Origin of the sequence: Frigoribacterium sp. PhB118, from assembly GCF_003751725.1 — a bacterium.
Lineage (GTDB): Bacteria > Actinomycetota > Actinomycetes > Actinomycetales > Microbacteriaceae > Frigoribacterium.
This window is the reverse complement of sequence record NZ_RKID01000009.1, coordinates 1-46506: the sequence shown is the minus strand read 5'-3', so window position 1 is coordinate 46506 and position 46506 is coordinate 1. Positions and strand designations below refer to the sequence as shown.

The window sequence follows — 46506 nt, the reverse complement described above, 5'->3', positions numbered from 1 at the left end:
TGCCCCCAACCAGGAACGAGATGGACGCTTGGGTAGAACAGCAGATGACACTGCGGGTCTCCTTCGATCAACGCAGCAAGACGCACCACCCCGCGAGTCGGAGCAGCACCAGAAAGGGCAGCCCTGCACAGCGCGTCGTGTGATCGACGACAGCGATACCCCGGGCAAGAAATTAGAGCTAGTGGCGGAACCGAACTAGCCATTCTGGGTAGAACGTCCGTTCGACCATCCGTTCTAGGGTCTCAAATCACCCTGGACTATCCAGATTGCGACACCCCGGATCAAACACAGAGCAAACGCCCACCCCGCAATGCCCCCACATGACCGTCCGGTAAGCCACCGCCTATCGGGCGGACTTCTTGGACAACTGCTTCGTAGGACCTTCCCCTTACGAGAGGGCAATTCGCCCACACCGGCCGGGTGCTCTCATTGCACGCGCTAGAGGCAGGGGTGCGGAAGAAGCTCGCGTAGCCTCGACAAATGGACTTAGTTGCACTGATTGCGGCAGGTGTCGCTTTGGCGGCCGCCCTTGTGGCCACGTACGTGGCGATCGCCGCCCTGCGGGAGTTGAAAAAGATCCGTGCGCAGACGCGCCTAACCCGTGAGGAGCGGGAGGAACGCGGCGTTAGGCAGTCACTCAAGGACGAGGGCTTCACAGACGAGGAGATAGCTGACGCGCTCCGAGCTACAGGTATTAGCCGCGAATAGGTACCGACACACGGAGGGGGCCCGCAGCGATGCGGGCCCCCTCTTTAGAGAGTGCTAAGCGACAATGCGCATCGATGATGCTTCGCCGTCCATGATGCCCAGGTTGCCGGTGTCCCTAGCCGGCCCGAACTTGGACCCTCTGAAGACATCGTCGCGGTACAGCTCCAGCCTGCACGGAGACACCACTTGGAACGACCGGATTCGGTCATTCCAATTGGCCTGCGGGATGGGATTCAGCACCTTGTATTGACCGTAGGTGTAGCTCTGGGCGACTCTGCAGGGCGCCTCGCTCAGGCTCACCGTGTACGACTTGCTCGAGCCCGTGTAGTTCTGGCCATCGAAGATCTTGACTAGCAGGTACGTCTGCGCCGCGACGGCAGCAACGGCTGAAGAACCGTCGGTCTTCTTCATCGCTGCAGCACGTGCCGCCTGGGCCTTGGCCGATGGCTGCTTCATTGCTTTGCTCACTGGCTCCGACGGGCGCGGAGCCAGGTGAATGCCGTAGGTCGTGTAGACGGCGTCTGCCAACGCTTGGTCAGAAGAGGCGCACAATGAGCGGCCTGTATCCACTTCCTCCCAACAAGACTGCGGTGTACCAGCGCTGGCTGGCGCAGCGGCCCCCAGAACGCCCGCGAGCAGAGTCGCCGAAGCAGCGGTTGCAAGGAGGGTCAAAAACTTCTTTGTCATGTCAATCCTTTCAGCGGGGAAGGTCCCCCGCAGACACACTGACAGACAAGTGCGTATAGATTAAGGGCAATCATGAGCAATGCATGCTTTGTGAATGCGTTCTATGGCCTTTAGTCGCGGACCGGTTTGGAGAAACCGACCACCCGCCCGGTAGACCACCGCGTAACGGGCGCCCGCAGAGCGGCTTCCCTAAGAATGTCAGGCACCTCGCCCGCAGCGGCATGTGCTGACGCAGCCAGCTCAAGGGGTCTTCAGAGCTGCCACGAGTTGGCGGCCTGTCGTCGCCCTGCCGCAAACGCTGATGCCTGGTCCAATTTGTGCGCCCCTGCCACTCCGATAAGCCACCGCCTGGTGGTGTTCTGGATCACGTCTTGATGTCCTGTTTGAGGAATCCTCTTACAATGTGGTCCATGAGGAGATTTACGGCGGGGGTCGCCGTGGCGGCGGTTGCGCTGCTGCTGACCGGGTGTGCCGGGATTAGCAGCGAGATGGGCGGGCCACCGGCCCCGACCGGCACCGCGACGAACGGAACCGGGGTGCCGGACCGGCAAGCCGTCCTCGACGAGCTCGGTGCGCCCCCTACCTCGGGGCCGCCGGACCCAGCCCGCCTCGCCGAACTGCGGCAGAAGGCCACCGACCAGCGTTGGGACCAGGTGACAAAGCAATTCCCCGACGCGGTCCGACCCGAGGTCGCCCTGGTCCACGAGATCGAGGGCGGCGACCTCGACCCGCTCATCGCGTGCCTCCGCGAGGCCGGCCTGCCCGTGGTCGACGACGTCGGGAGAGGTAAGGACGGCTCGACCTCGCAGGGCTATTCGTTCGAGATGCCCGACGGCGGGCCGCAGCGCGAGCAGGCCGAACTCGCCAGCTACCGCTGCAACGTCATGTACCCGAGCCCCGTCGCTGAGACGCTCACGGTCGGGCAAGCGGCGTGGTTGTACGACTACCAGACCATGTTCCAGCTGCCGTGCTTCGAGGCGCTCGGCGCCCCGTCAACCGAGCCGAGCATGACTCGCGAGGAGTTCGCGTCGACCTGGCCCCACCAGGGCTGGTTCCCGAGCGCTGGATCAGCATCCAGTCAAGGGCTGACGGACGCCGAAGCGGAACGAGTCGACAAGACCTGCCCCGCGCCCGACTCGGAAACTTTCGGCTAAGGATGCCGTAGCAGCTAGAGGCAACGCATATTCGAGGCGGCACATCCGGCCACAGAAGATTCGGCCAGCAACTTGCTCCAACAAGTACTAGGAAAGCAGTTGCGCAAATGTCGATTCACGTAAAGCCCCTTCTCATTTGTTTGGTGAAAATCCTCATCGCAAGCCTCAGTGTTGGCCTGACTGCCATAGGCGTTCTAGGCGGCAATCGAGCACACCCAGGTATGTACATCGGGGCCGAGAAGCGAGATGACTACCGACCCTAATGAGGCGGAGCAGCTTGGCATTGCTGGTTTATCGACTGGTCCATTCGCCCTGAGATGGCTTAGAGGGAGCCCGTAGCCTGCGCTACGAGCTCCCTCTCGCTTCGGCGATCGTTCATCGGACGTTCTGCGGCTGCGACCACTCCCCCGGACCTCCGGGCGTATTGCTGTCTCAGATAGGCCGTCCGAAATAGGTTCCGGTGACGGCACCCTCTGTGAGGCTGAAGACCACCGGGACCCTCATCGGCTACGCCCGCGTCTCCATCGACACCCAGGACCTCACCGCGCAGCGGGACGCCGCCTGCGCGCTGGGAGTGCCGCCGGAACCGATCTACAGCGACCGCGGCCTGACAGGGACTAATAGGGAGCAGCCTGGGCTCCGAGAGGCTCTGGCGGCCTGCCGGCAGGGCGACACCCTGGGCGTGACGAAGCTCGTTCGCCTCGCGCGATCGCTGCGAGACGCAACCGACATCGCTGAAGAGCTGACGCGCCGGCAGGTGCGGCTGACCCTCGGAGGGTCGGTCTACGACCCGACCGACCCCGTCGGGCAATTGCTCTTTGTCGTCCTGGGGATGGTGGCCGAGTTCGAGTCCGACCTTATCCGAGCGCGCACGCGCGAGGGCATGGCCACGGCGAAGGTGCGGGGGAAGCTCAAGGACCGAAAGTCCAAGCTCTCTCCCGCGCAAGAGCGGCACATGGTGGCGATCCACCGCGCCGGTGACCACACGGTCGCCGAGCTGGTGGAACTGCTCGGCGTGGGGCGGGCGACGGTCTACCGGGCGCTCGAGCGGCACCCGGCCGCGGTCGATTCAGCCGTGACACTCCCCCGCGCCGACGCCTGATCTCACAGCCGTGTTCCATGAACGAGGGCCGGCGAGGCCGTACTGTGCTGGCCGTGACCTCGCTGGCTGAGAGTGCCTATATCTACCGTGATTTCCCGGTCGGATCGTCCAGCGGGGTCGGTGCATGGCTCTTGGCTCTCGCACCGGAAACCGGCGAGTCCACCACTGTCATCTTGCCGACCCGCGATCTCCACCACGACCCCGTCCCAGAAGCAGACGAGCGCCTGAGAGACGAGGCTTACCGGGCCGTCGAGTGGCGCTCGAGCGGCGCAGAGCGCTGGGTCACGGACCTTGAAGGACTGGGCGGCCAGTAGCGTGCATCCGTAATTACTGAACTACGGACGGTCTAGTCGTCGAGCTGCGCGCGGACGCGGCGGGCGATGGCCCCTTGCAGCTCGTCGTTTTCCAGCAGCTCTGCAACGAGGGCACGGGTAACGTGCACGTGCACGACACACACTCGGCCCTGAGCCTCTGCGAGGCCTGCGGCGTAGTCGACGAGGCCTCGGTAGACCTGGGGTGACAGGTCTGCGGTGATGCGTACGGGCTTGGCTCGAATGACGTTCGGCCGGGGTGCTGACGTCGCCTCGGCGGCGGGCGCTCCGGGCTGGCTCTGCTCGGGCGTCGTCGATGCGGCTCTCTCCGTTGCGCGGGCAGCTCGTGCTCGCAGCTCTTCCGCTTTGGTCATCGTCCTGCTCCCAGCGTCTCGATCTCGTCGGCGGCGTCGGCGTACTTGCCGAGTTCGGTGACCGGGCCGGACCCCCCGCGCGCGCGAGGGTCTCGGCGAGATCCTGGGGTCTCGGGACACGGGCCGCGCGGGCGCGAGCCGAGCGGGCGCGAGCCGAGCGGGCGCGAGCCGCGCGGTCAGCGGTCGAAGAGGTTGCCGAGGCCGGGGATCTGGAAGCCCTCGCCGAGGTTGCCGAGCTGGTCGCCCAGCCCACCCACCTGCTCGCCGAGTCCGCCGACCTGCTCGCCGAGTCCGCCGAGGTACTCCTCGCCGCCCGCGGTCAGGCCGTCCAGCCCCTCGAAGCCGAAGCCGTTGGTCAGCTGGTCGAAGTCGATGCCCGACGTCACGGCGTCGGACAGCAGGGGCAGGGCGACGCTGCTGACGGCGGCCGCCCCGGCCACGGCGACCGCGAGGCCCGCGACCCCCGCCACTCCGGCGCCGACCGCGGCACCTGCCGCGACCTTGCCCCCCGTGCTGCCGAGCACGCGCTTCATCAGGCCGGGGTGTGCGGTCTCGCCACGGGTCGCCGCCCGGGCGAGGTCGGCCGGGGCGCTCGACGCGGGACGCTCGCCCGCGGGCACCTCGGCGCTCAGGCGGGCGAGCACCTGCTGACGCTGCTCGGGGGTGAGGCGCTCGAAGGCGTCGCGGTGGACCTGCTCGAGCTGCTGCGGCGGGGCGGTCTGCAGCAGGTAGTCGTACTTGGCGAGGGCCGCGCGGTCCGCGGCGGACCCCTGGGGGGCGTGGCCCCCGGTGGCCGGGCGCCCGACACCCCGCTGCGGCGCCCCGTACCCGTCGCGCTGGGGCTGGCGGCCGCCCTGCTGCGGCTGCCCGCCCTGGCGGTCGTCGCCGGTCACCTTGTCGGAGACCTTGCGCACCACGTCACGCCAGTCGGTGGAACCGCCGGACGCGCCACCGCGGCCGGACGAAGAAGAAGAGGAGTTGCCGAGCGCACGCGCGGCGGCACCCAGGAGACGGTCGAAGTTGGCCATGCAAGCGATCATCCCGGGCCCGCATCCGAGAAGCCCCCGCAGGAGCCGAGCATCGCCCGGGAACGGCGCGTCCACCGCTGCGGGTTACGCCCGAGCCCTCCTCCGGGTTACATTCGCAGGGGACGTCCGCGCGGGCCCGACCGCGACGCGCGCTCCATCCTCAGGAGGTGTCGCATGGGCAAGGCAGCAGTCACGGGCTGGGTCGCCCTCGCGATGCTGGTCTCGGGCGCGGCGCTCGTCCTCGCCGCCACCTTCCGCCTGGCCACGGTCGGGCTCTTCGCCGGCGGTTTCCTGCCCATCGGCGACCTCGACTTCGTCACCATCGCGATCTGGCTGCTCGGTGCCGCCCTCGTCGTCGGCGGCGTGGCCCTCGCCCTCGTCGGGCTGACCGACCGGGTGCTCGGTGCCCTGCCGCGCGACGAGCCGGAGCACCCTCTCGAGCACGAGGCCGTCCGCGAGACGACGCCGGCCCCGGTCCGACCGACCACCCAGGAGGCGCGGGTCCTGTCCGCAGGACGGCCGACGGCCGCCCCCGTGGTCGCGTCCGCCCCCGTCCTCGCCGCCACGCCGACGCCGGCGATCGCCTCCGCCACGGGCACGCCCGTCGAGACCGCGTCCACCCGCTCCGCCGTACCCGAGCAGGCTCCCGCCGGGCCGACCCTCGCCGAACGCCTGCGTCCCGTGCTGTCGTCCGCCGCCACCCGGGTCGCGGCCGCCGTGCGCGCCACGGGTGACGCCCTGGCCCGGGCCGGTCGGGCCACGGCACGGGCCGTCCGTCGCGCCTCCCGGGCCGTGGTCGCATGGGTCCGACGCACCACCCCGGTCGTCGTCGCCTGGTTCCGCACGACCGGCACCACCGTCGCGACGCGCACCCGACCGGCCGCCCGCTCGACCTGGGACGGCGTGCGTCACGGCAGCCGGGCCACCGCGGCCGGTGCCGTCGTCGCCGCCCGGGCCACGGGGGCGACCGCACGACGCGCCTCCTCCGCCGCCGCAGCCAGGGCCCGTGAGAACGCGCGCAGCCTGGCGGACGCCCGCGCCGCCGCCCGACAGGCGGAGCACGACCGCGAACTGGCCCGCGAAGCGGCGCGCCTCGACTTCCTGACCTCGCGCCGCACCCCCGCCGCGCCAGCCACGTCGCCCACCGCCGCGGTGGTCACCGCGGGGGCCACCCCCGCCGAGGCCGCGGTCGGCGAGCGCGAGTCCGCGCCGCTGTCGCACACCGCCTGACGGTCGGCCCGGTCGCTCGACTCACCTAGGCTCGCCGCATGCGCACACGCCTCGGACTCGTCGGACTCGTCGGCATCGCGCTGGTCGTGACGGGCTGCACGGGCGTCGACGCCGGGGCCGGTGAACGACCCGAGCGCGCCTCCACGTCCGCGGTGGGGGCCTCGGGGGCCGCGACGGCCGACGGCGTCGTGCTGCCGCCCGAGGGCGCCCGCTTCGACTACCAACTGGGAGGCGCGTCGCCGATCCCCGACGGAGCCACGGTCGTCGCCCGCGACAGCACCGACGACCCCGCCGACGACGTCTACGGCATCTGCTACGTCAACGGGTTCCAGACCCAACCGGGCGCCGAGTGGCCGGACGAGCTGCTCGTGCGGACGTCCGACGGCGAACCGCTGGTCGACCCCGGCTGGCCGGACGAGCACCTGTTCGACCTGTCCTCGGAGGCGAACCGGCAGGCCGTGGCGGAGCGCCAGGCGTCGACGATCGACGGCTGCGCCGCCTCGGGCTACCAGGCGGTCGAGTTCGACAACCTCGACTCGTGGACGCGGTCGGACGACGCCTTCGGTGAGGACGACGCGGTCGCCTTCGCGACGCTGCTCGTCGCGCGGGCCCACGCGGCCGGGCTGGCGACGGCGCAGAAGAACACCGCCGACCTCGGTGCCCGGGGCCGCGACGAGGTCGGCTACGACTTCGCCGTCACCGAGGAGTGCGACCGCTACGACGAGTGCGACGCCTTCACGGACGTCTACGGCGGGCTCGTGTTCGACGTCGAGTACACCGACGACCTGCGCGGCTCGGTCGCCGACGTGTGCGCCCGCGTCACCGGACTCGACCCGGCCCCCTCGACCATCGTGCGCGACCACGACCTGGTGCCGGCCGACGACCCGGCCCACGCCTACACGGCCTGCTGACCGGCGCCGGGCGGGCCTAGGCCTCGCGGGTGATCTCGACCGTGACGAAGAGCTCGCTGTTCGACGACCCCGCGTAGACCCCGCGCAGCGGCGGCACGTCGCGGTAGTCGCGACCCTGCCCGACGACCACGTGCCGTTCGCCGATGTCGATCAGGTTGGTGGGGTCGTAGCCGTGCCAGGTGCCGCAGAAGAACTCCACCCAGGCGTGGGACTCGCCCGTGACGGTCTCGCGCAGCTCGGCCGAGGGCTTCGGGTGCAGGTAGCCGCTGACGTAGCGCGCCGGGATGCCCGCCGCCCGTAGCGCACCGACCGTGACGTGGGCGATGTCCTGGCAGACGCCGGCCCGGGCGGCCCACGACTCGGCGGCCGTGGTCTTCACGTTCGTGACGCCGGGCAGGTACCGGACCGCGCCTCCGACCGTCTGGCAGATGGCCATCGCCGCGGCGCACGGATCGGCGTGGGTCGCCCGAGCCTCGGTTCCGACGGCGGCCAGGTCGGCCGGAGGCGCGGTGAGGGGCGTCTGCTCGAGGTGTTCGACGAACGACGTGCTGGCCCCCGCGACCGCCGCCAGGTCGTCCCACGAGATCGTCTCGGACGGATGCGCCTGCGGCCGCACCTCGACGAGCGACGTCGCGGTCAGCGAGAGCTGCCGGTGCGGCAGCAGCACCTCGAACGACGACACCCGCGTGCCCCAGTAGTCGACGTACTCGTGCGATGCGGCGACCGGCTCGATGCGCAGGTGCGACGAGAGCACGAACTGGCCCTCGGTGTGCGCCGGAAGCATGCGTGCCTCGTTGTAGCTCGCGACGGCCTCGCCCTGGTACGAGAAGCCCGTGACGTGCCGGATGCGCAGGCGGCTCACGAGCGCTCCCCGACCCAGGTGGGCGCGGCGCTCGTCGGGAAGTACCGCTGCCTGATCGCCTCGGAGGCGGCGCTCGTCGCGGCCTGCACGGTGTCCATCTGCCCGGGCAGGTCGTCGAGGATGTCGCCGATCGGCCGGAACTCGAGCTCGCTGCGCATCTGCCCGAGGATGCGCACCCCGCTGTCGGAGGCCGCGACCCGGTGGGTCGTCGGCTCGACCTCGCGCAGACAGGCCTCGGCCCGGCTGATCGCGAAGAGCACGCTGCGCGGGAACAGCCGGTCGAGCAGGAGGAACTCGGCCGCGTTGCGGGCGCTCGGCACGCCCCGGTAGGTGCGCAGGTAGGCCTCGTACGCGCCGCACGACCGCAGGATCGTCGTCCACGACGGGCCCGACGCCTCGGTGAGCGTGCGGGTCGCGAGCAGGCGCGCGGTCATGTCGGCCCGCTCGATCGACCGGCCGAGGGTGAAGAACTGCCACACCTCGTCGCGGCTCGTCGCGCTCTCGATGATCCCGACGGCGAGCGCGCTCCGTTCGCGCACCCAGGCGAAGAACTCGTGCACCTTGTCGTCGGCGACCTTGCGCGGCATGCGGGCGCGCGTCGTGTTGAGGCACTCCCACAGCTCGGTGGAGACGATCTCGCGGGCCCGGCGGGCGTTCTCGCGGGCGGCGCCGAGCGAGTAGGCGATCGACGCCGGGTTGTGCCGGTCGACCGCGAGCATCGACAGGACGTCGCTGCGGGCGAGGTCGCCCTCGGGGGCGTCGCTGCCCATCACGGCGAGCAGGCTGCGGCAGGCGACGTCCTCCTCGATCCAGGGGTCCTCGAGCAGCAGCTGCAGGTGCACGTCGAGGATGCGGGCCGTGCCGTCCGACCGCTCGATGTAGCGGCCGATCCAGAACAGGCTCTCGGCGATGCGGCTCAGCATGATGGCCCTTCGGTCGGGGTCGTCCCGTGGTCGGGAACGCGGGACGCAGGAGGCGCGGGTCGGCTTCGTGACCCGACCCGCCCCTCCTTCGTCTGTTGCTGTTGCGCCTGCTGGTCGTTGCGGGGGTCGTCCTGGGGCGCGTGGTCGGGACTGTGGTCGGCCGCCGAGGCCGCGGCCGCGGCGACCTGCTCGGGGGTGATGATCGGGAGCGACTGCGTCGGGGTCGTCTGCTCGGCGATCAGGGCGCTGACGTCGTGACCGGCCCAGGCGTTGACGTCGCCGCCGACGATCCAGGTGTCCTTCGAGCCGCCGCCCTGGCTGCTGTTGACGACGAGCTGGCCCTCGGGCAGCGCGACCCGGGTCAGGCCGCCGGGCAGCACCCAGACGTCGTCGCCGTCGTGCACGGCGAAGGGCCGCAGGTCGGCGTGCCGGGGACGGAGTCCGTCGTCGACCAGGGTCGGGATCGTGCTGAGCTGCACCACGGGTTGCGCGATCCAGCCGCGGGGGTCGCGTCGCAGCTGGGTGCGCAGGTCGTCGAGCTCGCGGCGGCTGGCCGCCGGGCCGACGACGAGGCCCTTGCCGCCCGAGCCGTCCACGGGCTTCACGACGAGCTCGTCGAGCCGGTCGAGCACCTCGTCGAGGGCTCCGGGGTCCTCGAGCCGCCAGGTGTGCACGTTCGGCAGCAGGGCGTCCTCGCCCAGGTAGTAGCGGATCAGGTCGGGCAGGTAGGTGTAGACGAGCTTGTCGTCGGCGACGCCGTTGCCCACCGCGTTCGCGATCGTCACCGTGCCGAGACGGGCGGCCATCAGGAGGCCCGGCGAGCCGAGCACGGAGTCGGCCCGGAACTGCAGCGGGTCGAGGAACTCGTCGTCGACGCGGCGGTAGATCACGTCGACGCGTTCGGGCCCGCCGGTGGTCCGCATGAAGACCCGCCCGCCGGAGCAGTAGAGGTCGCGGCCCTCGACCAGCTCGACGCCCATCAGGCGGGCCAGCAGCGTGTGCTCGTAGTAGGCCGAGTTGAACACCCCGGGGGTCAGCACGACGACGGTCGGTTCGTCGACTCCCGAGGGGGCGCTCTTCTTGAGGGCGGCGAGCAGCCGGTTGGGATAGTCGCCCACCGGCCGCACGCGCATCGAGACGAACAGCTCGGGCAGCGTCTGCGCCATGACGCGACGGTTCGAGATGACGTAGCTGACGCCGCTCGGCACGCGCACGTTGTCCTCGAGCACGCGCCAGGCTCCGGCCTCGTCCCGGACCAGGTCGATGCCGCTGACCTGGATGCGCACGCCGTTGGCCGGGTCGATGCCGCTCGCCTGCCGGTGGAAGTGGCTCGAGCTCGTGATGAGGCTCGCGGGGATGACCCCGTCGGCGATGGCGGTCTGCGGGCCGTAGACGTCGGCGAGGAACGCCTCGAGGGCCTTGACCCGCTGCTTGATGCCGCGCTCGACGGTGGTCCACTCGGCGTGCTCGACGACCCGGGGCACGGCGTCGAGCGGGAACGGCCGCTCCTCGCCGGCGAAGTCGAAGGTGACGCCCTGCGCCAGGTACGAGTCGGCCAGCGCCGCGGTGCGGCCGCGCAGGTCGTCCTGCGTCATGCCCTCGAGGGTCGCGTGGATCTCGTGGTACGCCCGACGGGGCGTGCCGTCGCGCTCGAACATCTCGTCCCACGCGGCGGCCGGCGGGCGGGCGCCGGTCGCCCGGGCCGCGGCACCCGTGGTGGTCGCGTATCCCTCGAAGAGCTCACCCATGGCTCGACGCTAGCCAGGAGGTGTTGCCGGGGTGTTTCGGTCGTGCGGCGGGGGTGTGTCGGGGTGGAGCCCGGCGAGGGAGGGGACAAAAGCGAACACCGGGAACTTCCCACCAATCCGATTTGTAACAGAGAACTCCCAGGAGGAATAGCGTCACCCCCGAACGACAAGAACGTCCCACCGGGAGGACCACCACATGCGCTTCAAGTACCTCGTCATCGCCCTCATCGCGTTCCTCGCGTACACCTACGGCGCCAAGGCCGGGAAGGGCCGCTACAAGGAGATCAGCAACTTCTTCGGCTCGTTCTGGAACGACCCCAAGGTGAAGAAGGCGCGTGCCCAGGCCAAGAAGGACGTCACCAAGGCCCGCAAGGCCGCGGTGAAGAAGGCCCGCAAGGCCGCGCACTAGTCCTCTCGACCGCTGGGGCCCGAGAGGACGACCTTCTCACGGGCCTCTTCGCATGCGGTCGTCACCCAGACCCCGCTGACACGCACCCGACCCCGACCGTCTCAGCAGCACCCGCGCACTCCGCGCACCAACGAAAAGGACCACATCATGGGCTTCCTCGCCTTCATCCTCCTCGGCCTCATCGCCGGCGCCATCGCCAAGCTCATCCTCCCCGGCCGTCAGGGCGGCGGCTGGATCGCCACCCTGATCCTCGGTGTCATCGGCGCCCTCATCGGTGGCTGGATCGGCGGAGCCGTCTTCAACGTCGGCTACGACGGCTTCTTCAGCATCCAGAGCTGGATCATCGCGATCCTCGGTGCGCTCGTCGTCCTCGTCATCTGGGGCTTCATCACCGGCCGCAAGGGCAGCCGCGCGTAAGCAGCTCCCCCGCACCACGACAGAGCGGGCCGTCCCTCCGGGGGCGGCCCGCTCCGTCGTGCCCGGGACGGGTGCGGGTGCCGTGGCGGGTGCGAGACTCGGGGCATGTGGACGCAGAACCGGCCCGACCCCGACGCCGAGGTGCCGGAGGCGGTGGTCACGGCCGCGCGCGGCGACGCCATCACCGCGGTGTGGCGCAACGAGGCCGGCGGCACCACCTACCGCCTGGGCGACGGCCCGACCCGGCGCTTCGTGAAGTGGGCCCCGCACGGCAGCGGCCTCGACCTGCACGCCGAGGAGATGCGGCTGCGGTGGGTCGTCGACTTCACCCCCGCCCCCCGCGTGCTCGAGATCGGCGGTGACGACGAGGGCGAGTACCTCGTCACGGCGGGCGTGCCCGGGCGCAGCGCCGTCGACCTGCTCCGGGCCGCGGACCCGGCGACCGCCGTGCGCGAGGCGGGACGGGGGCTGAGGCGACTGCACGACGCGTTGCCGGTCGACGAGTGCCCGTTCAGCTGGTCGGTGGACGACCGGATCGCGACCAGCGAGAAGGCGCGCGCCGTGCCTCCTGACCTCGGCGACCCGCCGCCCGTCGACCTCCTCGTCGTCTGCCACGGCGACCCGTGCGTGCCCAACACGCTGATCGGCGACGACGGCCTCTGGTCGGGGCACGTCGACTTCGACGCCCTCGGCGTCGCCGACCGCTGGGCCGACCTCGCGGTCGCGACGATGAGCCTCGGTTGGAACCACGGCCCCGGCTTCGAGCAGACCTTCCTCGACGCGTACGGCGTCGCCGACGACCCCGTCCGCACGGCGTACTACCGGGCGCTCTGGGCCGCGACGTGAGCCGGATCGCGCCGTGTCGCGGGTCACGACGCCACGATGTGGGCACCGCGCCACGAGAAAACCTGGCGGCGTGACCACATCGTGGCGTCATGGAGCGCCCGGGTCGTCCAAGATGGTGCGGTGACCGACATCGAGACCACACGACGACACGACGGCAGCCGTGACGACATCAGCGGCGCCGTCGACGGCAGCCTCCGTCAGGACGTCAGCTACCTCGGCAGCCTGCTCGGCCGGGTGCTGCGCGAATCCGGCGGCGACGAACTCTTCCAGGCCGTCGAGGACGTCCGGGCCGCCGTCATCGCCGCCTACGAGGGAGCCGACGGCGCGAGCCTCGACGACGCCCAGCGCCTGGTCGACGCCCTCGACCAGGGGCTGGCCGAGCAGGTCGCCCGCGCCTTCACCTGCTACTTCCACCTCAGCAACCTCGCGGAAGAACACCACCGCGTCCGCGTGCTGCGCCGCCGCGGCAGCGAGGCGAGCGCCGCGGGCGACTCGGTCTCGGCCACGCTGCGCCAGCTCACCGAGGAGGTCGGGGCCGAGGAGGCCTCCAAGCGACTCGACGCGCTGCGCTTCCACCCCGTGCTCACCGCGCACCCGACCGAGGCCCGCCGCCGTGCGGTCGCGTCGAGCATCCGTCGGATCAGCGACCTGATGACCGACCGCGACCGGCTCGAGAACGACGTGGCCGTGGCCGAGGCCGAACGCCGCCTCCTCGAGGAGGTCGACACGCTCTGGCGCACCTCGCCGATCCGTACCACGCGGCCCACCCCGCTCGACGAGGTCCGCACGGCCATGAGCATCTTCGACCAGACGCTCTTCGAGATCGTGCCGCAGGTCTACCGCCTGCTCGACGACCGCCTGCTCGGGGACGCCGCCGGCCGCGAACCCGCCGTCGCCCCCGCCTTCATGCGCCTCGGCACCTGGATCGGCGGAGACCGCGACGGCAACCCGCACGTGACCGCCGAGGTCACCCGGGCCGCCGCCGACATCGCCGCCGAGCACGTGCTGCTAGGGCTGCACCGCGCGACCACCCGCATCGGCGGCACCCTGACCCTCGACGAGGCCGAGACCCCGGCCTCCGCCGAGCTGGTGTCCCTCGCGGAGGCGCAGCGCCGGATGGACGCGGACGTCGCGTCCCGCATCGGCGTGCGCTCGCCCCACGAGCTGCACCGCCGGGTGCTCATGTTCGTCGCGGCCCGCATCGACGCCACCCGTCGCGAAGGGGCCCCGCTCGCCTACGGCCACCCCGACGAGCTGCTCGCCGACCTGCGCGTCGTGCAGCAGTCGCTGCGCGCGGCCGGCGCCCACCGCAGCGCCAACGGCGACCTGCAGGGCCTCGTCTGGCAGGTCGAGACGTTCGGCTTCCACCTCGCCGAGCTCGAGGTGCGCCAGCACTCGCAGGTGCACCGCACGGCCCTCGCCGAGCTCCGGGCGGCCGACCCGGTGGCGGGCGGGGAGCAGTCCAGCGGCGGCGACGCCGGGTCCGACGCCGCGCCTCCTGCCCGCAGCGAGACGACCGACGAGGTCCTCGCGGTGTTCCGCACGATCGCCGACCTGCAGAAGCGCTACGGCGTGCGGGCCGCGTCGCGCTACATCGTGTCGTTCACGCAGTCGTCGGCCGACCTGGCCACCGTCTACGAGCTCGCCGAGCGCGCGATGGGCGACGAGCCCGCACCCGTGCTCGACGTGATCCCGCTGTTCGAAACGTTCGCCGACCTCGAGGCCAGCACGCGCATCCTCGACGAGGCCCTGCAGACCGAGGCGGTGCAGAAGCGCCTCGCGGCGACCGGTCGCCGCCTCGAGGTCATGCTGGGCTACTCGGACTCGTCGAAGGACGTCGGGCCCGTCTCGGCGACCTTCGCGCTCTACTCCGCCCAGGCCCGCATCGCCGACTGGGCCGCCGAGAACGACATCGAGCTGACGCTGTTCCACGGTCGCGGCGGCGCCCTCGGCCGCGGCGGCGGACCGGCGAACGAGGCCGTGCTGGCTCAGCCGCCGGCATCGGTCGACGGTCGCTTCAAGATCACCGAGCAGGGCGAGGTCATCTTCGCCCAGTACGGCAACAAGACCATCGCCGCCCGGCACGTCGAGCAGATGGCCGCGGCCACCCTGCTGGCCTCGAGCCCGTCGAACGAACAGGCCAACGCGACGGCCGCCACCCGGTTCGCCGAGGTCGCCTCGACGATGGACGTCGCCTCACGCGAGGCGTTCTTCGGCCTCGTCAAGGCCGACGGCTTCGCCTCGTGGTTCGCGGCCGTCACCCCGATGGAGGAGGTCGGACTGCTCGCGCTGGGTTCCCGTCCCGCCCGTCGGGGCCTCTCGGTCGAGTCCCTCGAGGACCTCCGGGCGATCCCCTGGGTCTTCGCCTGGACGCAGGCCCGCATCAACCTCGCCGGCTGGTACGGCCTGGGGTCGGCCCTCGAGGCCGTGGGCGACCTCGACCTGCTCCGTGAGGCCTACGCGACCTGGCCGCTCTTCTCGGCCATGATCAAGAACGTCGAGATGTCGCTCGCCAAGACCGACGAGCACATCGCCCGCGAGTACCTGGCGCTGGCCGACCGCGACGACCTCGCCGGACGCGTCCTCGACGAGATGGCCCGCACGCGCAAGTGGGTGCTCGCGGTCAGCGGCCACGGCGAGGTGCTCGACGGCCGCCCGGTGCTCAGCCGCGCGGTGCGGCTGCGGTCGCCCTACGTCGACGCGCTCTCCCTGCTGCAGCTGCGCGCCCTGCGGGCGATCCGCGTCGCGGGCGGAGGCGACCCGGCCGATGCCGACCACCGCCTCCTGCTGCTGAGCGTCAACGGGATCGCCGCCGGGCTGCAGAACACGGGCTGACGCCCAGGGGCAGGACGCAGGAGGCGCGGGCGGGGTCGTCGACCCGGCCCGCGCCTCCTGCGTCCTGCGCCTGCGCCGGTCAGGCGAGCAGCTGCTCGCTGAGCGCCCAGAGGCGGTCGGACTGCTCGGGGTCGAGGGCGTAGTCCTTGACGCCGCGACCGCGGGCGTCCTCGCGGAACGGCTCGGCCTCGGCGACGTCCTCGAAGTAGCGGGCCCCGACGCCCTCGGCGAGGGGGTGGACGGCCACGAAGACCGACGTCGCGGCCCCCTGCTGCGTCGACTTGAACGCCGGGTTGGGGGTGCCGTCCTCGTCGATCCAGCCGCGGTCGAGCATCTCCTGCTTGGGCAGGTGGCGCTGCAGCGGCGTCATGATGCCGCCCGGGTGCACGGCGTTGGCGAGCACGCCGTCGTCGGCCCAGCGCTGCGTGACGCCGACCGCGAAGAGCGAGTTCGCGGTCTTCGACTGGCCGTAGGCCGACCACGGGTCGTACTCGCGACGCTCGAACATCACGTCGTCGAACACGACGGGCGAGAAGTGGTGGCCGGTCGAGCTGAGCGACACGAGTCGCGACGGGGTGCCCGAGGCCTGGGCGCCCTCGACCAGGGCTCCTCGGAGCGCGTTCGCGAGGGCGAAGTGACCGAGGTGGTTGTTGCTGAACTGGAGTTCCCACCCCTCGGGGGTGCGGGTCTCGGGCGTGGCCATGATGCCGGCGTTGTCGATGAGCACGTCGAGCGGGCCCTGCCACGCGTCGGCGAAGGCCTGCAGGGTGTCGCGCTTCTCGAGGTCGAGGATCGCGGCACGGACGGTGCCGCCGCCGTCGCCGGTGCTCTCGCGGATGTCGGCGACGGCCTGCTCTCCCTGTTCGGGGCGGCGCACGGCGAGGGTCACGTCGGCGCCGGCGGCGACGAGGGAGCGGGCGGTCTCGATGCCGATGCCGGACGCGGCGCCGGTCACGACGATGCGCCTGCCGGTCAGGTCGAGGCCGTCGACGACCTCGTCCGCGGTGGTGGCGGCGCTGAAGGGGGTGGTGATGCGAGTCATGGGGTCGACGCTACGCCCGGGCCCCGGGCGGGCGGTCAGTCCCCGGACGGGCGGTCGGGCCCCGGACCGTCAGGCGGTACGGCGGGCGCGACGGGTGCGGACGAGTGCCGCGGCGTAGAGGACGGCGGCGACCCAGTGGCCGACGAGTCCGGCCCAGAGCACCACGAGGCCGATCGTGCGGGCGACGGCACCGGCGTCGGCGAGCGGGGCCGACGACGCGCCTCCCGATCCGCCGAACTGGTCCACGACCGCGGCCGCGACCAGCACGAGCAGCAGCCCGACGAAGATGAGCGCGGTGCGGATCTTGCCGACCCACGTCACCGGGAACGAGGCCCCGGCCAGCACGAACAGGGCGTAGGCGCTCAGCAGCAGATCGGGCACGAGCAGCAGCGGCAGGACCGGCCACGGCACGAGACCGCCCGCGACGAACGCGATGACGACGACGATCACGGTGATGCGGTCCGCCACCGGGTCGAGCCACCGGCCGAGCTCGGAGGTGGTGTTCGTCCGGCGGGCGATGAACCCGTCGAGGAAGTCGGTCACGAAGACGACCGCGATGACGACCATCGCCGACCAGTAGTGCTGCCCCACGATCAACACGAGGAACACCGGCAGCAGCAGCAGCCGGGCCGCCGAGATGGCGTTGGGCACGGTGCGCCATTCGTCCTGTCGGAACAGCTTGTCGACGAGCGTCACGGGGCCCCCTCTGCACGATCGCGCGGACCGTCGGTGCCGGTCGCACCGATCACACCCGAGGAGGCGCGGGTCGCGCCCCCGAGATCGCCTCGAGTCTACGGGTGCCCCGCTCCCGACCCGAGGACGCCTTCGCCGTCCGGCGGTGCCGTCACGCGGTGCCGTCAGGCGGCGCCGCCAGACGGTGCCGTCAGGCGGTGCCGTAGAGGGCGACGGGCAGCTCCCGCGTGAAGATCTCGGCCGTCTTCGGGCCGACGCCCTTCAGGTCGGTGAGGCGGCGGGTCAGCTCGGCACGGTCGGCCGACGACCGCACGAGGTGGTTCACCGACCCCCAGTCGGAGTCGATGCGCCCCATGACCTCGTGCAGCTCGTCGCTCATCACGTGGTCGATGCGGGCGTAGCCGGCCTCGTCGAGCAGCCGGCGCAGCCCCTCGTGGTCGTGCTCGGCGAAGCGTGCGGGGCTCGTCAGCCCGTGGTCGACGAGCACCTGGTAGGTCTCGGCGGCCACGCTCTGCTGCACGGGCCGGCCGAACAGCACGCTCGCGAGCAGCCAGCGGTACAGCTGCTGCGGCGAGCCCTCGCTCACGTCGATCCCGAGGTCGGACGGGTGCTTCACGTCGGTCATGCCGTCCTGTCTACGCCGGGTGCGCGGCGCGGGTGACGCGACCCGCGCCTCCTCGGCTCGCCGTGCGCCGGCGGCCGCACGGACCGGCCGCACGGGCCGGCCGGACGACGACGGACCCCGCCCCGGGCGACCGACCACGGGAGGACGTGGTGGGTCGCCCGGGACGGGGTCCGCGGTGCGGGCGCCGGACTAGCGCGCGGCGTGCTCCAGCGTCGGGTAGTCCGTGTAGCCCTCGGCACCCTCGGCGTAGAACGTGGCGGGGTTCGGCTCGTTGACCTCGTGGTCACCCTGCCACCGCTCGACCAGGTCGGGGTTGGCGATGGCGAAACGGCCCACGGCCACGGCGTCGGCCTGGCCGTCGGCGACCTCGGCGATGGCCTCGTCGCGCGTGGTGATCTGACCGAAGCCGCTGTTGACGATGAAGGCACCACCGAAGCGCGTGCGGAGGTCCTGGACGAGCTCGCCGCGCAGGTCGGCCTGCAGCACGCTGAGGTAGGCGAGGCCGAGCGGCGCGAGGCCCTCGACGAGCGCACGGTAGACGGCCGTCACGTCGGCGACGTCGGTCTCGACGACGTCCTGGATGTTGTGCATGGGTGACAGGCGGATGCCGACGCGGCCGGCACCGATCGCCTCGGCCACAGCGGTCGCGGTCTCGATCGCGAGGCGGGCGCGGTTCTCGGGGGTTCCGCCGTACTCGTCGGTGCGGACGTTCGAGACGGGCGAGAGGAACTCGTGCAGCAGGTAGCCGTTGGCGCTGTGGATCTCGACGCCGTCGAGCCCGGCCTCGAGCACGGCGCGCTTCGACGCGGCGACGATGTCGGCCGTGACCTGGTGGACCTCGTCGGTCGTGAGGGCGTGCGGCACGGGGAAGTCGACCTTGCCGGTGGCGGTGTGCACCTGGCCGTCGATGGCGATCGCGCTGGGGGCGACGATGCGGTCGGTGCGCGTGATGTCGGTGTGCGAGACGCGACCACCGTGCATGACCTGCATGACGATCTGGCCGCCCTCGGCGTGGACGGCCTCGGCGACGCGCTTCCAGCCGGCGACCTGCTCGTCGGTGACGATGCCGGGCTGACCGTCGTAGGCCTTGGACTCCTGCGAGGGCCAGGTGCCCTCGGTCGTGATCAGACCGAAGGAGGCGCGCTGACGGTAGTGCTCCACCACGACGTCGCCCGGAACGCCGTCGTCGCCGGAGCGGAGACGGGTGAGGGGCGCCATGACGAGGCGGTTGCGCAGCTCGAGCTGGCCGAAGGTGGCGGGAGAGAAGAGGTCCAAGGGTGGTCCTTCCGAACGGTGACGCGCCCTCGGGCGGGGGCGCTCGTGAGGCAACGCCCCCGCTGCACGATGCATTCCCCGGCCTGCGAGGCCCGGGAGGGCGGCGAGGAGGGCGCCGAGGGCTGCCACGGCGAGGGCCGCGCCGTAGCCGCCGGTCCCGACGAGCGCGCCCAGGACGACGGCCCCCACGGCCTGGCCCAGCACCAGCAGCACGAAGAGCAGGGCCGTCCCGCTCGCGGCCCGCTCGGCGTCGATCTCGGCCGTCCAGGCGATCAGCGCACCCGTCGCCGCCGTGTAGGCCCAGCCGAAGGCCGCGCAGGCCACGAACGCCACCGGCACGACGCCCGGCAGGGTCGCCAGCCCGGCCGTGCCCGCCGCCATCACGGCCAGCGTGAGCGTCCAGACCGCCCCGGGGGCCAGGCGCGCCAGCGGTCGGGCGGTGGCGATGACGGCGGTGCCGCCCGCGCCGAGGCAGACCCAGGCCCCGACCGACAGCTCGGCCGCCACCCCGGCGTCGACCAGCAACGTGCGCCCGAAGTTCCAGACCCCGGCCGAGGCGGCACCGGCGAGCAGCGCCGCGACCAGCACCCACCGGTGGTCGACGAACCACGACGGCGGAGGCAGGAGTTCGCGCCCGACCGAGGTCGTGGCACCCGTCGCGTCGCTCGGTCGAGCCACGGAGCCGCGGTGGTCGAGCACGAGGACGGCCCCGGCCGCGACGATCGCTCCCCCGACGGCCGCCCACCACGCGAGTCGCCAGTCGGGCAGCACGGCGGACGCCAGGAGTCCCGCCGCCACGAGGCCCGGGCCCGTCCCGGCGTTGACGACCGTCTGGCCGCGCGCCTGCCGTCCGTGCTCGAGACCGCGCTGCAGGAGGCGCACCAGGGCCGGCGACGCGAGGCCGGCCCCGGCCGAGCTCAGCACGGCCGCGAGCGCGAACGGCACCACGTCGGGCGCGAGGGCCATGCCCGCGGCACCGATCGAGGCCGCCGCACCCGCCGTGACGACGAGGCCTCGTGGGTGCCGGGCGGACGCCGCGAACCCCGCCACCGCGCCGGCGACGTAGGCGAGCGATCCGCCCGACGAGATCAACCCGGCGACGCCGGCGTCGAACCCGAGGTCGGCCTGCGTCTCGGGCAGGTAGAGCCCGTAGGCGAGGCGGACCAGGCCGTAGGTCACGGCGATCAGGGCCGTGCCGGCCGCGACGAGCCCGGAGCCATTCGAAAACGTACGTTTCATTTTCACAGCCTAAGCTGTCCGCATGCCCCTGCGCCCGGCCAGCGAGAAGAAGATCCTCGACGCCGCCGACGACCTGTTCTTCACGAACGGCATCGCCGCGACGCCCGTCGACGCCGTCCTCGCCCGCGCCGGCGTCTCGGCCGCGACGATGTACCGCGGCTACCGCAGCAAGGAGGCGCTGGTCGCCGCAGCGCTGACCCGTCGCCACCACGACTGGCTCGCCACCTGGGACGCCGCCGTCGCCCGGTGCGACGAGGCCGGCCCGCGCCTCCTCGCGGTCTTCGACGCGTTGGACGACTTCCGGTCCCGCCCGACGGGGGCGCGCTGGTGTGCGTTCCTCGCCTCGGCGGCCGAGTACGTCGATCCTCCCGCCGACGTCGCCGAGGCCGTACGGCTCGACACCGAGACGCTGCGAACGCGGCTCACCGACCTGGCACGCCCGCTCGTCGGCCCCGAGGCCGATGGCCTCGCCGAACGCCTGCTGCTGGTGGTCACCGGCGACCTCGCCATGCGACTCCGCGAGCCCGACCGCGACACGACGACGGCCCGGGCCGTCGCGGCGTCGCTCATCACCGCCGCTGCCGGCCCCACGAGTCCCGGCCGCTGAGACCCTCCTGCGCGCGCGAGGGTCTCGGCGGTCCTACGGTGTCTCGGCGGAACCGTCCCGGTCGAAGCCGGAGCGGACCGCGGCGATGTCGTCGCCGCCGTGCCCCCGGTCGGCCGCCGTCGCGTAGACGCCGGACAGCGCCTCGAGCAGACCGGTGTCGAAGCCGGTGCCCTGGGCGGCCTCCTGCATGAGGTCGAGGTCCTTGCGGATGCCGTCGAGCGCGAACTGGGCCGGGTAGTCGCCGGCGATCATCGTCGCGCCCTTGAGGTGCGCGTACGGGGTGTCCGACTGGCCCCCGTCGATGGCGTCGAGGAAGAGCTGCGGGTCGAGGCCCAGGGCCTCCGTCAGCGCGAGCGACTGGGCCGTGGCGGCGGTGATCGTGGCGATCCACGCGTTGGCGGCGAGCTTCAGCGCCGTGCCCTGCCCGACCGTGTCGCCCGCGACGATCGTCTTGGAGCCCATGGCGTCGAGGACCGGACGCACGGCGTCGAGCAGGGCGTCGTCGCCGGCGGCCAGCATGACGAGCTTCCCCGTGGCGGCCGGCTTCTTCGTGCCGAGCATCATCGCCTCGACGAGCCGGAGTCCGTGCCCGTCGGCCGTCCGGACGACGCGGGCCGTGTCGGCCTCGCCGATGGTGCTGGCCTGCACCCACACGGTGTCGGCACCGCTCGCGTCGGCGGCCTCGTCGAGGAGCTCGAGCACGGCGTCGCCGTCGAACAGCACGGTGACGACCACGTCGGCGCCCTCGACCGCCTGCCGCGCCGTGTCGGCGACCGCGGCACCGTCGGCGGCGAGCGGCTCGGCCTTCGACCTCGTGCGGTTCCAGACCGTGACGTCGAACCCCTCGCGCAGCAGTGTCCCCGCCACGCCCTGACCCATGATGCCCGTCCCGAGCACTGCGACCTTCATGGCCCCGACGCTACGCCCGGGACGCGCGAGCAGCGCGGCTCAGTCGAGCGGATCGGGCCCGACGGGGTCGGGCCGCATCGCGCGACGCACCCGGGCGACGACCGAGGGAGCGGGCGGATCGTTGTAGACGCCCGCCTCGACCTGGCCGCTGAGGCGCTGGACGGCCGCCATCACCTCGTCGGTGGCGCGCCGACGAGCCCGACCCGACTTCGCCTCCCCGTGGTGCGAGAGGTCGAGGGGCTCGCCGAACTCGACGGTGACCTTCCGGAGGCGCGGGAAGCGCGTGCCCACCGGCTGCAGTTCCTGCGTCCCCGTCAGGGCGACCGGCACGACCGGGGCCCCGCTCGTGAGCGCGAGCCAGGCGACGCCCGTCCGGCCGCGGTAGAGCCGCCCGTCGAGGGAGCGCGTCCCTTCGGGGTAGATCGCGAACGCGTCACCGTCCGTCAGCTTGCCGAGGCCCAGGTCGAGGGCGTGCTGCGCGGCGGACCCGGCCCCTCGCTCGACGCCGATCGCACCGACGCCGGTGAAGAAGGCCCGCGACGCCCGACCTTTGAGACCCGAGCCGGTGAAGTAGGCGTTCTTCGCGAGGAACGAGACCTGACGGGGTGCCATGAGGGTGATCACGACGCTGTCCATGAACGAGAGATGGTTGCTGGCCAGGATGACGGCGCCGCGCCGCGGGACGTTGCGGCGCCCGATCACCCGGGGGCGCCAGACCGCGCGCACCAGGGGTGACAGGACCGAACGGCTGAGGGTTGTGAGCACGCTCCACTGTGCCCGACGCCACATTCCCCGAGGCGCATGGCTCGCCTGTGCGCCTCACCCGGGGGCCCTCGGCACCCACCCGCACCACCCGATTCGGGGAACAACGGGTGTCCCCCTCAGGGAGGATTGCCGCCGCCGGAGCCGCGGCCTATCGTCGGAGACCGACCGAAACGGGACGCTCGTCCGGTTCACGACCCTCCGACGAGTCCGCGTCGGGGGATCGACCCGAGACCCGGGACGAGCGCCGCGACGCACCGCCCGTCCCCGTGGGCGGTGGTCCGGCCGGGCGGACGGCCCCCCGCGCCCCGGCTCCGACAGCCGGGGACGACCCCGGACGGCCCGAGGTGCCCCGAGCGCCCCGCCGCATCCCCCGACGACAGCCCCGACGACCCGAGAGGACCGCCTTGGACGACGAGACCATGACCACCCGCCCTTCGCGCCTGCCGGTCGTCTTCGGCGCCACCGCGCTGATCTCCACCTACTTCGCCGTCGCCAGCATCGTCGGCGCGGGCACCTCGGTCGGCGTCGGTCTCACCGCGACGGTCGTGGCGACCGGCCTCTACGTACTGTCGGCGGTCGTCTGGCTCGCGCTCGTCGTCGTGGCGGTCTCGTCGGTCCGCCGGACGCGACGAGGCGCTGCGCTCGACCGGACGAGCATGCGCTTCATCGGGTTGGCACCCCCGGCGGGCGGGGCCGTGCTGCTCGCCGCGGCCTACGTCGCCCGCATGAACGGACAGCCCTTCTTGGGCGGGTTCTCGGCCATGGTGATCACGACGGTCGCCCTGGTCGTCCTGTCGCAGGCGTTCCCGCTGCTCGGCTTCGGCCCGTCGGCCCCGGGTCAGCGCCAGTCGTCGGGCGGCGGCGGGGCGTCGTCGTAGGGGTCGTAGGGAGCGTCGGCCGACACGTCGTAGAGATCGTCGGCGGGCACCTCGGGCACCTCGTCGACGGCGGGCGGCGCGGCACGGCGGGCACCACGAGCGGGCGCGGTCGAGGTCGCTCGGGACGAGCGGGGCGTCGTGCCGGCCGGCGCCGACGCCGTCGGGGACGACCCGACGGCCGCCGCCTCGGCCGGTGCGGTGCCGCCCACGACGGCGAGCACCTGCTGACCGTAGGTGTCGAGTTTCTTCTGGCCGACGCCGCTGATGCCCGCGAGCTGATCGAGCGAGGTGGGCCGTTCGGACGCGATGCCCCGCAGGGTGACGTCTCCGAACACCACGTAGGCCGGGACGCCCTGCGCCCGGGCCACGCCGGCACGCCACTCGCGCAGCGTCTCGAACAGGGCGGCGTCGTCACCCGTCAACTCGGCGGCGCCCCGTGAGGAGCCGCGGCCCGACGAACCCGACCCGCTCCGCGCCCGGGCCGAGCGCGCCGGACGTTCGGGCTCGCGCCGCAACCGGACGGTGCGGCCGCCCGAGAGCACCTCGCCCGCCGCGTCGGTGAGCAGCAGGGTGCCGTAGCCGTCGGGCGAGACCGCCAACACCCCCTGGGCGAGCAGCTGCCGGACGACGCCCCGCCACTCGACGTCGTTCAGCTCGGTGCCGATGCCGAAGGTGGACAGCTGCTCGTGGCGGTTCTGGAGGACCTTGGGGGTCGACTTGCCGACGAGGATGTCGACGATCTGGCCCGCGCCGAACTGCTGGTTGCGCTCTCGCTTCAGCCGGACGACCGTCGAGAGGAGCTTCTGGGCGGGCACCGTGCCGTCGAGCGACTCGGGCGGCGAGAGGCAGGTGTCGCAGTTGCCGCAGGCGGTGCTCGCCTGACCGAAGTAGCCGAGCAGCTGCACCCGTCGGCACTCGACCGTCTCGCACAGGGCGAGCATGGCGCCGAGGTGGGCGCCGAGCTTGCGGCGGTGCTCGGCGTCGCCCTCGGACTGGTCGATCATGCGCCGCTGCTGCACGACGTCTTGCAGGCCGTAGGCCAACCAGGCCGTCGAGGGCAGGCCGTCGCGGCCGGCCCGACCGGTCTCTTGGTAGTAGCCCTCGACCGACTTGGGCAGGTCGAGGTGCGCGACGAAACGGACGTCGGGCTTGTCGATGCCCATGCCGAAGGCGATGGTGGCGACCATCACGATGCCCTCGTCGCGCAGGAAGCGCGCCTGGTTGCGTGCCCGGGTCTGCGCCTCGAGGCCCGCGTGGTACGGCAGCGCCGGGATGCCCTGCTTGACCAGGAACTCGGCCGTGCTCTCGACCGACTTGCGGGACAGGCAGTACACGATGCCGGCGTCGCCGTCGTGCTCGGTGCGGATGAACCGCAGCAGCTGCTGCTGTGGGCCGTCTTTCGCCTCGATGCGGTACTGGATGTTGGGCCGGTCGAAGTCGGCGACGAAGTGCTTCGCGTCGTCGAGCTCGAGGCGGCGTGAGATCTCGCGGTGGGTGGTCTCGGTGGCCGTCGCCGTCAGCGCGATGCGCGGGACGTCGGGCCAGCGCTCGTGCAACACCGACAGCTCGAGGTAGTCGGGACGGAAGTCGTGCCCCCACTGCGCCACGCAGTGGGCCTCGTCGATGGCGAAGAGCGAGACGTGGCCCCGGTCGAGCAGCGACTTCGTGGACTCGAGCTTGAGCCGCTCGGGCGCGAGGTAGAGCATGTCGAGCTCGCCCGCGACGAACGCCTGCTCGACCGCACGACGACGGTCGGGGTCTTGCGTCGAGTTGAGGAACGCCGCCCGGACGCCGACGGCCTCGAGGGCGTCGACCTGGTCTTGCATCAGCGCGATGAGCGGCGAGACGACGATGCCCGTGCCGTCGCGGACGAGGGCGGGCACCTGGTAGCAGAGCGACTTGCCGCCACCCGTGGGCATGAGCACGAGGGCGTCGCCGCCCTGGACCACCTGGTCGATGATCTGCGCCTGCTGTCCACGGAACTCGTCGTAGCCGAACACCCGGTGCAGCACGTCGAGGGCTGCGGGGGGAGCGTCGGGAGCCAGGGCGGGCGAGGCGGTGGTGGTCACGCGTCGAGTCTACGAGCGGCCGCCGACGCGGTCAGTCGACCCGCGCCTCCTGGGGACGGTCGTCGGTCGGACGGGCACCGGGGACGAGGGGTTCGCCCGGCGCGGGAGCGCCGGGCACGAGAGGAGCGCTGCGGACCGTCACGAGCCCGGTGCGTCGGGCCGCCCGCAGCACGAGCCACACGTAGAGCGGCGTCGAGACCAGCGTCACCGCCAGGGCGAGGGGGCTGCCGTCGCTCGACTCGACGCCCGCGAAGGGGGCCGACAACAGGAAGAGCACGGTGTTGTTGAGCACGTGCGCGACGATCGCCGCCTCGAGCCCGCCGGTGCGCCAGGTCAGGTAGGCCGCGGCCACGCCGAACACGGCGACGTCGAGCATGCCCCACGCGTTGTAGTCGTGGCCGAACGCGAACCCGACCGTGGGAAGGACGATCGCTGCGATCGGGTACCTCGACCACGAGCCGATCGTCTGCATGGCGAGCCCGCGGAACGCGTACTCCTCGGCCGTCGCCTGGAGCGGCGTGACCACGAGGATGACGACGACCGCCCAGACGAGGGTGTCGGCCGGCGTGGTGACCGGGCCGGTGCCGATCGGCTCGCCCGACAGCGGGGGCACCACGACGTAGCTGAGCCCCACCGTCAAGGCCATGAACGCGAGGGCGGGCACGAGGCATCGCACGAGCCACCGCCAGCGCAGCCGCCCGGCGACGCTCGAGAGGCTGCCGACCGCGCCGGGGCCGACGATCAGCGTGCCCAGCATGATGGCCGGCAGCATGACCGCGATCGAGGCGAGCGTCGCGAAGAGCACGAGCGGGTCGGCGGCGGCCAGGGCGTCGCCCTCGATGCCGCGCTGCAGGCGTTCGGCGGCGGCGGTGCCGCCCACGGCCGTGGTCACCCCGAGGACTGCCACGTAGACCACGACCGACGCGAGCAGGTACGTGACGGCCGCCACGACGGCCGCCAGCAGCGGTTTCCACCACCGGTACGAGGGCAGGGAACGGAAGAGGCGGTGGTACGCGAACGTCGTCACCCGACGAGCGTACGGGAGGCGCGGTGCCGGTCGGTCGTGCCGCCGTCGCCTCCGCGCCGCCGCGCGATGGTCGCACCACGAAAGGAACGTCGCACCACGGAATTCCGTGGTGCGACGTTCAATCGGTGGTGCGGTGCCGGGGGCGTCAGCCCTCGGTGGGCGTCACCGTCGCGCGGAGGCGACGGCGGCGGGCGACGACGAGCGCCGAGCCGCCGGCCAGCATCAGGACGAGACCGGCGAGGGCCGCGAGACCCAGGCCGTCCTGGCCGGTGAAGGCCAGCGAGCCGTCGGCGTTGCGGACCGTGCCGGTGGGCGTGGTGCCCGGACCCGAGCCGGGGGTGGTGCCGGGCACGGTGCCGCCGGGGGTCGTGACCGGAGGCGTGGTGCCGGGGTCAGTCGGCGGGACGACCACGGGAGCGGCCGCCGCGGCGAAGACGACCGGGACGGACGCCGTCGTGCCGGTGCCGGCGACCGAGAGCACGACCTGGCGCGTGACCGGTCCGGCAGCGGGAGCGGTGATGCCCTCGGGGACGACGAAGGTCACCGTGGCACGACCCTGTTCGTCGGAGTTGTCGAGGATGGTCTCGTCGATCGGGGCCGAGGCGAGCTCGACGCCGTCGAGCGTCGCGGTCACGGTGCCCGACGCGTCCGCGGCGGCCTGCTGCAGGACGAGCGACGACAGGGTCATCGACACGGTGTCACCGGCGGCGAACCCGCCGACGGGCGCAGCGGTCAGCCCCGAGACGCCGACCGAACGCGAGGCGAAGTCGGGGTCGGACGGGTCGCCGGCCTGGGCGTCGAAGTACTCGAGCTGGCTCTGCAGGTCGACCTTGCCGCTGTCGGCATGGGCGCGACCGTTGGCGAAGGCGGTGAACCCGTCGCCACCCGAGGCGAGGAACGAGTTGACCGTCACCTTGTAGATCGTGGCGTCGTCGACGGCCACGCCGTCGAGCGAGACGGCCGCGATGCGCGAGCCCGCCGCCGCGGTGGGGTCGTACGTGTAGGTCAGACCCTCGGACGTGCCGAGCTTCAAGGTGCTGGTACGGCCGGCGGTCGGCCACTGCTGCTCGAGCACCTGGCGGATCTCGGCACCGGTCATGTCGACCACGACGAGCGTGTTGGCGAAGGGCTGCACGGCCGCGGCGGCCTTGTACGTCACGTCGCCGTCCGGCGCCACGAAGGGCAGGTCGTCCCGCAGGCCGCCCGGGTTCATGAAGGCGAGCTGGGCACCGCTCGCCGTCGTCGACGACAGCTGGATGTCGGCGACGAAGTTGCCGAGCGTCGACTCACCGGCCCGGTTCGACACGGGGAGCCCGTTGGCGTCCGGGTTGGCGTTGTAGGCCCGGTTGAAGGAGTCGCTGATCGAACCGATGACCTCGGCCCCCCGCTCGGCGGCGACGTCGACGGCCGAGGCGACGATGGCCTGGACGGTGGGGTCGGGCGTGAAGGCACCGTAGAGCGGCACCAGACGGTGCGAGGCGATGGCCACGCGGTCACGGAAGGCGGTGGCGGCGGGGTCGACCGTCATGGTCACCCGGGCGAGGTTCGTCCCGTAGCTGCCCGTCTGCACGACGGCGCGCTGCGGGCCGCCGTCGGACGGCGAGACGAGGTAGTCGTAGCCCTGGTGGGTGTGTCCCGAGAAGATGGCCGACACGTCGCCCGAGACGCCGCGGGCGATCTCGCCGAACGCGTTGTCGCCGGTGACGGAGTCGAGGCTGCCGGTCTCGGCGCCCTCGTGCAGCAGCAGGACGATGGCGTCGGCCGCGTCGGCCGCGACGATGTCGTCCGCGACGGCGTTGACCGACTCGACGACGGGGGCGAAGGTCAGCCCCTCGATGCCGGCCGGGCTGACGAGCGTCGGCATGGTCTCGGTCAGCGCGCCGATGAACGCGACGCGGACGCCGCCGATCTCCTCGACGACGTAGGGGTCGTAGGCGGGCGTCCCGTCGCTCCGGAGGATGTTCGCGTTCACGTAGGGGAACTCGCTGTTCGCCCGGACACGGCCGTTGAAGTCGTCCTGGCCCTTGTCGAACTCGTGGTTGCCCGGCGTGCTGACGTCGAGGCCCATGGCGTTCAGGGCGTCGAGGGTCGGCTCGTCGTCCTGGATGAACGAGGTGAACGTCGAGGCGCCGATGTTGTCGCCCGCCGAGACGAAGAGCGTGTTGGGGTTCTGCGCCTCGACCGACTTGACGGCGCCGGCGAGGACGGCCGCGCCGGCGATGGAGGCGCGAGCACCGGGGGCGTCGGCCTCGAGTCGACCGTGGAAGTCGTTGATGCCGACGAGGTCGATCGTGACCGGGACGGCCTGGGCCGGTGCCGCGGCGACCAGGCCGAGCAGCAGGGTGCCGGTGGCGACGGACGCGAGGGCCGCACCGCGGACTCGCCGCCGGCCTCCCGTCGGGACGGACTCGGATGACGGGGGGCTGATGCGCATGGGCGTCGGTGCTCCTGGAGAAGACGGTTCGGGCGGGACGGCACCCCCCGACAGGGGGTACACCACACGACCCTAAGTTCTCGCTGGGTGCCCGACAAGAGTCCGCCGAAGATCGTCACATGTTGTTCATCCGACGCCGCGAGGCCGAGCGACGGGCTCGCCGACGGGCGCCACCGGAGCCTCCGGACACCGCGCCTCAGTCGGCGATCAACCGCTTGCCCATGCCGAACGCGTCGTCGACCGCGTACCCCAGGTGTTCGTAGAACGCCCGTACCCGCTCGTTGCCGGTGCGCACCTGGAAATTGGCCTTCGGGCAGCCCAGCGCCTCGAGCGACCGCTCGACCTCGGCCATGAGCTGCCGGCCGAACCCCTCCCCCTGGCGATCGGGCTCGACCGCGACGTAGTACACCCAGCCGCGATGGCCGTCGTACCCGGCCATCGCGGTCGCGACCAGCGCCTCCTCGGCGTCGACGCCGACCAGGAACAGCTCGCGCTGCACGGTCAGCTTGCGTTCGATGTCGCGTCGCGGGTCGTTCCACGGGCGGGTCAGCCCGCAGCGCTCCCAGAGCGCCACGACGGTCTCGGTGTCGGCCTCGTCGAAGGGTCGGATCTGCATGCACCGACCCTGCCAGACCCGACGGGACGAGGAGGCGCGGTGCCGGTCGCCACCACCCCGCACCCCCTCAGGGCCCTCGCGTTAGGGTGGGTCGTCGTCCGAGCCGCGGGCGCAGGGAGGGGCCCACCCGTGACCGATGCTCGCCGACGTCTCGCCGTCCTGGGGTCGCCGATCGAGCACTCGCTGTCTCCGGTGCTGCACCGCACGGCGTACGAGCACCTCGGCCTGCCCTTCGACTACGACCGGGTCGAGGTCGCCTCGGGCGGGCTCGCCGACGTCGTCGGGGGCCTCGACGCGAGCTGGCGCGGCCTGAGCCTGACGATGCCGCTCAAGCGCGAGGTGCTGCCCCTGCTCGACACCGTCTCACCGCTCGCCCGACGCCTCGGGGTCGCCAACACCGTCGTCATCGACGACGACGGTCGCCGCCACGGGCACAACACCGACGTCGACGGCATCGTCCGCAGCGTCGAGGGCTTCCACGACGCCCGGCCCGCCGCGGCCACCATCCTCGGCGGGGGCGCGACCGCCCTGTCCGCGATGGCCGCCGCGTGGGATCTCGGCGCCCGGTCCTTCTCGATCCACCTGCGCAACCCCATGCGCGCCGGCGAGCTGACGTCCCTGGCCGCCGAGCTGGGCGCCGACGTGATGGTCGCCCCGCTCACCGAGCTGCCCTCGCTCGGCCCGTTGGACTTCGTCATCAGCACCTTGCCCGGCGGCGCGGCGGACGACCTCCACCTGCGTCCGGCCGGTGGCTCGTCCGTCCTCTTCGACGTCGCCTACGACCCCTGGCCGACGCGCCTCGCGTCGCGCTGGTCGACCGACGGGGGCATCGTCTTCAACGGCCTCGACATGCTCGTCGAGCAGGCGCTCGGCCAGGTCAGGCTCTTCTCCGGGCGGGCGCAGGACGAGCCGGTCCCCGACGAGGGCGTCCTGCGCGACGCGATGCGCGCCTCCGTGGGCTCGCCGATCCGCGACCGGTCGACGACCGACAGCGTGGCGCGCTGACCATGGCGACCCCTCTTCCGGTCTCGATCGGTCGGGTCGCGCTCGGCACCGGGCGTCCCGCGGTCTGCGTCCCGCTCGTGGCCCGGACCGTCGACGCGCTGGTCGACGCCGCCTCGGCGCTCGACACCGACACGGCCGAACTGGTCGAGCTGCGCATCGACTTCGTCGACGCCGCGTTCGCCGCGGCACCGGACCCCGACGGGCCCGTGCGCACGGGCACCGAGGCGACGGGAGCCGCCGACCTCGACCTCGTGGCCGACGTCGTCCGTCGGGTGCGTGGCGCGCTCGACGCCGAACTGCCCCTGCTGTTCACCCTGCGGACCGAGCCCGAGGGAGGCGAGCACGACGTCGCCCCCGCGACCTACGACGCCGTGCTGCGCTCGGCGATGGCCACCGGGCTGCTCGACGCCGTGGACGTCGAGATGTACACCGACCCCGACCTGCTCGGCGGGCTCGTCGACGCGGCGCACGACGCCGGGCTCGTCGTGGTGATGTCGTCGCACGACTTCAGCGGCACCCCCACGCAGGGCGAGATCGTGTCACGCCTGCTCGAACAACAAGAGAACGGTGCCGACGTGGCGAAGTTCGCCGCCATGCCGTCGAACACGGACGACGTGCTGACCCTGATGCGGGCCACGGCCGAGTTCCGGGCGGGTGCCGGCATCGTGCCCGCGATCACCATGTCGATGGGGCCGCTCGGCGTCGTGTCCCGGCTCTCGGGCGAGACGTTCGGCTCGTGCGTCACGTTCGGATCGGCGGGGGCGACGAGCGCGCCCGGACAGGTCCCGGCGGCGGGGCTGCGGGCGGCGCTCGAGCTGGTGCACGAGGCGCAGCAGGGCTGACGGCGTCGCCTCGGCGTCGGACCGGCTTCGTCCGGGGCCTCGGGCGTCAGGGCTCCGGAGGCCCGACGCACGCAGAGTCCACCACCGGGAAACGAGCGACGGACGTCGCTCAACGGGACCACCACGGCGGTCGGGCCCACCGGAGTGCGAACAGGTTAGCGGTCGGTGGTCCGACCCCGTAACCCCCTTGCGCCCACGAGTGCCACGTGGTCCACGACGAGGACCGGCAATGGACCGGGGCTCTCGACGACGCCGTCGCCGCCGTGTCCCGGCGGGACTCCGGCGCCGTCCGGCCGGGTCAGGCCGGGCCCGGGTACTGCCGCTCGCCACCCGTGTCGAACCGCTCGCCCGAGGCGCGCGAGGGCAGCAGCGACATGACGAGCAGGGTCAGCCACCCGAGGACCGGCAGCAGGTAGAAGAGCACGTACCAGGCGGTGAAGCCCCCGTCGTGCAGGCGCCGCGACTGCAGCGCCAGGGTCGGCAGGAAGCTGACCACCGACCACAGCACGACGACGACGCCCTGTGGGTCGATGTAGGTCCAGTCGCCGTTGTCGCCCCCGGCCCAGGTCGACGTCCCGCCGCTGCCCGTGGCCCAGGCCTGGAGCGCCCCCTGGAACACGAGCGCGATGACGAACCACCACCAGTACTCGCTGCGGCTCGCCCTCCCGTGGAACGTGGCGTACTTGCGCCAGAACCGGACGACCGCGACCTTCGGCGAGGCGCGGTGGTACGGCTGGTCGAGCGGCACGGGGCCTGCGAGTCCGGTCATGGGATCTCCTGCGGTGGGGTGACGGGCAGGACCATCCTCGCAGCGCCTCCGCCGCGTCGTGGCCGATCGGGGCGGCCCGTCGGTACTGTGGGGCCCGCCGACCCTCGCGTCGGCGCCGTCGCCCATCCGGGGCGGCGCCAGACGAAGGAGACCCCATGAGCATCGGCGGCGGAATCGCCTTGATCGTGATCGGCGCGGTCCTCGCGTTCGCTCTCGACTTCCAGGTCGCGGGCATCGACATCAAACTGATCGGCTACATCCTCATCGCGGCCGGCGTGGTCGTGACCATCATCGGCATCGCCTTCGCGTCGCGCCGCCGCTCGACGGTCTCCACGACCCGCAGCGCGGTCGACCCGGCCACGGGCGAGCGCGTCGAGCGTCGCTCGACCGACAGCGACCCGCTGGTCTGACCCGAGGGTCCGACGCGACCCGAGAACGCAGGAGGCGCGGTGCCGGCTGGCACCGCGCCTCCCGTGTGTCGGGGCGGGGAACGCCTAGAGCTGCACGCCGTCCTGCACGGACGCCGCGCGGTGGCGGCGACGCAGCACGAGGGCCGCACCGGTGCCGGCCAGCATCAGCGCGAGCAGCAGGGCGGGCAGGGCGTCGGAGCCGGTGAACGCGAGGGGCCCGCTTCCGTTGCCGGCCGTCCCCGCGCCTCCTGCGCTCGAGCCGTCACCGGGGATCGCCGCAGGTGGGGTCGTCGGAGCCGGGGTGACGGCGCCTTCGACGACGGCGACGGTCGTCGCCAGCGTCGTGCCGCTCTGCGTGCCGGTCAGCGTGATCGTGTAGCTGCCGGGCTCGGTGGGGGCGGTGACGGTGTAGGTCGCGACGCCGTCGACCACGTCGGCGATGCCGAGGTCGGTCACCGTGCCGTCGACGTCGAGCGTGCCCGTGACCTGGCGGTCGCCGGCGAGGCCGGCGGTGCTGACCGGGAACTCGGCGCCGGGGGCGACCTCGGTCGGAGCCGAGATCGTCGCGGCGGCGCTGAGGCCGTCGAGGTCGCGGTCGAGCTGCAGGGCGTTCACGATGGTGAAGAAGTTGTCGGTCTGGTCGATCAGGCCGACGACGTTCGCGGCACCGGGGCCGTAACCCGCGACGCGCAACTGCGTGCCGGTGTGCTGCTGCGACCCGCCCGCCGCGGCGGTGCCGTAGGCGATCTTCATCGTGGTGCCGTCGACCGTCGTCAGCGCGGTGCTGAGCGTGGCGGGCGGCGTCGAGTCGACGATCTGGCTGGTGTGCGCGTGGTCCGCCGTGACGATGACCATCGTGTTGCCGTCGGCCTTCGCGAACGCGAGGGCGGACTGGACGGCCTCGTCGAGGTCGAGCACCTCACCGATCTGACCGCAGGCGTCGGCGCTGTGGTCGCGCTTGTCGATCGAGGCACCCTCGACCTGCAGGAAGAAGCCCTGGTCACCGGTGTCGAGCAGGTCGATCGACTTCTCGGTCAGCGACTGCAGCGAGAGGCCGGTGGACAGGCGGGCCGGGTTCGGCTGGCAGGTCTGCGGGGCCAGGTCGGCCCCGCCGACGGTCGCCGTGGTGGCGGCGTACCGGGTCGGGAAGTTGCCGTCGGTGAAGGTGCCGAGCACGGGCTGCGCCTGGTCGGCGGTCGTCAGGGCGTCGAGGCCGGCCGCGTCGCGCACGACCTGGTAGCCACGGTCCTGCGCCTGGGCGAACAGGGTGTCGCCCTGCCACTGACCGGCACGGGCGGACTGGCCGAACGAGGTCGCGCCTCCGCCGAGGGTGAGGTCGGCACGGGTGCCGATGATCTGCTCGCTGATCGAGCCGAGGCCGCCCTGGTCGAGCGCGTCGGCGCCGCACTGGGTGACGCTGTCGGGGCCGTAGCAGCTGCGGGCGGCGACGTGCGCGGCCTGCACGGCCGGGGTGGCGTCCTGCAGCTCGGCGGTCGAGACGTTGCCGGTCTTCTTGCCGTTGGCCTTGGCGATCTCGAGCAGGGTGTCCTGCGGGACGCCGTCGACGTCGACCGAGATGGCGTTGTCGTAGGTCTTGGTGCCGGTGGCCCAGGCGGAGCCGGTCGCCGCGGAGTCCGGCACGTAGTCGGGCTTGCCCTTGTTCGCGCCGTCCCGGTAGACCGAGTACGTCGTGTACTGGCCGGTCAGGGGCAGGGCGTCGATGCCGGGCAGCGTTCCGCCGGCGCCGTGGGCGTAGTTGCGCGCCGACGTGATCTCGCTGTCGCCCATGCCGTCGCCGATCAGCAGGATGACGTTCTTGGCGGGGCCGGCCTCCACCGAGTCGAGCAGCAGCTGCGTGCTGTCGTCGATGCTGCGGGCGGCACCACCGTTCTGGGCGACGTTCGCGGGGGTGGCCGCGAAGGCGGCGACGGGGCTGAGGGCGAGGGCGGCGGCGGCGGCCGTCGCGACGACCCCCGTCGTCAGGGCCGCACGCCGGCGGTTCGGGGTGTTCTTCGACACGGTTCTGCTCCTGTGATCGTGATCGTGATCCGGTCGCCACGCGACGGAGTCGCCGCGGGGCGGGGACCAGCAGACTCCTGCCGGGTGGCCGCCACGTGAACGAGGCCGTGCGCGCGGGTGAACACCCTCGGACGGGGGTCGCCCGCTCGGCTGGCACGCCCCGCCGCCCCGCCCAGCCGGCCCGCCGCGCTGCCCCGCCCCGCTGCCGGCTCAGCCGACCCGTCCCGCTGAGCCGACCCGCGCTGCCCTGCCTGCTCAGCCGGCCGTCGAGCGGAGCACCGACGACCCGTCGGGGCGACGGCGCACCTCGACCCGGTCGGCGATGCGCTGCTTGAGCTCGTCGACGTGGCTGACGATGCCGATCACCCGCCCCGAGGCACTGAGCCGGCCGAGCTCGCTCATGACCGCGTCGAGGGTCTCGGGGTCGAGCGAGCCGAACCCCTCGTCGACGAACAGGGTGCCGAGTTCGAGCCCGCCGGCCTCGGCCTGGACGACGTCGGCGAGGCCGAGGGCGAGGCTGAGCGAGGCGTAGAAGGTCTCACCGCCCGAGAAGCTGCCGGGGTCGCGGGTGGTGTCGGTGGTCGCGTCCCGGATGACGAGCGAGAGCCCCGTCTTGCGCGAGCGCGACCCGACCTCGCGCTCGTCGGACGAGGCGAGCTCGTACCGCCCGCTCGACATGACCGACAGCCGGACGTTCGCCGCCGCCACGACCTCGTCGAACCGGCGCAGCAGCACGTAGGTGCCGAGCGTCACGCCCTTGACGTTCTCGCCGGTCGAGGCGCTGGCAAGGTTCGCCATGCGCACCACCGCCCGGGCGTGCTCGACGGCGGCGTCGGCCGCGGCGGTCACGGCCTCGAGGGCGGCCAGGGCCTGGCGCGACCGCTCGGCCCGGTCGCCGGTGCGCGTCGCGCGGTCGGTGACCTCGTCGAGCTCGGCCTCGACCCGGTCGAGGGCCTCGACGGCCGACGGGACGTCCGCCACCTCGTCGCCGGCCAGCACCGCGACCTCGGGCTCGACCAGCCCGGCCGCGACGATCGCCCGTTCGCGTTCGTGGGCCGAGACCCGCGCCTCGAGCGCGGCGAGGTCGCCTGCCTCGAGGGCGGCGTCGGCGACCTGGTCGACGTCGTCGAACCCGCTGCGCTCGAGGGCGGCCGCGAGCTCGGCACGTCGGACGGCCGCCGCGTCGGACGCCACGTCGGCGGCGTCAAGGAGGGTCAGGAGGCGCGTGTCGCGTTCGACCCCGTCACCGACCGCTGCGGTGAGCTCGGCGATGGTCGGGGCCCGACCGTCGAGCAGTCGCGCGATCTCGGCCTCGTCGTCGAGCAGGGCCCGCCGGTCGGCGGCCACGCGCTCCCGGCCGGTGGCGGCTCGCTCGCGGAGGTCGTCCCGCTCGGCCCGCAGCTCGTCGACCTCGCGGTCGTGGGCCACGAGCGCCGCCTCGGATGCCGCGAGGGCGGTACGGGCCCGGGTGGCCTCGGCCACGCGCAGGGCGAGCCGGGCCAGGTCGGACTCGACGTCGTCGCGGGTCAGGTCGCCCAGGGCGCGGCGGGCCTCCGCGGCCCGCCCCTCGGCGGTCGCGTGCCGTGCGGCGGACTCGCGCTGACGGGCCTCGGCCGCTCGGGACGTCCGCGACGCGGCCTCGACCTGGTCGTCGGTGGGGTGCTCGGTGCCGGGAGCCGCCGGGGCCGGATGCTCTCGCGAGCCGCACACGGGGCACGGGTCGCCGACGACCAGAGCCGCGGCCAGGTGACCCGCCATGCCCTCGATCTGCCGACGGCGGAGGCCCGCCTCGTCGTCGAGGGCCCGCAGTGCCGCCGCCGAGTCGTCGGCCAGTCGTGCGGACGCCGCGTCGACGGCCCGGCCGAGGGCGTCGAGGTCGTCGAGGTCACGCAGGCGGAGCCGCGCCTCGGCCGTCGCCTGCTCGGCGGCGACGAGGTCGGTCGAGGCGTCGGCCAGGGCGTCGCGCTCGACGACGAGCGACGCCCGCACGGCGGGGGCCGCGACGAGGTGCGCGTCGAGCTCCCGGCGCCGCTCGTCGGCATCCACCAGGGACTGCTCGGCCGCCTCGAGGGCGGTGCGGCGACCGGGCAGGGCCTTCTCGGTCCGGGCCGCCTCGGTCAGGAGGGCGAGTTCCGACAGTCGGGCGTCGCGACGGGCGGCGACGTCGGCTCGGAGCGGGGCCTCGCCGTTCGCCGCGGTCGTCTCGCCGTCCGCGACGACCCCGGCGGCCTCGGCCAGGCGTGACGCCGCATCACGCTCGGCCTCGGTCGCCCGCGTGACCGCGGCGAGGGCGTCGGTCACGGTCGCGGCCCGGGTCGCCGCGGCGACACGCGAGCGGACCGTGGCGATCTCGCCGTCGCCCTCGTCGAGGCGCGTCCGCCGGACGGTCAGGTCGGCTCGTCGGTCGAGTGCCGCCCCCAGCGCCCGCACGCGATCGAGGGACCGTCGTGCCGCGTCTCGGGCCTCGACCACCCGTGACCGCTGAGCCGACGCGGCGACGGCCTGGGCCTCGAGGTCACCGAGCAGGGCGACCCCGCCGTCGGCGGCCAGCCCCTCGTCGAGGGCCTCGGCCTCGAGGCCGCTCGCCTCGAGCAGTCTGGCTCGCGCCAGCTCGATGTCGCGGTCGGCGGCGGCGACGGCGGCGTTCGCGACCTTCCGCCGGTCGACGAGCTCGGCCGTGGTGCGCTCGTAGATCTCGGTGCCGAAGAGCGACTGCAGGACCTCTTTGCGCTTCTCGCCGGTCGAGCGGAGGAAGGCGGCGAACTCGCCCTGGGGCAGGACGACGGTCTGCACGAACTGCTGGCGCGTGAGCCCGAGGATGCGCGAGACCTCGGCGCCGGCCTCTTGCGTGCTGATCGAGACGATCTCGCCGTCGACGGCGTCGGGCGACGAGAGGCGCCACAGCTTGGCGGTCGCGTTCGCCGGCGTCGTGCCCGTGCCGCGTGCCTTCGGACGGCGGTACGCGGGCGTGCGTCGGATGCGGTGCACGCCCGCTCCGTTCTCGAAGACGAGCTCGACGAAGGGCTCGACGTCGGGGGCGGCGTGGTGGCTGCGCAGGCGGTCGGGCGTCGAGGCCGAACCGGCGAGCCCGCCGTAGAGGGCGAAGACGATCGCGTCGATGATGGTCGACTTGCCCGAACCCGTCGGGCCCTCGAGCAGGAAGGTGCCCGAGGCGCCGAGCGCGGCGAAGTCGATGCTGTGCTCGCCCGCGTAGGGCCCGATGGCCCTCAGGGTCAGCCGGTGGAGGTTCATTCGCCGACCTCGCTCGCGAGTGCGGCCTCGTAGGCGCCGCGCACCACGGCGAGCTCGGTCTCGCTCGCCGCCCCGCCCGAGGCGAAGGCGACGAACTCGGCCGCCACCTCGATCGGGTCGGACTCGGCCGTGACGGCGGCGAGCGCCGAGGCCTCGACCGCGCCGACGGGCGTGTGGTGGATCGCGAGGGCGTGCGGGAAGTGCTCGGCCACCCGCGTGTAGAGCCGTTCGGGGTGCACCGGATCGGTGACGAAGACCCGGAGCCAGGCGTCGCGCAGGTCGTCGTGGCGCCCGTCGAGCAGGGCGTCGAGGGAGTCCGTCACCTCGGCCAGTCGTCGCGGGACGGGAGCCGGGACGAGCTCGACCGAGACCGAGCCGTTGGCGGCCAGCTCGACGATCGTGGACGACTTGACCTGGTTCCGCTCGCCGAACGAGAAGGCCAGGGGCGAACCCGAGTAGCGCAGGCGACCGGACGGGCCGACGCGCTGGGCACCGTGCAGGTGGCCGAGGGCGACGTAGTCGACGCCCTCGAACGCGGCCGACGGCACGGAGTCGACGCCGCCCACCCGGATGTCGCGCTCGCTCTCGCTGCGCTCGGGCGTCGGGGCGCCGTCGGGCTCGCGGTCGGCTGCGGGCCCCGCCACGACGAACGCGTGCGCCACCACGACCGACCGGGTGCCGGGTCGCCCGGAGAGGTCGTCGCGCACCCGCTGCATCGCCGCACCCACGACGGCCGCGTGCGACCGGGGCAACGGCTCGTCGGCGCCCGCCGGTGCCAGGGACCTGCGGACGCTGTCGGGGTCGAGGTAGGGCAGCCCGTAGAAGGCGACCGGCCCCTCCGGGTCATCGACGACGACGGGCTCGTCGAGCAGGTCGACCGACGCCCGCAGGTGCAGGCCCGGGCGCATCAGCTCGGCCGCGAACCCCAGACGCACCGCCGAGTCGTGGTTGCCCGGCGTGACGATCACGGTGGCGTGCTCGGTCAGGCCCGCGAGGGCCCGGCCGAGGAGGCGCACGCTGGGCACCGCGGGGACGGCCCGGTCGTACACGTCGCCCGCGACCACCACGACGTCGATCGACCGTTCGACCACGAGCCCCACCAGGTGGTCGACGAAGGCCTGCTGGTGCTCGTGCAGGTCGACCCCGTGCAGCGTGCGCCCCAGGTGCCAGTCGCTGGTGTGCAGGATGCGCACGGGGCCCCTCTCGTGGATGTCGCGGTCGGTGCGGCAACGGGTGCCGGAGTCGGTGCCCCCGACTGTATCGGGGGCCTCCGACAGAGCCGACCGCGCCTCCTCGGGTCCCGCGCCGCGCCTCCTCGGTCCGGCGCCGCGCCTCCTCGGGTCCCGCGCCGCGCCTCCCCACCGGTCGCCGCCCCGCCCACGGGAGTGAGATGGTCAGATGCCCGCACACCGTGGCGGGCCCGACGAGAGCGAGACCGTGAGCCACGACGCCCTGCAGCCCGACCAGGTCACCGCCCTCCGTCGCGAGGTCGAGGCCCGCCTCGACGCGATGGTGGCCGACCTGACGACCTACGCGAGCCTCGAGACGCCGTCCGACGACGTCGACCTGCTCGAGGCGGGGCTCCGCTGGATCGAGACCTGGCTCGGCGAGACCGTCGGCCCGCCGGCCGAGCGCCGGGTGCACGTCGTCGAGGGCTACGGCGACACGGTGACCCTCGACTACCCGTCGCCGTCGGGCTCGACCGAGTGGGTGTCGGCCCTGTGCCACTACGACACGGTCTGGTCCGAGGGGACGCTGGCCGGGTGGCCCGTCACGGTCGAGGGCGACCGCATGACCGGCCCGGGCGTCTTCGACATGAAGTCCGGGCTGATCCAGCTCGGCAACGCCCTCGCGATCGGCGACCGCCTGGGGCTGCCGCGTCCGAACGTGCGCCTGCTGCTCAACGGCGACGAGGAGGTCGGCAGCATCGCCTCGCGTGAGGCGATCGAGCGCGAGGTCGGACGAGGAGGCGCGGTGTTCGTCTTCGAGTCCGCCGCCGACGGTGCCGTGAAGACCGCCCGCAAGGGCGTCGGCATCTTCGAGGTCGAGGCCTTCGGGGTCGAGGTGCACGCCGGCCTGCACCCGCGCTCCGGTGCGAGCGCCGTCGACGAGATCGCCCGCGTCGTCCTGGCCCTGCACGCGGCCGCCGACGTCGAGGCGGGCACCTCGCTGAACGTGGGAGTGCTGCAGGGCGGCACCCGCACCAACGTCAAGGCCGGCTACGCCCGCGCGATGGTCGACGTGCGCGTCACCTCGTCGACCGAGGCCGACCGCATCGAGCGGGTGTTCGCCGGGCTCGCGGCGCACGATCCGGCCGCGACGCTGAAGGTCACCGGCGGCTGGAACCGCCCGCCGATGGAGCGCTCGGTCGCGACCGGCGCGCTGTACGAACGCGCCGCCCGGGTCGCCACCTCGCTCGGCTTCGAGTTGCGCGAGGTGTCGGTCGGCGGCGCCAGCGACGGCAACTTCGCCGCCGCACTGGGCCTGGCGGTGCTCGACGGGGTCGGCGGCGTCGGCGGCGGAGCGCACGCCCGACACGAGTGGATCAGCGTGCACGGCATGGTCGAGCGCACCGAGTTCGTCAGCGCCCTGTTCGCCGACCTCGCCTAGTCCGCCCCAACCAACCCCACCGCACCGCTTTGCAGTGCTTTGCACCGCTACGCACCGCTCAACACCGCTCCGCACCGCCGAGTGGACACGACGCCGCCGCGCGACACGGCGCCTTGTCCATTCGACGGTTCGCTGCCGCGGCGCCGACGACGCTGTGCGATCAGTGCACCCTCACGACCACGACGCCGAGGTGCGGCCCGACCGCAGCGGCACCCCGCCACGGCGCACGATCGCCGCCAGCCGTCGCGGATCGAGTGCGTCGTCGATGTCACATCTCTCGATGCGTCGGACCCGCCCCGTGCCCAACAATCGAGCCTCGCGCTTCTTCTCACGGCGTACGACCTCGGCCGGGGACGAGCCCGCGAGCAAGCGAGGGTCCGAGTACTTGCCGAAACCGTCGAACTCGAGCACGAACCCGAACTCTTCGAAGAAGAAGTCGCATCGTCCGACGAATCCCCGGGCGTCGAAGAACTCTTCTTGCAGGATCGGCTGAGGCGCACCGAGCCGATGCAACGCGACTCGCACGAGCGACTCCCCGCCGTTCTCGGACAGGGGCGTGGCGAACGAGATCGCTCGCCCGAGTGCCAGCTCACCCCGCCGTCCGACCACGCCGTCGGCCATCGCCCCGAACCGGAGCCGGAACTCGTCACGCAGATCGTCGACTCGGGTGCGCATCTCGGCGGCCCTCGGAAGCCGACTCTCGACCAAGAGCCGACGACGCATCACGCCGTCGAGACAGAGGACGCCGTCGTCGAACCCGGATGACCTCGCGACGTCGAAGGCGGTGCGCAGCTCACTCGTGACCAGCAGGTCGCCCACCGACTCGATCTCGTCGTCCTCGAGACCGGCCCCGTGCTTGACGAGGACCGGCGTGCACTGGGTCGAGGCCCGACGTCGGTCGATCACGTGCACCCGGCGCGGGTCGCCCTGGACGCTCGGCAGCCCGTGCACGGCGACGGCCGAGCCGTGGGACACGACGCAGTCGGCGGGGAGCGCGGACACGGCGGCCCGCACCCGGACGACGTGGCGACGCCAGGGCCTCGGTCGGCCCCAGTCCTCCGTCGCCACGTAGACGCCCCGTTGGACGCGCACGAGACGTCCCGCGGCGGCGTCGCGTCGCAGGGCGCGCGCCTCACGGGACTGCGCACCCGGCGTGGCGGAGAAGATCAGATCGGGGAGGTCGTCGTCCATCCCTCGATGCTCGCCCGTCGATCGGACCCGGCCGCGCCTCCAGAACTTCGCTGTGGACGACCGCCCGCCCACCGCGTCATGTCGACGAGACGACCTATGCGCACCGAGAACCGCCGAGTGGACAGCGCGCCGCCGCATGACGCGGCGCGCTGTCCACTCGGCGGCGTCCGGCACCGGCGCCCGACCTCAGCCCTCCAGCGTGAAGTCGTAGACGCCGGCGTCGAAGCGGGCGTAGCCGGGGTAGTCGATCAGCTCGTAGAGTTCGGCACGGGTCTGCATCGTCGGCACCTGCGACTCGAGCGACCCGTCGGCCACGAGCGCGTCGAGCGCCCGGGACGCCGCCCCCATCGCGGCACGCATGAGCGACACCGGGTGGATCACCATGCTCACGCCCACGTCGTGCAGTTGCTGGTGCGTGAAGAGGGCGCTCTTGCCGAACTCGGTCATGTTGGCGAGCACGGGCACGTCGAGCGCCGAGCAGATCGCCTCGAACTCGCCGAGGTCGGCCATCGCCTCGGCGAAGATCGCGTCGGCCCCCGCGTCGACCAGGGCCCGGGCCCGGTCGACCGCGGCCTCGAGCCCGTCGAGCGCCCGGACGTCCGTGCGCGCCATGATCACGAGCGACGGGTCGCGGCGCGCGTCGACCGCGGCCCGGATGCGCCCGGCCGCCGTCGCCGCGTCCACGACCTGCTTGCCGTCGAGGTGACCGCAGCGCTTGGGGTTGACCTGGTCCTCGACGTGCAGCCCGGCCACGCCGGCGGCCTCGAGCGCCTGGACGGTGCGGGCGACGTTCATCGGCTCGCCGAACCCGGTGTCGGCGTCGACGAGCACGGGCAGGTCGGTCATCGACGCGATCTGCCCGGCCCGCGTGGCGACCTCGGTGAGCGTGGTGAGGCCGATGTCGGGCAGCCCGAGCTCGTTGGCCATCACGGCGCCCGACACGTAGACGCCGTCGAAGCCCTTCTGCTCGATCAGGCGCGCGGTGAGCGGCGTGAACGCGCCGGGGAAGACCAGGGTGCGCTCGTCGGCCAGCCCGGCCCGGAACGCCGCACGCTTGTCGGCCGGCGACACCGTCGAGTACAGCATCAGAAGAGCCCGCCCGGCTGGGCGGCGGCACCCGCGAGGGCGTCGGGAGCGACGATGCCCAGCTGCCGCACCTCGGCCGCCGTCAACGACGGGAGGCGCGTGGCCAGGTCGACGAACCGCTCGACCTCGGCGTCGGGCAGCACGCCCTCGGCCAGCGTGCGGAACTTGCGCACGTAGTCCTCGCGTCCGAAGGGCCGCGCCCCCAGGGGGTGGGCGTCGGCGACGGCGATCTCGTCGACGAGGGTCGTGCCGTCGACGAACTCGACCTCGATGCGGCCGCCGAACGCCTTCTCGGCGGGGTCGGTCGAGTGGTAGCGGGCCGTCCAGGCGGGGTCCTCCGCCGTGGTGATGCGCTGCCACAGCTCGACGGTGTCGGGACGCTTCGCCCGGGCCGGGGCGTAGCTGCGCTCGTGGTGCCATTCGCCGTCCTGCAGGGCGACGGCGACGATGTAGGGGATGGAGTGATCGAGCGTCTCCCGGCTGGCCGTGGGGTCGTACTTCTGCGGGTCGCCGGCGCCCGAGCCGATCACGACGTGCGTGTGGTGGCTGGTGTGCAGCACGATGCGGCGCACCTGCGCCGGGTCGCGGAGGGCGGGGTGCGCGCGGCCGAGGCGCCGGGCGAGGTCGATCCAGGCCTGGGCCTGGTACTCGGCCGAGTGCTCCTTCGTGTACGTGTCGAGGATGCCCCGCTTGGACGCACCCGGCGCCGGCAGGGGCACGTCGTACGACGCCCCGGGTCCGTCGAGCAGCCGGGCGATCACGCCGTCCTCACCCTCGTAGATCGGGGCGGGACTGCCCTGGCCGCGCATCGCGCGGTCGACGGCCTCGACCGCGGCCTTGCCCGCGTAGGCCGGGGCGTAGGCCTTCCACGACGAGATCGCGCCCTTCCGCGACTGCCGCGTGGCCGTCGTCGTGTGCAGCGCCTGGCCGATCGCCTGGTGCACCACCTCGGTCGAGAGCCCGAGCATCGTGCCCAGGCCTGCCGCGACCGACGGGCCGAGGTGGGCGACGTGGTCGATCTTGTGGGCGTGCAGGCTGATCGCCCGGACGAGGTCGACCTGCACCTCGTAGCCGGTCACGATGCCGCGCAGCAGGGCCGCACCGTCGAGTCCGCGGTGCTGTGCGACGGCGACCATCGCCGGGATGTTGTCGCCGGGGTGCGAGTACTCCGCCGCGAGGAACGTGTCGTGGAAGTCGAGTTCGCGCACGGCGACCCCGTTCGACCAGGCGGCCCACTCGGGCGAGACGGGGTGCTCGGGCGCGACGCCCGTGACCTGCGAGCCCGCGCCTCCGGTGGTCGGCGGATGCGCGAGCGCCTGGTCGCGCGCGACGGCGACCGGCGCGCGCAGCAGCGACGCGGCCGAGACGGCGGCGTTGTCGATCAGGCGGTTGATGACCATCTCGGTCACGTCGTCGTCGACGGGCGCGTCGTCGGTCGCGAGCGCGGCCAGGCGCCACGCGAGCTCGTCCTCGCGGGCCAACGGCTGGTCGCTGCGGTGCACCCGCACGGTGTGCACGACGAGGTCGGCGGTCGGGGCGGCCGGCCCGTCTCGACCGTCCGTGACCCCGGACGAGGAGGCGCGGGTCGCGTCCCCTCGGCCGCTCTCGTCGGTCGTCGCCCCGGCGTCGTGTGCGTGCTCGGACGCCTGCTCGTGCTGCGTGCCCATCGGCCACCCTCTCTGGTGGGGCGGGCGTCGTGCGGCCCGCCGTGCGCCGTCGTCGGTGACGGCCGTGTCGTTGCCGACCAGTCTCGCACCCGGTCCGGGCGACGCGTCTCGTCCCCGCCCCGGACGACGCGCCTGGCGTCCCCCGGCCCGCCGACGCGCCCCGTTCGGGGGTGGACCCGTCTGTCCGCCACCTGGCAGGCTCGGAGCATGACCACCGAGAGCCCGCTGGGGGGCGGCTCCGACGAGCGACGCCCCTCCGCCGACCAGCCGACCACCTCCTACCCCGCGACGGGGACGTCGACCCCGCCGCCGCGACCGGGCCGCCCGATCGGGCTCGCGATCGCCGCCCTCGTCGTGGGCATCGTCGCGTTCCTGCTCGGCCTCGTGCCCGTGGTGGGCACGATCGTCGGACTCGCCGCCGTGGTGCTCGGCATCATCGCGCTGCTGCGGCACCAGTCGAAGGTCATGGCGTGGATCGGCCTCGGCCTGGGAGCCGTCGCCACCATCGTGTCCATCGTCGTCGCCGTCGGCCTCGGCGCGGCGATCGACAGCGTGCAGCAGGACGACCCGGCCGTGACCGCCACCTCCGAGCCCGCCCCCGTCCGCACCTCGCCGACGCCTGCGCCCACCCCGTCGACCACGCCGTCGTCGGCGGCCGCCGACGTGCCGGCCGACTACTCGGACGCCCTGGCGGACGCCGAGACCATCGCGAACGGCCTCGGCAGCAGCAAGCTCGAGACCTACGCGAAGCTCGTGGCCGGCGGCGCCTCCGAGGCCGCGGCGCAGTACGCGGTCGACACGGTCGACGCCGACTGGCAGGCCAACGCCGTCCGCAAGGCCAAGGCCTACGCGGCGGACGGCATGACGGGCGACGTGCTGCGCAACCAGCTCGTCAGCGAGTACGGCGAACAGTTCACCGCCGAGGAGGCCGACTACGCCCTGGCTCACCTCGACGGCTGACGCCTCGTGACGCGATCGTGACCCTGGCCGGCCCGACCTCATCCTCTGGGACGAGTGCTCGGGCCGGACCGGTCTGTAGCGTCGAGAACGACTGCCGGGGGGACGACCCGACGACCAGGAGGGCACGACCATGAAGAGCACGACGACGATGCGCGCCGCGATCGGCACGGGGGCCACGGCCTGCTTGATCCTGGTGCTGACCGCAGGCTGCGCGGGCGGGGCCGGCGACGCGACGCCGAGCCCGTCCGAGACGAGCTCGGCGACGCCGTCGTCGGCCACCGGCACGGCCACCGCCGCGCCCACGCCCGCGCCCACCGAGACCGCCGGCCCGGTCGCCCTCCCGGTCGACTGCACCGACATCGTCGACCAGGCCACCTACGCCTCGACCTTCGGCGACATCCCGCTCAACCCGGTCGAGTTCGGCGGCTCGGGCACCAGCTCGGGCGTGGTCACGCCGACCACCCCGCCCGCGGGGGCCGGCGCTCGTGACGTCGTCGGGGCGGCGACCGAGCTGTCCTGCCTCTGGCGCGACCCGCGGGCCGACGTCTCGGGCATCTCGGTCGCGATGGGTCACCTCGAGCCCGCCGCCGGCGCCGCGGCCCTCGACGGTCTCGCCTCGCAGGGCTACACCTGCACCTCGGTCCACGAGGGGCGCAGCTGCCAGCTCGTGACGCCCGACCCGCTGTACCCGGTGGACCGCGCGCAGACCTACTGGCTGCGCGACGACGTCGTCGTCACCGTCGACCAGACGAACGTGCCGACGGACGACCTGATCGGCTCGATCGCGACGCGCCTCTTCGGCTGAATCCGCGCCTCCTGCACCTGTCGCACCGTGGACCGGACGTGGGGCCCCCCCCCGGCGGGGGGGGGGGGGGGCGGGGCCGGGGGGGGGGCGGGGGGGGGGGGCCCCCCCCCCCCCCCCCCCCCCCGCCCCCCCCCCGCCCCGCGGCACCCCCCCCGGGGGGGGCCCC

Annotated in this window: 41 protein-coding genes and 1 pseudogene; 18 read left to right on the top strand and 24 right to left on the bottom strand. The window is 73.0% G+C overall.

The window, feature by feature from the left end; translation table 11 throughout:
• Positions 1-480: 480 nt before the first annotated feature.
• Entirely contained in the window at positions 481-708 is a 228-nt protein-coding gene (locus EDF21_RS16290) for a hypothetical protein (RefSeq protein WP_123572118.1), read from the top strand.
• 54 nt (positions 709-762) lie between these two features.
• On the opposite strand, the gene EDF21_RS16595 is transcribed toward EDF21_RS16290, so the two are convergent.
• Positions 763-1395 (bottom strand): hypothetical protein, encoded by a 633-nt coding sequence (locus EDF21_RS16595; RefSeq protein ID WP_148053746.1) that lies wholly within the window; start codon positions 1393-1395, stop codon positions 763-765.
• Positions 1396-1805: 410 nt separating this feature from the next.
• Here EDF21_RS16595 and EDF21_RS16280 point away from each other — a divergent pair, with 410 nt between their 5' ends.
• The 3 genes from EDF21_RS16280 (at position 1806) to EDF21_RS16270 (ending at position 3965) form a co-directional block, all read left to right on the top strand.
• The gene (locus EDF21_RS16280; RefSeq protein ID WP_148053745.1) at positions 1806-2549 is read left to right on the top strand and encodes a hypothetical protein; all 744 of its coding nucleotides are present in this window, start codon (positions 1806-1808) and stop codon (positions 2547-2549) included.
• Positions 2550-3024: 475 nt separating this feature from the next.
• Positions 3025-3651, top strand: coding sequence for a recombinase family protein (locus EDF21_RS16275; RefSeq protein WP_233568558.1), 627 nt, complete (start codon positions 3025-3027; stop codon positions 3649-3651).
• Positions 3652-3704: 53 nt separating this feature from the next.
• Complete coding sequence (locus tag EDF21_RS16270) at positions 3705-3965, top strand: hypothetical protein (RefSeq protein ID WP_148053744.1); 261 nt, start codon at positions 3705-3707, stop codon at positions 3963-3965.
• 32 nt (positions 3966-3997) lie between these two features.
• Here the strand turns inward: EDF21_RS16270 and EDF21_RS16590 are convergent, their stop codons facing one another.
• Both EDF21_RS16590 and EDF21_RS16265 read right to left on the bottom strand, forming a co-directional pair.
• On the bottom strand, positions 3998-4336 hold the full coding sequence (locus EDF21_RS16590) for a DUF2274 domain-containing protein (RefSeq protein WP_148053743.1): 339 nt from the start codon (positions 4334-4336) through the stop codon (positions 3998-4000).
• 176 nt (positions 4337-4512) lie between these two features.
• Entirely contained in the window at positions 4513-5364 is an 852-nt protein-coding gene (locus tag EDF21_RS16265) for a cation-transporting ATPase (protein ID WP_123572114.1), read from the bottom strand.
• Positions 5365-5538: 174 nt separating this feature from the next.
• Here EDF21_RS16265 and EDF21_RS16260 point away from each other — a divergent pair, with 174 nt between their 5' ends.
• Both EDF21_RS16260 and EDF21_RS16255 read left to right on the top strand, forming a co-directional pair.
• Entirely contained in the window at positions 5539-6594 is a 1056-nt protein-coding gene (locus EDF21_RS16260; RefSeq protein WP_123572113.1) for a hypothetical protein, read from the top strand.
• A 38-nt stretch (positions 6595-6632) separates the two neighbouring features.
• Positions 6633-7505, top strand: coding sequence for an endo alpha-1,4 polygalactosaminidase (locus EDF21_RS16255; protein ID WP_123572112.1), 873 nt, complete (start codon positions 6633-6635; stop codon positions 7503-7505).
• A 16-nt stretch (positions 7506-7521) separates the two neighbouring features.
• On the opposite strand, the gene EDF21_RS16250 is transcribed toward EDF21_RS16255, so the two are convergent.
• The 3 genes from EDF21_RS16250 to EDF21_RS16240 are packed head-to-tail and all read right to left on the bottom strand — an operon-like array spanning position 7522 to position 11038.
• Positions 7522-8367 (bottom strand): transglutaminase family protein, encoded by an 846-nt coding sequence (locus tag EDF21_RS16250; protein ID WP_123572111.1) that lies wholly within the window; start codon positions 8365-8367, stop codon positions 7522-7524.
• On the bottom strand, positions 8364-9290 hold the full coding sequence (locus EDF21_RS16245) for an alpha-E domain-containing protein (RefSeq protein WP_056049358.1): 927 nt from the start codon (positions 9288-9290) through the stop codon (positions 8364-8366). Before EDF21_RS16245 ends, EDF21_RS16250 begins: the two co-directional genes overlap by 4 nt.
• Entirely contained in the window at positions 9284-11038 is a 1755-nt protein-coding gene (locus tag EDF21_RS16240; protein WP_123572110.1) for a circularly permuted type 2 ATP-grasp protein, read from the bottom strand. The genes EDF21_RS16245 and EDF21_RS16240 overlap by 7 nt, the downstream gene beginning before the upstream one ends.
• 196 nt (positions 11039-11234) lie before the next feature.
• Here EDF21_RS16240 and EDF21_RS16235 point away from each other — a divergent pair, with 196 nt between their 5' ends.
• The 4 genes from EDF21_RS16235 to EDF21_RS16220 all read left to right on the top strand — a co-directional run bounded on the left by EDF21_RS16235 (position 11235) and on the right by EDF21_RS16220 (position 15545).
• Positions 11235-11447, top strand: coding sequence for a hypothetical protein (locus EDF21_RS16235; protein WP_056049364.1), 213 nt, complete (start codon positions 11235-11237; stop codon positions 11445-11447).
• 147 nt (positions 11448-11594) lie between these two features.
• Positions 11595-11864, top strand: coding sequence for a GlsB/YeaQ/YmgE family stress response membrane protein (locus tag EDF21_RS16230; protein ID WP_043595797.1), 270 nt, complete (start codon positions 11595-11597; stop codon positions 11862-11864).
• A 105-nt stretch (positions 11865-11969) separates the two neighbouring features.
• Positions 11970-12710: an aminoglycoside 3'-phosphotransferase gene (locus tag EDF21_RS16225; protein WP_123572109.1), complete on the top strand. Its 741-nt coding sequence runs from the start codon at positions 11970-11972 to the stop codon at positions 12708-12710.
• A 120-nt stretch (positions 12711-12830) separates the two neighbouring features.
• Entirely contained in the window at positions 12831-15545 is a 2715-nt protein-coding gene (locus EDF21_RS16220) for a phosphoenolpyruvate carboxylase (RefSeq protein ID WP_370274472.1), read from the top strand.
• Between the two features lie 79 nt (positions 15546-15624).
• Here EDF21_RS16220 and EDF21_RS16215 read toward each other — a convergent pair whose 3' ends face one another.
• From EDF21_RS16215 to EDF21_RS17130, 5 genes and pseudogenes are all read right to left on the bottom strand, one after another.
• A complete protein-coding gene (locus EDF21_RS16215; protein ID WP_123572107.1) occupies positions 15625-16587 on the bottom strand; it encodes an SDR family NAD(P)-dependent oxidoreductase in 963 nt (320 codons plus the stop codon).
• Positions 16588-16656: 69 nt separating this feature from the next.
• The gene (locus EDF21_RS16210; protein WP_123572106.1) at positions 16657-17283 is read right to left on the bottom strand and encodes a CDP-alcohol phosphatidyltransferase family protein; all 627 of its coding nucleotides are present in this window, start codon (positions 17281-17283) and stop codon (positions 16657-16659) included.
• Positions 17284-17470: 187 nt separating this feature from the next.
• Positions 17471-17905 carry a DNA methylase gene (locus EDF21_RS16205; protein WP_123572105.1) on the bottom strand — a complete coding sequence of 145 codons (435 nt, stop codon included), beginning with the start codon at positions 17903-17905 and terminating at the stop codon, positions 17471-17473.
• A 189-nt stretch (positions 17906-18094) separates the two neighbouring features.
• Positions 18095-19180, bottom strand: a complete 1086-nt coding sequence (locus EDF21_RS17135; RefSeq protein ID WP_255416455.1) for an alkene reductase — start codon at positions 19178-19180, stop codon at positions 18095-18097.
• Positions 19181-19405: 225 nt separating this feature from the next.
• Positions 19406-20419: pseudogene (locus tag EDF21_RS17130) on the bottom strand (MFS transporter); the annotation flags it as partial.
• 22 nt (positions 20420-20441) lie between these two features.
• Between EDF21_RS17130 and EDF21_RS16195 the strand changes: the two are divergent.
• The gene (locus EDF21_RS16195; RefSeq protein WP_123572103.1) at positions 20442-21026 is read left to right on the top strand and encodes a TetR/AcrR family transcriptional regulator; all 585 of its coding nucleotides are present in this window, start codon (positions 20442-20444) and stop codon (positions 21024-21026) included.
• A gap of 33 nt (positions 21027-21059) precedes the next feature.
• Here the strand turns inward: EDF21_RS16195 and EDF21_RS16190 are convergent, their stop codons facing one another.
• Together EDF21_RS16190 and EDF21_RS16185 are read right to left on the bottom strand one after the other, a co-directional pair.
• The gene (locus EDF21_RS16190) at positions 21060-21968 is read right to left on the bottom strand and encodes an NAD(P)-dependent oxidoreductase (RefSeq protein WP_255416454.1); all 909 of its coding nucleotides are present in this window, start codon (positions 21966-21968) and stop codon (positions 21060-21062) included.
• A gap of 6 nt (positions 21969-21974) precedes the next feature.
• Complete coding sequence (locus tag EDF21_RS16185) at positions 21975-22724, bottom strand: 1-acyl-sn-glycerol-3-phosphate acyltransferase (protein ID WP_123572101.1); 750 nt, start codon at positions 22722-22724, stop codon at positions 21975-21977.
• A gap of 395 nt (positions 22725-23119) precedes the next feature.
• Between EDF21_RS16185 and EDF21_RS16180 the strand changes: the two genes are divergently transcribed.
• Entirely contained in the window at positions 23120-23578 is a 459-nt protein-coding gene (locus EDF21_RS16180; RefSeq protein WP_148053742.1) for a hypothetical protein, read from the top strand.
• Here EDF21_RS16180 and recQ read toward each other — a convergent pair.
• The 4 genes from recQ to EDF21_RS16160 form a co-directional block, all read right to left on the bottom strand.
• Positions 23539-25647, bottom strand: a complete 2109-nt coding sequence (gene recQ, locus EDF21_RS16175; RefSeq protein ID WP_123572099.1) for a DNA helicase RecQ — start codon at positions 25645-25647, stop codon at positions 23539-23541. The two genes, EDF21_RS16180 and recQ, sit on opposite strands and share 40 nt — an antisense overlap.
• Before the next feature lie 31 nt (positions 25648-25678).
• Positions 25679-26674, bottom strand: coding sequence for a type II CAAX endopeptidase family protein (locus EDF21_RS16170; protein WP_123572098.1), 996 nt, complete (start codon positions 26672-26674; stop codon positions 25679-25681).
• Positions 26675-26819: 145 nt separating this feature from the next.
• Positions 26820-29108, bottom strand: a complete 2289-nt coding sequence (locus tag EDF21_RS16165; RefSeq protein ID WP_123572097.1) for a bifunctional UDP-sugar hydrolase/5'-nucleotidase — start codon at positions 29106-29108, stop codon at positions 26820-26822.
• Between the two features lie 196 nt (positions 29109-29304).
• Entirely contained in the window at positions 29305-29724 is a 420-nt protein-coding gene (locus EDF21_RS16160) for a GNAT family acetyltransferase (RefSeq protein WP_123572121.1), read from the bottom strand.
• A 129-nt stretch (positions 29725-29853) separates the two neighbouring features.
• Here EDF21_RS16160 and EDF21_RS16155 point away from each other — a divergent pair, with 129 nt between their 5' ends.
• Entirely contained in the window at positions 29854-30729 is an 876-nt protein-coding gene (locus tag EDF21_RS16155) for a shikimate dehydrogenase (RefSeq protein WP_123572096.1), read from the top strand.
• Positions 30730-30731: 2 nt separating this feature from the next.
• On the top strand, positions 30732-31571 hold the full coding sequence (gene aroD, locus EDF21_RS16150; RefSeq protein WP_056049401.1) for a type I 3-dehydroquinate dehydratase: 840 nt from the start codon (positions 30732-30734) through the stop codon (positions 31569-31571).
• 298 nt (positions 31572-31869) lie between these two features.
• On the opposite strand, the gene EDF21_RS16145 is transcribed toward aroD, so the two are convergent.
• Positions 31870-32340: a DUF805 domain-containing protein gene (locus tag EDF21_RS16145; RefSeq protein WP_158612946.1), complete on the bottom strand. Its 471-nt coding sequence runs from the start codon at positions 32338-32340 to the stop codon at positions 31870-31872.
• A gap of 155 nt (positions 32341-32495) precedes the next feature.
• On the opposite strand from EDF21_RS16145, the gene EDF21_RS16140 reads away from it, so the two are divergent.
• Positions 32496-32750 carry a DUF6458 family protein gene (locus tag EDF21_RS16140; RefSeq protein ID WP_043593189.1) on the top strand — a complete coding sequence of 85 codons (255 nt, stop codon included), beginning with the start codon at positions 32496-32498 and terminating at the stop codon, positions 32748-32750.
• Positions 32751-32834: 84 nt separating this feature from the next.
• On the opposite strand, the gene phoA is transcribed toward EDF21_RS16140, so the two are convergent.
• The 3 genes from phoA to EDF21_RS16125 all read right to left on the bottom strand — a co-directional run bounded on the left by phoA (position 32835) and on the right by EDF21_RS16125 (position 39214).
• On the bottom strand, positions 32835-34769 hold the full coding sequence (phoA, locus tag EDF21_RS16135) for an alkaline phosphatase (protein ID WP_233568556.1): 1935 nt from the start codon (positions 34767-34769) through the stop codon (positions 32835-32837).
• A 255-nt stretch (positions 34770-35024) separates the two neighbouring features.
• Entirely contained in the window at positions 35025-38021 is a 2997-nt protein-coding gene (locus EDF21_RS16130; protein WP_123572094.1) for an AAA family ATPase, read from the bottom strand.
• Complete coding sequence (locus EDF21_RS16125; protein WP_123572093.1) at positions 38018-39214, bottom strand: exonuclease SbcCD subunit D; 1197 nt, start codon at positions 39212-39214, stop codon at positions 38018-38020. The genes EDF21_RS16130 and EDF21_RS16125 overlap by 4 nt, the downstream gene beginning before the upstream one ends.
• A 205-nt stretch (positions 39215-39419) precedes the next feature.
• On the opposite strand from EDF21_RS16125, the gene EDF21_RS16120 reads away from it, so the two are divergent.
• Complete coding sequence (locus EDF21_RS16120; protein WP_199736423.1) at positions 39420-40631, top strand: M20/M25/M40 family metallo-hydrolase; 1212 nt, start codon at positions 39420-39422, stop codon at positions 40629-40631.
• A gap of 171 nt (positions 40632-40802) precedes the next feature.
• On the opposite strand, the gene EDF21_RS16115 is transcribed toward EDF21_RS16120, so the two are convergent.
• The 3 genes from EDF21_RS16115 to EDF21_RS16105 all read right to left on the bottom strand — a co-directional run bounded on the left by EDF21_RS16115 (position 40803) and on the right by EDF21_RS16105 (position 44575).
• Complete coding sequence (locus EDF21_RS16115) at positions 40803-41822, bottom strand: hypothetical protein (RefSeq protein WP_123572092.1); 1020 nt, start codon at positions 41820-41822, stop codon at positions 40803-40805.
• Between the two features lie 186 nt (positions 41823-42008).
• Positions 42009-42908, bottom strand: coding sequence for a methylisocitrate lyase (prpB, locus tag EDF21_RS16110; protein ID WP_123572091.1), 900 nt, complete (start codon positions 42906-42908; stop codon positions 42009-42011).
• The gene (locus EDF21_RS16105; RefSeq protein WP_123572090.1) at positions 42908-44575 is read right to left on the bottom strand and encodes an MmgE/PrpD family protein; all 1668 of its coding nucleotides are present in this window, start codon (positions 44573-44575) and stop codon (positions 42908-42910) included. The genes prpB and EDF21_RS16105 overlap by 1 nt, the downstream gene beginning before the upstream one ends.
• A 207-nt stretch (positions 44576-44782) precedes the next feature.
• On the opposite strand from EDF21_RS16105, the gene EDF21_RS16100 reads away from it, so the two are divergent.
• The gene (locus EDF21_RS16100) at positions 44783-45535 is read left to right on the top strand and encodes an Ltp family lipoprotein (protein ID WP_123572089.1); all 753 of its coding nucleotides are present in this window, start codon (positions 44783-44785) and stop codon (positions 45533-45535) included.
• A gap of 130 nt (positions 45536-45665) precedes the next feature.
• Entirely contained in the window at positions 45666-46340 is a 675-nt protein-coding gene (locus EDF21_RS16095) for a hypothetical protein (protein WP_123572088.1), read from the top strand.
• Positions 46341-46506 lie beyond the last annotated feature (166 nt).

What these genes read in the sequence shown, in the direction of transcription:
- EDF21_RS16120 (WP_199736423.1), top strand. Translation starts at nt 39,420, where the DNA reads ATGCCCGCACACCGTGGCGGGCCCGACGAGAGCGAGACCGTGAGCCAC.
- EDF21_RS16160 (WP_123572121.1), bottom strand. Translation starts at nt 29,724, where the DNA reads ATGCAGATCCGACCCTTCGACGAGGCCGACACCGAGACCGTCGTGGCG.
- EDF21_RS16590 (WP_148053743.1), bottom strand. Translation starts at nt 4,336, where the DNA reads ATGACCAAAGCGGAAGAGCTGCGAGCACGAGCTGCCCGCGCAACGGAG.
- EDF21_RS16130 (WP_123572094.1), bottom strand. Translation starts at nt 38,021, where the DNA reads ATGAACCTCCACCGGCTGACCCTGAGGGCCATCGGGCCCTACGCGGGC.
- EDF21_RS16265 (WP_123572114.1), bottom strand. Translation starts at nt 5,364, where the DNA reads ATGGCCAACTTCGACCGTCTCCTGGGTGCCGCCGCGCGTGCGCTCGGC.
- aroD (WP_056049401.1), top strand. Translation starts at nt 30,732, where the DNA reads ATGGCGACCCCTCTTCCGGTCTCGATCGGTCGGGTCGCGCTCGGCACC.
- EDF21_RS16180 (WP_148053742.1), top strand. Translation starts at nt 23,120, where the DNA reads ATGACCACCCGCCCTTCGCGCCTGCCGGTCGTCTTCGGCGCCACCGCG.
- EDF21_RS16115 (WP_123572092.1), bottom strand. Translation starts at nt 41,822, where the DNA reads ATGGACGACGACCTCCCCGATCTGATCTTCTCCGCCACGCCGGGTGCG.
- EDF21_RS16215 (WP_123572107.1), bottom strand. Translation starts at nt 16,587, where the DNA reads ATGACTCGCATCACCACCCCCTTCAGCGCCGCCACCACCGCGGACGAG.
- EDF21_RS16230 (WP_043595797.1), top strand. Translation starts at nt 11,595, where the DNA reads ATGGGCTTCCTCGCCTTCATCCTCCTCGGCCTCATCGCCGGCGCCATC.
- EDF21_RS16280 (WP_148053745.1), top strand. Translation starts at nt 1,806, where the DNA reads ATGAGGAGATTTACGGCGGGGGTCGCCGTGGCGGCGGTTGCGCTGCTG.
- EDF21_RS16105 (WP_123572090.1), bottom strand. Translation starts at nt 44,575, where the DNA reads ATGGGCACGCAGCACGAGCAGGCGTCCGAGCACGCACACGACGCCGGG.
- EDF21_RS16225 (WP_123572109.1), top strand. Translation starts at nt 11,970, where the DNA reads ATGTGGACGCAGAACCGGCCCGACCCCGACGCCGAGGTGCCGGAGGCG.
- EDF21_RS16255 (WP_123572112.1), top strand. Translation starts at nt 6,633, where the DNA reads ATGCGCACACGCCTCGGACTCGTCGGACTCGTCGGCATCGCGCTGGTC.
- EDF21_RS16290 (WP_123572118.1), top strand. Translation starts at nt 481, where the DNA reads ATGGACTTAGTTGCACTGATTGCGGCAGGTGTCGCTTTGGCGGCCGCC.
- prpB (WP_123572091.1), bottom strand. Translation starts at nt 42,908, where the DNA reads ATGCTGTACTCGACGGTGTCGCCGGCCGACAAGCGTGCGGCGTTCCGG.
- EDF21_RS16240 (WP_123572110.1), bottom strand. Translation starts at nt 11,038, where the DNA reads ATGGGTGAGCTCTTCGAGGGATACGCGACCACCACGGGTGCCGCGGCC.
- EDF21_RS16235 (WP_056049364.1), top strand. Translation starts at nt 11,235, where the DNA reads ATGCGCTTCAAGTACCTCGTCATCGCCCTCATCGCGTTCCTCGCGTAC.
- EDF21_RS16595 (WP_148053746.1), bottom strand. Translation starts at nt 1,395, where the DNA reads ATGACAAAGAAGTTTTTGACCCTCCTTGCAACCGCTGCTTCGGCGACT.
- EDF21_RS16195 (WP_123572103.1), top strand. Translation starts at nt 20,442, where the DNA reads ATGCCCCTGCGCCCGGCCAGCGAGAAGAAGATCCTCGACGCCGCCGAC.
- EDF21_RS16245 (WP_056049358.1), bottom strand. Translation starts at nt 9,290, where the DNA reads ATGCTGAGCCGCATCGCCGAGAGCCTGTTCTGGATCGGCCGCTACATC.
- EDF21_RS16165 (WP_123572097.1), bottom strand. Translation starts at nt 29,108, where the DNA reads ATGCGCATCAGCCCCCCGTCATCCGAGTCCGTCCCGACGGGAGGCCGG.
- EDF21_RS16185 (WP_123572101.1), bottom strand. Translation starts at nt 22,724, where the DNA reads ATGTGGCGTCGGGCACAGTGGAGCGTGCTCACAACCCTCAGCCGTTCG.
- EDF21_RS16095 (WP_123572088.1), top strand. Translation starts at nt 45,666, where the DNA reads ATGAAGAGCACGACGACGATGCGCGCCGCGATCGGCACGGGGGCCACG.
- EDF21_RS16140 (WP_043593189.1), top strand. Translation starts at nt 32,496, where the DNA reads ATGAGCATCGGCGGCGGAATCGCCTTGATCGTGATCGGCGCGGTCCTC.
- EDF21_RS16205 (WP_123572105.1), bottom strand. Translation starts at nt 17,905, where the DNA reads ATGACCGACGTGAAGCACCCGTCCGACCTCGGGATCGACGTGAGCGAG.
- EDF21_RS16100 (WP_123572089.1), top strand. Translation starts at nt 44,783, where the DNA reads ATGACCACCGAGAGCCCGCTGGGGGGCGGCTCCGACGAGCGACGCCCC.
- EDF21_RS16145 (WP_158612946.1), bottom strand. Translation starts at nt 32,340, where the DNA reads ATGACCGGACTCGCAGGCCCCGTGCCGCTCGACCAGCCGTACCACCGC.
- EDF21_RS16260 (WP_123572113.1), top strand. Translation starts at nt 5,539, where the DNA reads ATGGGCAAGGCAGCAGTCACGGGCTGGGTCGCCCTCGCGATGCTGGTC.